This window comes from Rhodococcus erythropolis NBRC 15567 (assembly GCF_001552595.1).
GTDB lineage: Bacteria > Actinomycetota > Actinomycetes > Mycobacteriales > Mycobacteriaceae > Rhodococcus_F > Rhodococcus_F erythropolis.
In genome coordinates, this window is sequence record NZ_BCRM01000004.1 from 1 (window position 1) to 57136 (window position 57136).

Annotated in this window: 57 protein-coding genes and 1 tRNA gene (1 of these 58 cut by a window edge); 24 read left to right on the forward strand and 34 right to left on the reverse strand. The window is 62.6% G+C overall.

Going from position 1 to position 57136, the window contains the following annotated elements:
- The 4 genes from RE4_RS09070 to RE4_RS09085 all read left to right on the forward strand — a co-directional run.
- Positions 1-3302: non-ribosomal peptide synthetase (locus tag RE4_RS09070; RefSeq protein WP_155716978.1), on the forward strand; the 3302-nt coding region annotated here is incomplete at its 5' end.
- Between the two features lie 40 nt (positions 3303-3342).
- Entirely contained in the window at positions 3343-4356 is a 1014-nt protein-coding gene (locus tag RE4_RS09075; RefSeq protein WP_029538034.1) for a Fe2+-enterobactin ABC transporter substrate-binding protein, read from the forward strand.
- A complete protein-coding gene (gene entS / locus RE4_RS09080) occupies positions 4353-5654 on the forward strand; it encodes an enterobactin transporter EntS (protein ID WP_007735127.1) in 1302 nt (433 codons plus the stop codon). The genes RE4_RS09075 and entS overlap by 4 nt, the downstream gene beginning before the upstream one ends.
- Entirely contained in the window at positions 5651-6496 is an 846-nt protein-coding gene (locus tag RE4_RS09085) for a siderophore-interacting protein (RefSeq protein ID WP_060938466.1), read from the forward strand. Before entS ends, RE4_RS09085 begins: the two co-directional genes overlap by 4 nt.
- Here RE4_RS09085 and RE4_RS09090 read toward each other — a convergent pair.
- From RE4_RS09090 to RE4_RS09210, 25 genes are all read right to left on the reverse strand, one after another.
- Positions 6445-7893 carry an MFS transporter gene (locus tag RE4_RS09090; protein ID WP_060938467.1) on the reverse strand — a complete coding sequence of 483 codons (1449 nt, stop codon included), beginning with the start codon at positions 7891-7893 and terminating at the stop codon, positions 6445-6447. The two genes, RE4_RS09085 and RE4_RS09090, sit on opposite strands and share 52 nt — an antisense overlap.
- Positions 7894-8921: 1028 nt before the next feature.
- Positions 8922-10544, reverse strand: a complete 1623-nt coding sequence (locus RE4_RS09095) for a hypothetical protein (RefSeq protein WP_060938486.1) — start codon at positions 10542-10544, stop codon at positions 8922-8924.
- A complete protein-coding gene (locus tag RE4_RS09100; protein ID WP_019748159.1) occupies positions 10541-11332 on the reverse strand; it encodes an ABC transporter ATP-binding protein in 792 nt (263 codons plus the stop codon). The genes RE4_RS09095 and RE4_RS09100 overlap by 4 nt, the downstream gene beginning before the upstream one ends.
- 121 nt (positions 11333-11453) lie before the next feature.
- A tRNA-Cys gene (locus tag RE4_RS09105) sits at positions 11454-11524 on the reverse strand.
- A gap of 103 nt (positions 11525-11627) precedes the next feature.
- A complete protein-coding gene (locus tag RE4_RS09110; RefSeq protein WP_019748160.1) occupies positions 11628-12254 on the reverse strand; it encodes a class I SAM-dependent methyltransferase in 627 nt (208 codons plus the stop codon).
- 20 nt (positions 12255-12274) lie between these two features.
- Positions 12275-12997: a hypothetical protein gene (locus tag RE4_RS09115; RefSeq protein ID WP_060938468.1), complete on the reverse strand. Its 723-nt coding sequence runs from the start codon at positions 12995-12997 to the stop codon at positions 12275-12277.
- Positions 12994-13578, reverse strand: a complete 585-nt coding sequence (locus tag RE4_RS09120) for an RNA polymerase sigma factor (RefSeq protein WP_046378461.1) — start codon at positions 13576-13578, stop codon at positions 12994-12996. The genes RE4_RS09115 and RE4_RS09120 overlap by 4 nt, the downstream gene beginning before the upstream one ends.
- 30 nt (positions 13579-13608) lie before the next feature.
- Positions 13609-14292 carry a lysoplasmalogenase family protein gene (locus tag RE4_RS09125; protein WP_060938469.1) on the reverse strand — a complete coding sequence of 228 codons (684 nt, stop codon included), beginning with the start codon at positions 14290-14292 and terminating at the stop codon, positions 13609-13611.
- 4 nt (positions 14293-14296) lie between these two features.
- Positions 14297-15892 (reverse strand): NADH-quinone oxidoreductase subunit NuoN, encoded by a 1596-nt coding sequence (nuoN, locus tag RE4_RS09130; protein WP_060938470.1) that lies wholly within the window; start codon positions 15890-15892, stop codon positions 14297-14299.
- Positions 15889-17493: an NADH-quinone oxidoreductase subunit M gene (locus tag RE4_RS09135; RefSeq protein ID WP_060938471.1), complete on the reverse strand. Its 1605-nt coding sequence runs from the start codon at positions 17491-17493 to the stop codon at positions 15889-15891. Before RE4_RS09135 ends, nuoN begins: the two co-directional genes overlap by 4 nt.
- Positions 17487-19379, reverse strand: a complete 1893-nt coding sequence (gene nuoL / locus RE4_RS09140) for an NADH-quinone oxidoreductase subunit L (protein WP_060938472.1) — start codon at positions 19377-19379, stop codon at positions 17487-17489. Before nuoL ends, RE4_RS09135 begins: the two co-directional genes overlap by 7 nt.
- Position 19380: 1 nt before the next feature.
- Entirely contained in the window at positions 19381-19680 is a 300-nt protein-coding gene (nuoK, locus tag RE4_RS09145) for an NADH-quinone oxidoreductase subunit NuoK (protein ID WP_003942238.1), read from the reverse strand.
- Positions 19677-20474, reverse strand: a complete 798-nt coding sequence (locus RE4_RS09150; RefSeq protein ID WP_060938473.1) for an NADH-quinone oxidoreductase subunit J — start codon at positions 20472-20474, stop codon at positions 19677-19679. Before RE4_RS09150 ends, nuoK begins: the two co-directional genes overlap by 4 nt.
- Positions 20471-21058 carry an NADH-quinone oxidoreductase subunit NuoI gene (gene nuoI, locus RE4_RS09155; protein ID WP_020907505.1) on the reverse strand — a complete coding sequence of 196 codons (588 nt, stop codon included), beginning with the start codon at positions 21056-21058 and terminating at the stop codon, positions 20471-20473. The genes RE4_RS09150 and nuoI overlap by 4 nt, the downstream gene beginning before the upstream one ends.
- Positions 21051-22406: an NADH-quinone oxidoreductase subunit NuoH gene (gene nuoH, locus RE4_RS09160; RefSeq protein ID WP_060938474.1), complete on the reverse strand. Its 1356-nt coding sequence runs from the start codon at positions 22404-22406 to the stop codon at positions 21051-21053. The genes nuoI and nuoH overlap by 8 nt, the downstream gene beginning before the upstream one ends.
- On the reverse strand, positions 22403-24820 hold the full coding sequence (locus RE4_RS09165; protein ID WP_060938475.1) for an NADH-quinone oxidoreductase subunit G: 2418 nt from the start codon (positions 24818-24820) through the stop codon (positions 22403-22405). The genes nuoH and RE4_RS09165 overlap by 4 nt, the downstream gene beginning before the upstream one ends.
- Positions 24817-26136, reverse strand: coding sequence for an NADH-quinone oxidoreductase subunit NuoF (gene nuoF / locus RE4_RS09170; protein ID WP_019748171.1), 1320 nt, complete (start codon positions 26134-26136; stop codon positions 24817-24819). Before nuoF ends, RE4_RS09165 begins: the two co-directional genes overlap by 4 nt.
- A 1-nt stretch (position 26137) precedes the next feature.
- Positions 26138-26962 (reverse strand): NADH-quinone oxidoreductase subunit NuoE, encoded by an 825-nt coding sequence (nuoE, locus tag RE4_RS09175; protein WP_060938476.1) that lies wholly within the window; start codon positions 26960-26962, stop codon positions 26138-26140.
- Entirely contained in the window at positions 26959-28290 is a 1332-nt protein-coding gene (nuoD, locus tag RE4_RS09180; RefSeq protein WP_019748173.1) for an NADH dehydrogenase (quinone) subunit D, read from the reverse strand. Before nuoD ends, nuoE begins: the two co-directional genes overlap by 4 nt.
- Positions 28290-28952: an NADH-quinone oxidoreductase subunit C gene (locus RE4_RS09185; protein ID WP_019748174.1), complete on the reverse strand. Its 663-nt coding sequence runs from the start codon at positions 28950-28952 to the stop codon at positions 28290-28292. Before RE4_RS09185 ends, nuoD begins: the two co-directional genes overlap by 1 nt.
- On the reverse strand, positions 28949-29503 hold the full coding sequence (locus tag RE4_RS09190) for a NuoB/complex I 20 kDa subunit family protein (protein WP_003942234.1): 555 nt from the start codon (positions 29501-29503) through the stop codon (positions 28949-28951). Before RE4_RS09190 ends, RE4_RS09185 begins: the two co-directional genes overlap by 4 nt.
- An 80-nt stretch (positions 29504-29583) precedes the next feature.
- The gene (locus RE4_RS09195) at positions 29584-29943 is read right to left on the reverse strand and encodes an NADH-quinone oxidoreductase subunit A (RefSeq protein ID WP_003942165.1); all 360 of its coding nucleotides are present in this window, start codon (positions 29941-29943) and stop codon (positions 29584-29586) included.
- 245 nt (positions 29944-30188) lie between these two features.
- Positions 30189-30581: an Rv3143 family two-component system response regulator gene (locus RE4_RS09200; protein WP_044480360.1), complete on the reverse strand. Its 393-nt coding sequence runs from the start codon at positions 30579-30581 to the stop codon at positions 30189-30191.
- A 180-nt stretch (positions 30582-30761) separates the two neighbouring features.
- Entirely contained in the window at positions 30762-31196 is a 435-nt protein-coding gene (locus RE4_RS09205; RefSeq protein ID WP_060938477.1) for an SRPBCC family protein, read from the reverse strand.
- Positions 31197-31282: 86 nt separating this feature from the next.
- Complete coding sequence (locus RE4_RS09210; RefSeq protein WP_019748177.1) at positions 31283-31762, reverse strand: toxin-antitoxin system HicB family antitoxin; 480 nt, start codon at positions 31760-31762, stop codon at positions 31283-31285.
- A 154-nt stretch (positions 31763-31916) separates the two neighbouring features.
- Here RE4_RS09210 and thyX point away from each other — a divergent pair, with 154 nt between their 5' ends.
- From thyX to RE4_RS09240, 6 genes are all read left to right on the forward strand, one after another.
- Positions 31917-32669, forward strand: a complete 753-nt coding sequence (thyX, locus tag RE4_RS09215; protein ID WP_029538044.1) for an FAD-dependent thymidylate synthase — start codon at positions 31917-31919, stop codon at positions 32667-32669.
- A gap of 43 nt (positions 32670-32712) precedes the next feature.
- Positions 32713-33618, forward strand: a complete 906-nt coding sequence (dapA, locus tag RE4_RS09220) for a 4-hydroxy-tetrahydrodipicolinate synthase (protein WP_003942142.1) — start codon at positions 32713-32715, stop codon at positions 33616-33618.
- The gene (locus RE4_RS09225; RefSeq protein ID WP_019748179.1) at positions 33619-35628 is read left to right on the forward strand and encodes a ribonuclease J; all 2010 of its coding nucleotides are present in this window, start codon (positions 33619-33621) and stop codon (positions 35626-35628) included.
- A gap of 59 nt (positions 35629-35687) precedes the next feature.
- Complete coding sequence (locus RE4_RS09230) at positions 35688-36311, forward strand: TIGR03085 family metal-binding protein (protein ID WP_003942175.1); 624 nt, start codon at positions 35688-35690, stop codon at positions 36309-36311.
- A gap of 124 nt (positions 36312-36435) precedes the next feature.
- A complete protein-coding gene (locus RE4_RS09235) occupies positions 36436-39207 on the forward strand; it encodes a DNA translocase FtsK (RefSeq protein WP_019748180.1) in 2772 nt (923 codons plus the stop codon).
- 45 nt (positions 39208-39252) lie between these two features.
- Positions 39253-40233, forward strand: coding sequence for a TerC family protein (locus tag RE4_RS09240; RefSeq protein WP_019748181.1), 981 nt, complete (start codon positions 39253-39255; stop codon positions 40231-40233).
- Between the two features lie 10 nt (positions 40234-40243).
- On the opposite strand, the gene RE4_RS09245 is transcribed toward RE4_RS09240, so the two are convergent.
- The gene (locus tag RE4_RS09245; RefSeq protein ID WP_019748182.1) at positions 40244-40528 is read right to left on the reverse strand and encodes a YciI family protein; all 285 of its coding nucleotides are present in this window, start codon (positions 40526-40528) and stop codon (positions 40244-40246) included.
- A 59-nt stretch (positions 40529-40587) separates the two neighbouring features.
- Positions 40588-41112, reverse strand: a complete 525-nt coding sequence (locus RE4_RS09250; protein ID WP_019748183.1) for an amino-acid N-acetyltransferase — start codon at positions 41110-41112, stop codon at positions 40588-40590.
- A gap of 120 nt (positions 41113-41232) precedes the next feature.
- Here RE4_RS09250 and pgsA point away from each other — a divergent pair, with 120 nt between their 5' ends.
- The 5 genes from pgsA (at position 41233) to pspM (ending at position 44685) form a co-directional block, all read left to right on the forward strand.
- On the forward strand, positions 41233-41874 hold the full coding sequence (gene pgsA / locus RE4_RS09255; protein WP_019748184.1) for a CDP-diacylglycerol--glycerol-3-phosphate 3-phosphatidyltransferase: 642 nt from the start codon (positions 41233-41235) through the stop codon (positions 41872-41874).
- Positions 41871-42368 (forward strand): CinA family protein, encoded by a 498-nt coding sequence (locus RE4_RS09260; protein WP_019748185.1) that lies wholly within the window; start codon positions 41871-41873, stop codon positions 42366-42368. The genes pgsA and RE4_RS09260 overlap by 4 nt, the downstream gene beginning before the upstream one ends.
- A 90-nt stretch (positions 42369-42458) precedes the next feature.
- Positions 42459-42839, forward strand: a complete 381-nt coding sequence (locus RE4_RS09265) for a helix-turn-helix domain-containing protein (RefSeq protein ID WP_003942191.1) — start codon at positions 42459-42461, stop codon at positions 42837-42839.
- Positions 42840-42995: 156 nt separating this feature from the next.
- A complete protein-coding gene (pspA, locus tag RE4_RS09270) occupies positions 42996-43808 on the forward strand; it encodes a phage shock protein PspA (protein WP_003942098.1) in 813 nt (270 codons plus the stop codon).
- A 31-nt stretch (positions 43809-43839) separates the two neighbouring features.
- Positions 43840-44685, forward strand: coding sequence for a phage shock envelope stress response protein PspM (gene pspM, locus RE4_RS09275; protein WP_020907518.1), 846 nt, complete (start codon positions 43840-43842; stop codon positions 44683-44685).
- 39 nt (positions 44686-44724) lie between these two features.
- On the opposite strand, the gene RE4_RS09280 is transcribed toward pspM, so the two are convergent.
- The 3 genes from RE4_RS09280 to RE4_RS09290 are packed head-to-tail and all read right to left on the reverse strand — an operon-like array spanning position 44725 to position 46610.
- The gene (locus RE4_RS09280; RefSeq protein ID WP_019748187.1) at positions 44725-45330 is read right to left on the reverse strand and encodes an energy-coupling factor transporter transmembrane component T family protein; all 606 of its coding nucleotides are present in this window, start codon (positions 45328-45330) and stop codon (positions 44725-44727) included.
- On the reverse strand, positions 45327-46007 hold the full coding sequence (locus RE4_RS09285; protein WP_021333596.1) for an energy-coupling factor ABC transporter ATP-binding protein: 681 nt from the start codon (positions 46005-46007) through the stop codon (positions 45327-45329). The genes RE4_RS09280 and RE4_RS09285 overlap by 4 nt, the downstream gene beginning before the upstream one ends.
- A gap of 6 nt (positions 46008-46013) precedes the next feature.
- On the reverse strand, positions 46014-46610 hold the full coding sequence (locus tag RE4_RS09290) for a biotin transporter BioY (protein ID WP_019748189.1): 597 nt from the start codon (positions 46608-46610) through the stop codon (positions 46014-46016).
- A gap of 225 nt (positions 46611-46835) precedes the next feature.
- On the opposite strand from RE4_RS09290, the gene RE4_RS31280 reads away from it, so the two are divergent.
- The 8 genes from RE4_RS31280 to recX all read left to right on the forward strand — a co-directional run bounded on the left by RE4_RS31280 (position 46836) and on the right by recX (position 53357).
- Positions 46836-47024 (forward strand): hypothetical protein, encoded by a 189-nt coding sequence (locus RE4_RS31280; RefSeq protein ID WP_020907519.1) that lies wholly within the window; start codon positions 46836-46838, stop codon positions 47022-47024.
- A 17-nt stretch (positions 47025-47041) separates the two neighbouring features.
- A complete protein-coding gene (locus RE4_RS09295; protein ID WP_019748191.1) occupies positions 47042-47755 on the forward strand; it encodes a PIG-L deacetylase family protein in 714 nt (237 codons plus the stop codon).
- A 73-nt stretch (positions 47756-47828) separates the two neighbouring features.
- Positions 47829-48467: a TetR/AcrR family transcriptional regulator gene (locus RE4_RS09300; RefSeq protein ID WP_019748192.1), complete on the forward strand. Its 639-nt coding sequence runs from the start codon at positions 47829-47831 to the stop codon at positions 48465-48467.
- Between the two features lie 2 nt (positions 48468-48469).
- On the forward strand, positions 48470-50020 hold the full coding sequence (locus RE4_RS09305; RefSeq protein WP_060938478.1) for a glycerol-3-phosphate dehydrogenase/oxidase: 1551 nt from the start codon (positions 48470-48472) through the stop codon (positions 50018-50020).
- Positions 50021-50032: 12 nt separating this feature from the next.
- On the forward strand, positions 50033-51196 hold the full coding sequence (locus tag RE4_RS09310; protein ID WP_060938479.1) for a glycosyltransferase: 1164 nt from the start codon (positions 50033-50035) through the stop codon (positions 51194-51196).
- A 52-nt stretch (positions 51197-51248) separates the two neighbouring features.
- A complete protein-coding gene (locus tag RE4_RS09315) occupies positions 51249-51443 on the forward strand; it encodes a DUF3046 domain-containing protein (protein ID WP_003942185.1) in 195 nt (64 codons plus the stop codon).
- Between the two features lie 289 nt (positions 51444-51732).
- Entirely contained in the window at positions 51733-52770 is a 1038-nt protein-coding gene (gene recA, locus RE4_RS09320) for a recombinase RecA (RefSeq protein WP_007735170.1), read from the forward strand.
- A gap of 8 nt (positions 52771-52778) precedes the next feature.
- Entirely contained in the window at positions 52779-53357 is a 579-nt protein-coding gene (recX, locus tag RE4_RS09325; protein ID WP_060938480.1) for a recombination regulator RecX, read from the forward strand.
- A 115-nt stretch (positions 53358-53472) separates the two neighbouring features.
- Here recX and RE4_RS09330 read toward each other — a convergent pair whose 3' ends face one another.
- The 4 genes from RE4_RS09330 to gluA all read right to left on the reverse strand — a co-directional run bounded on the left by RE4_RS09330 (position 53473) and on the right by gluA (position 56837).
- Positions 53473-54369: an amino acid ABC transporter permease gene (locus RE4_RS09330; RefSeq protein WP_007735172.1), complete on the reverse strand. Its 897-nt coding sequence runs from the start codon at positions 54367-54369 to the stop codon at positions 53473-53475.
- The gene (locus tag RE4_RS09335) at positions 54366-55046 is read right to left on the reverse strand and encodes an amino acid ABC transporter permease (RefSeq protein WP_019748198.1); all 681 of its coding nucleotides are present in this window, start codon (positions 55044-55046) and stop codon (positions 54366-54368) included. Before RE4_RS09335 ends, RE4_RS09330 begins: the two co-directional genes overlap by 4 nt.
- A gap of 99 nt (positions 55047-55145) precedes the next feature.
- On the reverse strand, positions 55146-55982 hold the full coding sequence (locus RE4_RS09340; RefSeq protein ID WP_020907523.1) for a glutamate ABC transporter substrate-binding protein: 837 nt from the start codon (positions 55980-55982) through the stop codon (positions 55146-55148).
- A 126-nt stretch (positions 55983-56108) separates the two neighbouring features.
- Entirely contained in the window at positions 56109-56837 is a 729-nt protein-coding gene (gene gluA / locus RE4_RS09345) for a glutamate ABC transporter ATP-binding protein GluA (protein ID WP_007735175.1), read from the reverse strand.
- A gap of 231 nt (positions 56838-57068) precedes the next feature.
- Between gluA and miaB the strand changes: the two genes are divergently transcribed.
- On the forward strand, positions 57069-57136 hold the beginning of the coding sequence (gene miaB, locus RE4_RS09350) for a tRNA (N6-isopentenyl adenosine(37)-C2)-methylthiotransferase MiaB (protein WP_020907524.1). The gene runs 1480 nt beyond the window's last position; the window shows 68 of its 1548 coding nt (coding positions 1-68); it begins with the start codon at positions 57069-57071; the stop codon falls past the right edge of the window.

Sequence of the window (57136 nt, forward strand, 5' to 3'; positions counted from 1 at the left end):
AGGACTACCTCGCGGATCTCGAGCAACCCACACTCGTGGGTGGTACGGGATCAGGCGGACGCGCTCCGTTGCCGGTGTTCACCCGGGTTCAGCTCGAACAGAGCATCACCGAGCACGTTCGCGAGCTGGCCAGACGTAGCGGAGTGACGCTGTCCACCGTCGTCTCTGCGGCGTGGGGCCTGGCATTGCGCGCCGTGACGGGGCGTGACGACGTGGTCTTCGGATCGACGGTTTCGGGACGTTCACCCGAGGTCGAGGGCGCCGACCGCATGGTGGGCTTGGCGCTCAACACCATTCCCGTGCGTGTCCGGGTCCGGCCAGGCGAGGAGATCTCGGCGTTGCTCGGACGCCTGTTCCGTGAACAGGGTTCGCTGCTGGGGCATCATCATCTCGGGCTCGGCGACGTGCAGCGAAGCGCTGGGTTCGCAACACTGTTCGACACGCTCTACGTCTTCCGCAACACGCCTCGTGACGAACAGGCACGTCGAGACACGTTCGGGCGCAGTGGAATCGTCGGGTTCGACGCAGTGGACGGCACCCACTATGCGCTCACGCTCGACGTGGATCCGGGTGTCGGGGATGCGCCGATGGCGCTCACTCTCGAAAATCGTCCCGACCTGATTCCCCACGACGCGGCAAGGGACGTTCTTTCACGCACCATCACGATCCTCGAAGTGATGGCGAATTCCGATACCGCCACGGTGGCGGACACGGCGGTTCCGCTTTCGCACACCCCCGCGGAATTCGCTTCGGAGCACATTGTGATGCCGCGGCCGGACCAGGCCGGCGGTAGCGTGGACGCCTTGCTCCGCGAAAGGGCAGCGGCAACTCCGGACGAGACGGCGCTGGTCTTCGGAGACGTCACACTGAGCGCATCCGAGATGAACACTCGAGTGGACAGGCTGGCACGGATACTCGCGTCGGCGCTGGGGCAGTCGGTGCCAGGCGCGGGATCGACCCGTGTTGTGGCGCTCGCACTTCCGCGTACCGCCGATCACGTCGTAGCGATCTTCGCGGTCATGAGAACCGGAGCGGCATACCTTCCCTTGGATCTGGCTCACCCGCCGGCACGCCTGCGCGAACTGATCCTCGACAGCGATGCGGCGCTGGTGATCACCACGACTCAGACGCGTGACCTTGTTGTTCCGGACGGACAGGTATGTCTGGTCCTCGACGACCCGGACGTAACCGGGGTACTCGACGGGCAGTCCCCGGCACCTGTAGTCGACGAGGCCGCGGTGTGCGGGCCGACCTCACCGGACCAGCCTGCCTACGTCATCTACACCTCGGGCAGTACCGGAAAACCCAAGGGCGTCGTGGTGGGTCACCGCGGGTTGACGACGATGTATCACAATCACAAGGCCGAGATCTTCACTCCGACCGAAAACAGTGTGGGTGGCCGACGTTTGCGCATCGCGCACACAGTCTCGTTCTCGTTCGACATGTCGTGGGAGGAACTGTTCTGGTTGCTCGCGGGGCATGAAGTTCACGTGATCGACGAGCAGGCGCGACTGGACCCCGCGTCTCTGGTGAAGCATTACCGCGAAGTCGGTATCGACGTCGTGAATGTAACCCCCTCGTATGCACGGGAACTGATGGCCGCCGGTCTCCTCGACGGGGAGCGGACGCCTGTGTTGGTGATGCTCGGAGGAGAAGCTGTACCTGCCGAACTGTGGTCGCGATTGCGCGATCAGGACGGTGTCGACGGGTACGACCTTTACGGGCCGACGGAGTTCACGATCAACGCGATGGGATCCCCGGTTCAGGGGAGCGAGACACCGTGCTTGGGTCGTCCGATTCTGAACGCGTCCGCGCGGGTACTCGATTCGGGGCTGCGGGAGGTTCCGATCGGAGCGGCGGGCGAGCTGTACATGTCCGGTGACGGAACGACGATGGGTTACCTTCACCGGACCGCGCTGACATCTTCCGTATTCGTCGCGGATCCCTACTCGGTCGGTCACCGCATGTACCGCACGGGTGACGTCGTTCTGCGTCGCCGCGACGGCGAACTCGAATATCTGGGTCGCGCAGACCATCAGGTCAAGATCCGAGGCATTCGGATCGAATTGGGTGAAGTGGAATCCGCGCTGGCGTCGTTGCCGGGAGTGTTGAGAGCGGCAGCGTCAGTCCGTAGCGAAGGCGGTGCGCCGCCGCGACTGGTCGGGTACGTCATCGAAGAACCTGGCGCTGATTCAACCGATCTGCGAGCTGCGTTGCGGGAACGCGTACCGGCACACCTGGTTCCGTCGGACATCGTCGTCGTGGATTCGATTCCGCTGACGCCCAACGGAAAACTGGACCGCGGTGCGTTGCCGGCACCCCCCGCCCGAGCAGCGGCCCGAGCACCGCGAACCGAGATGGAAAGGCAACTGTGCCAGGTCTTTGCGCGGGTACTCGGCGTCGAGGCAGTCGATCCCGAAGAGAGTTTCTTCGATCTCGGCGGCGACTCGCTTCGAGCCATGCGACTGGTGGGGGAGATGGAGCATGACCTGTCGGTGAGCGTCGGTGTGGGAACGCTGATGGCCCGTCCGACAGTTGCAGAACTTGCAGCACACCTTGGCGAGTCGGCGTCCGAAATCGATTTAAGTCGCGATCGCCTTCTGACACTCCGAGCCGAAGGCAGCGAAGAACCACTGTTCTGCGTGCATCCGGCCGGTGGATTCGCTTGGCCCTTTGCACCTTTGATCGGTGTCCTCGAGGCTGACCGTCCACTGTTCGGCCTGCAACTTCCCACAGTTGCCGGTGAGCCACTCGAACCGACGAACGTGGACCAACTGGCAGCGATGTACGTCGAGTCGATTCGGGACGTTCAGCCGAGTGGGCCGTACCACCTGCTCGGCTACTCGTTCGGTGGCAACGTCGTTGCCGCGATGGCGGCTCAGCTGGTCGATACCGGCGAGAGGGTGGAGTTCGCCGGTCTGATCGATACTCATCCACTGGGAGATCGTGACGATCGCGGTCGCGACGATTCCGACGACCGAGATCTGGCCGCGGCCCTGCCACCCGAGATCCTCACTCAGGCACCGGGACTGGTCGAGGCTGTTCGGGCGGGTTTTGATGCCACTCGTTTGCTCGTCGCCCGCTCGACTGACACAACCTACGACGGACCGGTTACTCTGATCACCGCCGACGCCGAGGCGTCCGGACAGCTGCTGGCCGATCGCTGGCGCAGAGTCCGCGGGGACCGGGACATGGCAGTACACCATCTGCCGTACGACCACGCCGGATTGGTGACCCCAGCCGGGTGGGCGGCCATTGCCCCGCTGCTCGACAGCCACTTGTCGAAACGCACGGCCACATAGTTTGAAAACCACACAGTTGAAACACAATGGGAGCTCAATGATGAAGTCCACACCGCCCCTCGCGATACGGAGTTGGCGACGATTCGTCGCCATCGCAGGGTTGCTGATCGTCGCACTGGTGGCGATGATCGGTTGCAGTAGCGATTCGAACGACGAACCGACCAAGGCTGCAGAGCCCACGACGCGCGTGATCGAAACCGAAAAGGGCTCGGTCACCGTGCCCGCGTCGGCGGAGCGCATCGTGGTTCTGAGTGGCGGTCTCGCCGGATACCTGTACGCCCTGGACGCACCGGTGGTTGCCACCGATACCCGCGTCCTCGGTGTCACGAACCTCGACGGTGGATTCCCGCCGGCATGGTCGGATGCCGCAAAGGCGCAGGGCACCAAGGAATTGCCGGCCGGCGAGCAGCTCAACATCGAAGCCGTCGCGGCGGCTGAACCCGACCTGATCATCGGCGGTGGACAGGGCATCACCTCGGTTCAGGCCGAGGAACTCTACGACCAGCTGACTGCTATCGCACCCACCGTGTTGGTCCCCAAGACGGTTGCCAACTGGGACAAGCAGCTCGAGATCGTCGCCGATGCCGCAGGTCGTTCGGACAAGGTTCCGGCACTGATCAGCGCGTACGACGACAAGGTCAAAGAGGTCAAGGGCAAGATCAAGGTTCCCGAGGGCAACGTCGTCTACATTCTCTCGCTCGCCAACAACAAGCCGTACCTCGTGCCGCCGACGGCAGCGCTCCCCGCAATGCTCGCCGAGCTCGGTTTCAAGGCCGACGACGTCATGGCCAAGGCCGGCAACCCGCAGCTCTTCGGCTCGGGTGACTCGTTCGAGGTCAGCCCGGAACTGCTCTCGCAGGTCGCCGATGCTCCTGTCGCCTTTGTGATTCCGGTGTCCGGTCGCCCGATGGCCGAACTTGCCACCGATCCGCTCTACTCGCAGCTGCCGTCCTTCAAGGCAGGCACGACGTTCGAGCTCCCCGCCACCAGCTACCGTCCTGACTACGACGGCGCAATGGCTACGCTCGACCTGATCGGCCAGACCTTCGCATGACTCGATTCGGTGGGCTGGTGATCGATGTTTCACCGTTGCGGACCAGCCGTCCATTCAGGTACGCGTTTTCCGCGCGATTGATCTCGCTGCTCGGGATCGGACTGCTTGTCGTAGCCGTTCCCGCGCAGACGTACCAGCTCACCGGGTCGACCTTGCAGGTTGCCGGAGTGTCCACGGCGATGGCCATCGCCATGTTCTTCGGCAGCCTGTTCGGCGGTGTGCTCGCTGATCGTTACGACCGGCGACGCACCATCCAGTTGGCCCGCAGTGCTGCGGGTCTCGGCTTTGTCATTCTCGGGTGCAATGCGCTCTTGCCACACCCGTCGATGTGGGTCATCTACGTCGCGGCAGCTGTCGACGGCTTGGCCGGCGGTGTCAGCAGCTCGGCCTTGATGGCTTTGATGCCGACGTTGTTGCCGCGCAACAAGATGGCTGCGGCCGGCGCTTTGGTAGCGCTGACCACCGACATCGGGACGATGATCTCGCCGGCAATCGCCGGCGTGATCATCGCCTCCGGCGGCATCCCCGCGACATACTTTGTTGCTGCGGTGGCCACCGCAGCAACTGTCACGTTGTTCCAAGCCATCGGCCCTTCCCCTGCACCGGGCACGAATCACGAAAGCCCGATGCGCGCGCTTGTGACCGGCGTGAAATTCGCCGGCACGCACACAGTCATTCGCGGCATCCTGATCAGCGGACTGTTGGTCATGTTCGTCAGCGGGCCGATGGTGTTGCTGCCTGCCTTCGTCGACCAGGTTCTCGGCGGCGGACCCACCATGCTCGGTCTGCTCTACGGCGCCCCCGCTGTCGGCGCTGTGGTCGGTTCCCTCACCAGCGGGTGGACGGGACGAGTCCACCGCAACGGCGCCGCGATGTTGATCTCTGTTGCGCTGATGCCTCTCGGCCTGGTGGTACTGGGTGCGTCGGGAGCAGCGATTGTCGCGTTCCTGGGCCTGGCCGGATTCGGCCTCGGCCGCGCACTCAACGACATTCTGAGATTTGCAGTCCTTCAACAGAACACGCCGGACGAATTGCGCGGACGCGTGTCCAGTCTGTGGATGGTGCAAGCCGTCACGGGTACGGCGATCGGTTCGATGGCAGCCGGGTTCCTCGGGCAGTGGCTCGAGCCTGGCGCCGCGCTACTGGTCTTGGGGCTCGCCGGTGTGACACTGGGCCTGGTGCTCCTGGCAGCATTGGGTTCGGTGCGCCGGGTAACTTCGGAGATCAACGAAGTCGATCTCTCCGAAAACACTGTGCCGGTGGGGAATGCTCCGCCGGAAAAGGAAGGTAGTTCATGAACCGAGGAGACCACCTCGCGACCATCGCCGAAGTTCTGGCGGGAACCACCGGCGCAAAAGTGCCGTACCCCATCGGCATTCGCGAACTCGAAGTTGTTCGCAGCGAAATGGTCGGGACCGGACTGTTGCGTCTGACCTTGGGTGGACCGGAGTTGGCGGGCTTCGAATCGCACGCTCCCGACGAGCATGTCCGCCTGGTGTACCCGGATGCAGACGGAACTTTGCGTCTACCCGAACGCGACGGATTCAGCCTGAAGTGGCCTCGTCCATTGCCGATCTCGCGTGAGTACACCGTCCGTCGATACGACGCCGAGGCGGGGGAGCTGGACCTCGACTTCGCGCTCCACGAAGGTGGGTACGCCTCTGATTGGGCTCAGGCGGCCACCGTCGGCACTCGGGTGCACGTGGCAGGTCCGCCCGGCGGCGTCGTAGTTCCATGGACGTACGATCGCTATCTGCTGGCCGGTGACATCACCGCCCTTCCTGCCATTGCTCGTTGGCTCGAGATGATGCCCGCTGCTGCCGCCGGGTGGGTGTTCGTCGAGATCACCGACCCTTCACAGGAAATCGAACTCACTGTTCCGGAAGGAGTCGAGGTGCGATGGTTGCACCGTGGTGACGTCCCAGCCGGTCACTCGGATCTGCTCGAGCAGGCAGTCCGGACGGTCACCGTGCCCGAAGGTGAGCGCCTCTACGCCTGGATCTCCGGTGAGGCCACCAGTCTCAAGCCGATTCGCAGATTCGTACGCGACGAACTCGGCCTGAGTTCGGGCGACCACCTGATCACGGGCTACTGGAAGCGCGGAGTCGCAGACTTCGACGAGGACGACGACGACCACTGAACATCGGTTGACGCCGGTTTCGGCATCGTCACCGCGACAACGAGTCCGACAATCGCAACGATTGCCGCTACTCCGAAAGCCGTGGCGAATGCCGAGTGCTGGGGAAGGCCGCCGGATGAAGTCGCGCTCGCGATGATCCCGGCGGCAATTTGGGTTCCCACAGCAGAACCCAGCGATCTGGCGATCGTGACTATTGCCGTCGTGACACCTACGCGGTCTGCCGGTGCGCTGTCGGCGGAGATGACGAACACTGCCGTCGACGCGGCGGCAACGCCGGTACCCGCAAGGATCAGCACCACAACGATCTGCCACATCGTGGTTGCAAAGACCCCGACGGCGCCGCTGAGGCCGAGAAAGGCAACTCCCGCTACCGCAATGGCTTTCGTGCCGACCCGTTGTGCGAGCTTTCCGGAGATCACCGACGCGATCACCGCTGCGCCGTAGCCGACGCACAGCAGGAAGCCGATGGCGCTGGTCGACGCACCGCGGCCGAATCCGCTCTCTGCCGGCACGGCGAGTTGCTGCGGAAGTAGATAGACAACAGCGCCGTAGGTGAACCCGAAAACCACGCCGACGACCACGGCGCTCCACATCGAACGATGCCGCATCATCGTCAGGTCGACCATCGGCTCGGTTGTCCGGCTCTGATACCTGGCCCAGATCGTGAACACGGCAGCGGAAGCGAGAAGTAGCAGCATCGACGTCGGTGCGCCCCACCCGTTGCTCGATGCGCTCGCCAGCCACGCCGTCAGCGTCAACAACCCCAGCGCCAATCCGCCCGCTCCCGGCCAATCGAGGCGGCCGCCGACGTTCGACATGTGATCTCGTGGTGCGCTCACGGCAAAAGCAATTGCCCCGAGCAAAACGAACGCGGTCGGAACTGCATACATCGCGCTGCGTGAGACGTTTTCCGCGACGGGCCCGGCCAATACGACTCCCAGAGCGCCGCCGGCCACGACGACAGCCCCGAGCAAACCCGTGGCCGTCTTGAGTCGGTCCGAGGACAAAGTGCGTCGTAGGACCACGAAGCTCACGGGAAGCAACCCGAGCCCGAATCCCTGGAGAAACTGGCCGAGGACGAACAGCGGGAAGATCGTTGCAAGAGCGGACACGCTGCCGCCCAGGACGACGATTGTCGTGATCGCGAGCAAGGTGGGGCGGGCGCCGTACACGTCGGCTATTCGCCCGGCCATCGGTGTGACGAGAACAGTGCTCAACGTCAGAGCGACGGATGCGAGCGCTCCGACGTCGGCCGTCACTCCGAAGTCTCTCTGTATCAGGGGGAGTGCGGGGACGATGATGCTTTCGAGCGCGGCGACGGCAGCGATCAGCACGGTCAGGCTTGCGATAGTTGCTACCGGTCGCGGCTGATTTCCGGAGATGCTCTCTGTGGTCATCGTGCTCTCTTTCGATCGGGGAGTGAGGAGCTTCTGGACACGACGAAGCGCCGCCCCAGGAAGAGTCCGGAAGGGTTGTGGCACTGGGTATATAGGTCAGTGCAGTAGAGCGTCTTGTTATTTCGTTACGCGTACCGTTATTGTGGAGAAATGTAATCGGATTCAGCGCACAAAGCAAGAGTCGGATGGGGCGGAATTGACGCGAAGTATCGCGAGACCGCAACCGGCAGACTTTCGCTGTTGCCGTCGGTCAGGGTCAGGTGATGTGACGATAGGGCTTTTTTCTCGTCCAACATGACGCTGGTCACCAAAAGGGCTCTGCCAGCAGGGAGTTCATCTGCCGGACACATCCAAGGTCCCCGTTTGAATGCCGGGTTTGCTAGCTTTCTGCCTGTGACGCGACGTCACGGAAAGTTCACGAATCACGGAGGATCATCATGGGTTCTATTTCAACGATCATCGGCATCTTCGAGCTCTACAAGCTGCTCGAGCCGCTCCTGAGTTCGCTGAGCTGATTCAGGTGTGATTTCGCTGTCGAGCCGGGGCGCCGAGGGACTCGGCTCGGCAGCGGATCTCGAGGATCTGGCGCGATCAGGACCCGTGGAACGGATGTCGGCACCGGCAGAATTCCATCGCTCCGGTGTAGTGGTCCATCACCAGGATTTCTGCGCACCGAGCGGGTTGGGGCGCGAACCTGAGGCAGCGCTCGATCCAGCCGCGCTCGAGCGAAGGGGCCGGGTGCGCGCAGTTCCCGCATCGGCCGGGACGTTCGGCGACACGTACGGAACCGTGGTGCTCCGGGGGCATGCCAAACATCTTGGTGGTGCGATGTTTCCAGGGCAATGGTTCGGCTCGAGCGGAAGCTATGTCACGAAAGCCCGGCGGCGATATACGAGGACCGAACCCGTTGAGGCTGGCTACCTGGCTACCTGGCTCCCTGATAATCCGATTGCCCAGACTGAGTTTTTTGGTGCAAGCTGCGGCTACTGCGCTGACGCCCAGAAATTCTCGGACTATCTGGGCAACGATCATGTGGTGGTAACCGCGAACAGAATCCGATCCGGCTCGCGTTGCATACGGGTGATCGCGACGCGGCCCCCGATCCAAGCACCAAGTGCACCAATCGCAACAGCGACAGGGATGGCGAAATAGTTCACCGGGTTCGGTAGCAGCGCCCCGAGTAGAACGCCGGGCGCCGTTGTCGCGGCGAAGATGACGATGGCGAGGATGATCAGTCCGAAGGACGAGCCGTTGAAGGACCCGCGGGTGTTCAAGGAGAACGTCTTCTTCATCTCCGGAACCGGGTAGGGCGCTTTGGCGGATATCGCCACTACCAATCCTGCACCGACTCCCATCATCGAAATGCCGACGGCGATCGGCACGGCCAGTCGGTCGGTCCCGAGGTCCCCGAAGATCCGTGCAGCAGCTGTTGCGACGACCACGAAGGGTGTCATCACGATTGCCCACGCGATTTGTCGGCCCCGGACGTCAGCGGCAGCGGCTTCGGGGATCATCACCAGATGCCAGATCGATGCGCCGTCGAATCCGTACAGATTCGATCCGGCTGCCATTGCCAGGTAGATCAGGAACCAGGCACCCCATGCGGCGGAGAAGGGGATCGATGACGAGATCAGCGGTCCGAAGCCGGAGACCAAGGTCATGATGGCAACGGAGAGCAGTTGTGTTCGTCGGCGCATGTCGCCGTGCCAGAGCGAAAGCTCGCGAGAGATGACGGTGCCCAGTCGGGATGCGCGCCAACCGGTTCGAATGTCGCGGCCCTGGTTCTTCAATTGCACGGAAGTGGCGCCCGCTGATTCTGCGACCTTCCCGTTGAAGTAGCGAACGACCAGGCGTTGCCATGACCACAGCAGTGCGAGATCGACCAGCACCAGGGCGAGGACTGCTCCGGCGGCGAGGAGCCAGGCGCCTCCTGCTGCTGCGTCGACACTGGTGATTCCCCACGCGAACGGGATCGAATGCGCGACCGTGAGCGGCCACGTGACGTCGCCGTCCACGACCGTGCCGAGGCGACTCTGCAGCGGAAATTGCAGCAGATACAGCCCGCCGAAGAACGTGCCGAATGCCAACAGTCCCAGTTCGCGGCTGCGACGACTCCGCAGGAGCTGCGACATCGCCAGCATCGCGACCCGTGAGGTGCCGACCATCAGCAGGACCGTTGTGGGCCACGCAACGATCGCCAGAGGCAACGCGGCAGCATGGTGGGTTGCTGCATAGATCGGTATCGCTGCGGCAGCCAACGCGGTGATCGGGACGGTCATACCGACCAGCGACGTCGAGAACAGTGCTCTGGCGAGTCGGACGGGTTCCAGGGGGAGTAGTTGGAAATGTCTGGGGTGAAGATTGTCATCTGACAGACCAGACATGATCGGCATCAAGATCCACATCACGCCGATAGCCGACAGTGCGAGACTGGTTGTGCCGCTGACGAGTTCGGAAGAGCTCGCGCTCGTCCCCGAGGCTTGCAGGCACAGCAGAGCTGCCCCCAGAACGCCGAAGAGTGCTGCCACGACTTTGATGACGGCTCTGCCGCCGGTGAATTGACGTTTGTAGAGGGTCACGCGCATGCGGAGAACAGTGCGCCACAGTGAGGTTGGGGCGCTGCGCGTCGTCGGCAAGCTCGTAATGCTCATGCGCGCATCCATGACAGTCCGTCGGGATTGGGACTGCGGCTGCCGACAAGGCGAACGAATGCCTCGTCGAGTGTGTTCCCTGCGCGCACCTCGTCGACCGTTCCTGAAGCCACGACGCGACCGTCTGCGATGACTCCGATGTGAGTACACAGTTGTTCGACAAGGGCCATCACGTGACTGGAAAGAATGACCGAGCCACCTGAGTGGACGAACGAGAGCAGAATGCTCCGAATTCCGGCCGAAGAAATGGGGTCGACAGCTTCGAACGGCTCATCCAGTACCAGTAAGCGAGGGCCGTGCAACAAGGCCGAGGCCAACCCGATTTTCTTCGTCATGCCCGCTGAATAATCGGCGATGACCGTTCCACCTGCATCGGCGAGATCGAGCGCGGCCAACAGTTCGTCGCGTCGTGACGCGATGACGTCCTCTGGCATGCCGCGCAGGCGTCCGAAATAGGTGAGTAGTTCATGGCCGGTGAACTGGGCGGGTAGCGCCAGACCGTCGGGTAGAACGCCGAGCAGACTCTTCGCTGCGACAGGGTCGTTCCACACGTCGTAGCCGTACACCAGGCTGCGACCGTAGTGCGGGCGAAGCAATCCGACAGCCATCGACAGTGTGGTCGTTTTTCCCGCACCGTTAGGGCCCACCAGGCCGAACAACGAACCTGAGGGCACCGCGAGGGAAAGGTCGTTCACAGCAACTTTCGCGCCGAACGCCATGCAGAGGTGTTCCACCTGTAAGGCCATCGGTCCGGGAGGCAACTGGCCTGTCTCGGGGAGAGGGTGCATCGATCGAGGGTAACTGTCCGGAGCCCTGTGCGCGGAGACAGAGCGGAGCGATGCAGGCTGCGTGCACCGAATGTCATCGGTAGGTGGTTGGTCGCGGCATGAGTCGCTGGTTCGCAAGCTGAGCGGATGGCAGGAGTCGAACCTGCGTGGACGGTTTTGCAGACCGCTGCCTTGCCGCTCGGCCACACCCGCATTGATCCAATTATGTTCGTAGTGAACAACAGTCGCCAGGATTGTGATCAGGGTGAATTGATCGCTATGTGACGGATTGTAGGGAAGGCGGTGAACTGGCGGGCTAGGCGCGGGAGAACACCGCGACCAGGAATTCGGAATTGTCCTTGAACGGGCGCAGGTCCCACGTGGACAGCAGCAGATCAGCCTCGAGGCCACTCGCGGCCGCGTCGGCGAGAAACTCGGGGAACTCGTAGCCGCGGCCGGCACCGAATCCGATGACCACTCGGCCGCTCGGAGCGAGATGACGAGCAAATCCTGACAATACTGCTTGCCTGGTTGACGGAGCGAGAAACGCCATCACGTTGCCTGCCGACACGATGACGTCGAAATTCGCCTCGACACCGCGGGCCGGTAGATCGAGCTCGGAGAGATCGCCGACAAGCCACGTAGGGCCGGGGTGGTCCTCCTCCGCGGCAGCGATGAGAACCGGGTCAACGTCGACTCCGACAACCACATGCCCGACGTCGTGCAGATAACCGCCGAGTCGGCCCGGCCCGCACCCTGCATCGAGAACCCGGCCACCGCGTCCGAGCATCGCGTCGATCAAACGTGCCTCCCCGACAATGTCCTTGCCGTCCGCTCTCATGGAACGGAAACGCTCGACATATCGTGTGGAATGCGTCGAGTCGGCTGCAGTGATCTCTTCCCACTGGCTGGGGATGCGCTCGTTCGGGGCCTGTGCAGTCATCTTTCGAGGGTACCGACAGCTCACCGGGTGCCGACGACCGTCCCGTCTGCGGCATATCCGACGAGGGTTGGACGAGGGGAGATGAGCGAGAGGGGAATCCATCCGTAGAAGCGGTCTTCGGCAAGAACTGTTGGATAGATTTGGCCGTCTGCGGTGTGCAGTTCGGCCCGAACGGCGCCTCCTGCCCCTGCGTCGTAGGTCGCCTCGTGCGGACCAGCAACCATGATCCCGGCTCCGCCTCCGAATGAATCTGCGCCGTACAAGTCATCGTTCGATCTGCAGCCGTGTCCGAGGTTGATGAATTTCGACGGACCAACCTTGTCGGTCTCGGATGACGTCTCGAAAACCGGGGCGACGCACCTCCAGCCATCAGCGCCGTGGGCAACGAAGACGCTGAACACGGTTCCGTCAGGTCCGGGGACGGACCCGACCCGCTCGGCGGTGGACGGATCTATTCCGCCGTTGGTTCCCGGCATGGTCTGCCAACCCGAGTACATATCCGTAAACGGTTTTGGCATCATCGCCGTGGCAGCGGCGCAGCCCACCATTCCCGCTGCACAGAGCATCGCGACGAGAGCTACGGCGCCTACTCGGCGGCGTGGAACTCTGGGTGTTCCAATGTTGTTTTCGTCAGCGATGATTCGGATGCGAGTGGCAACCTGGACGTTCTCGGGCCAGAGCTCGGCGGAAAGAGAATCGGTCGGCCGCAGCTTCTCGAGGGTGGTCAGCAGATCTTTGCTCATGGAGTACTCCCGTGTTCGGCGGCAGCGCAAGGTCGGGCGGTGTTCATCGGGATCGCGGTGTCAGGTTCTGAAGCCAACCCGGTGCTCAATCGACGCCGAGCGCGAAAGAGTCGAACATGCATGGCTGGAACCGAACATCCGGCGACCCGCGCTGCTTCGGTGGCGGTCAATCCGTCCCAGGCAGTCAGGAGTAGGGCTTCACGCTCGGTGACGGTGAGTGTTGTCAGTGCTTCGAGCAGTTCTGTGCGGTCGGTGACAGTGACGTCGGCGCCCGGCGTCGATGCCGCAATCTGTTCGATGCGTCGCATCTTCTCGGTCAACGCATCATGGCGCCGAACGCTCCGACGGTTGTTGTTCACGGTGTTTCGAGCCACCACCAACAGCCATGGAAGTGCCTGTTCGGGCACTTCGTCCAAGCGTCGCCAGGCAACGAGGAACGTCTCGGAGACAACTTCCTGTGCGCTGTGATGATCAACGTGGCGGCAGGTATAGGCGAACACCCGACCGGCGTAGGCGTCCCACAGGACGGTGAAACGCTCTTCGTCGCTCGGTGGTGGCCCGTCCTCGGATTTCGGCGTCATAAGAAGAGATGTCCGGCTGGTTGCTGATCCTTACAGCGTGGGCGCCAATGGACGGAATGCCGTGTTACTCCGGCCGAGGATTCCGACGGTCAGGAGCAACAACGCAAGGATGTACAGCGTCATGATCCAGATGCCGGCAGCGGCAGGCTGCCACTTGTTCGCCTGACCGAGCAGGATCAGGGCGTCAGAGGTGAGGAACAGTGCGCCGCCGATACCGGTGATCGTGTTGTAGGCCAGTGCGGTGGACGCGGTTCCCACCAGGATTGCGGCGTACACAGGGACGGCAATCCGAAGTGCCGGTTCGAGACCGGTCCAGGCGTACGACACAAGGGCAATTCCGGCAACGGCGTACGCGCACAAAAACCATGGCCGCCTTCGTATCTCCCGAAGAGCGCCGTGCGAGAGAAAGAATCGGATGAAACAGACGTGACCGATCGCGAAGGCGGCCATCCCGATGACAAACGTGGAGTCCCAGATCAGGAACAGGTCTCCGAAAGCGCAGGCAATCAGCGCAGCAGCAACAATCCTCGGTCCGCCTTGGTCGACAACCCAGGCAGCCAGAATCGGCGCGAGCATGACCTTGGTGATCCCGTCCCAGGGCACAGCATCAGCGGCATTCAGGATCAGATGAAGAATCGCCACCGCGGAAAACCCGACAAACCATGGCGACCGGAAGGTACTCGGCAGTCCGGCGTCGCGAACAGATTCACGCATCGGCTCAGTGCACGAAGTCCGCTGCACGCTCGGCGAGATCGAGCGCCGGCTGGGGGAGTATGCCGAGGATGAGCGTTACACCGGCGCCGAGGCCGATCACACTGCTGGTCAGTGCACTCGGCACCACGACGGTCGGTGCGTCTTCCGCCGATTCGGTGAAGAACATCAACACGATCACTCGCACGTAGAAGTAGGCGGCGATCGCGCTGCACAGGACGCCGACGATCACGAGAGGCGCGGCCCCACCCTCGGCGGCCGCGCTGAACACCGCGAACTTTCCGATGAACCCACTGGTCAACGGAATCCCGGCGAAAGCCAACAGGAACAGTGCAAACACAACGCCGACCAATGGTGAGCGTCTGCCCAATCCGGCCCAGCGCGACAGCGCAGCGACCTCACCGTCAGCGTCCCGGACCACACTGACGACGGCGAACGCACCCACGGTGCTGAATCCGTAAGCCAGAAGATAGAACATCGCCGAGGCGAGGCCGGCATCCGAGTCCGCCACCACGGCGGTCAGAATGAATCCGGTGTGCGCGATAGCCGAATAGGCCAGCATTCGCTTCATATCGGTCTGCGTCACTGCAACGATCGATCCGACAACCATCGTGAGAATCGCGACCGCCCACATCAGCGGGCGCCAGTTCACGTATTCATTGGGCAGGGCCACGTAGAAGACGCGAAGGATGGCGCCGAACGCGGCAATCTTGGTCGCAGTCGCCATGAAACTGGTGATCGGCGTCGGCGCCCCTTGATAGACGTCGGGAATCCACGAATGAAACGGCACTGCACCGACTTTGAACAGCAACCCCACTGCCACCAGGGCCGTTCCGAGCCAGAGGAAGGCGTCGGTGCCCGACCCGATGCGTGCTGCGTCGGCGATACCGGAGAGCGTGACCGTCCCGGCATAGCCGTACAGCAACGCAATTCCGAAAACGAAGAACGCCGACGAAAATGCCCCGAGCAGAAAGTACTTGAGCGCAGCTTCCTGGGAGAGCAGGCGACGTCTACGTGCCAGACCGCACAGGAGATACAGAGGCAGTGAGAACACTTCGAGCGCAACGAACATCGTCAGTAGATCGTTCGAAGCCGGAAACAACAACATACCGCCGACCGCAAAGAGCGTGAGCGGAAAGACTTCGGTCTGGGCGATACCGACCTTCACTGCTTCTTGCTCCGCAACACTTCCCGGGACGCTCGACGCTTGAGGGGTGAAACTGCCGAGCGCGTCATGTTGCGCAATCACTTGGGCGGTGTTGCCCGAGCCTCGCTCGGCAATCAGCAGTACCGCGGGGATCGACACAAGAAGGATCGTGGCCTGCAAGAACAGCGTCGGTCCGTCGACCGCAACAGAACCCATCATCGCCGTCGACCGCGTGCCGGCGAGCAGAAGCACTGCCACGAACGCAGCCGCCAAACCTCCGACACCGAGAACGAGTTGCACTGGGTACCGAATACGCCGGGGTGCAAAGGCTTCGATGAGTACCCCGACCACCGCAACACCGAACACGATCAACATCGGCGCGAGCAGGCTGTATTCGATAGTGGGTGATGCCGCGTCGGCCGAGCCGAGGATGGTCACGTCGTTGAAGGAACTCATTTGTGGGCACCTCCTTCGTGGTCGGCGACGAGCGGCGTCGGTGCCTCGTAGACGACCGTGTGGCTCACTGCAGGAGTGATGACGTCCAAGGCAGGCTTGGGGTAGATGCCGAGAAGCAGGAGGAGTGCGATCAGTGGGGCGACCACCACGAGTTCGCGTCGCGCGAGGTCGCGGATCGTTCCCTGCCCTTCCTTCACCGGTCCGCCCATCATGCGCTGATAGAGCCAGAGTATGTAGATCGCGGACAGTACAAGCGCGACAGTCGCCGCGATAGCGGCCACGTGGTAGCGCGAGTACGTTCCGATCAGCACCAGGAACTCACTGACGAACGGCGCGAGACCCGGCAGCGACAGTGTTGCCAACCCCGCAACGAGGAATGTGCCGGCCAGGACGGGTGCGACTTTCTGGACGCCGCCGTACGCTGCGATCGATCGTGTACCTCGCTGCGAGACCAGGAAGCCCGCAATCAAGAACAGCGCGGCGGTGGAGATTCCGTGATTGACCATGTACAGCGCGGAACCTGCCTGGCTCTGGCTGGTCATCGCGAAGATTCCGAGAATGATGAAGCCGAAGTGTGAAATCGACGTGTAGGCGATCAGTCGCATGACGTCTGTCTGCGCGATCGCCAGTATTGCGCCGTAGACGATTCCGATCACGGCGAGCGTGATGATCCACGGTGCAAAAGTCGACGACGACTCCGGGAACAGTTGCAGGCAGTAGCGAATCATCGCGAAGGTGCCTACCTTGTCCACGACCGCCATCATCAACACTGCTGTCGACGGAGTCGATTCCACCGCGGAGTCCGGCAACCAACTGTGCAGCGGCCAGAGCGGTGCCTTGACCGCGAACGCGAACATGAATCCGAGGAACAAGGCGTTGAGCACGCCGGGTCCGACGCCGAGTTCACCGCTGCTCGCCGCGGACGCGATCGCTCGGAAGTCGAAAGTGCCGCTGGTGAAGGGACTCTCGTCGCGCGTGGTGACCACGTACAGGCCGATGACCGCAGCGAGCATAACCAGGCCGCCGAGGAGGTTGTAGAGCAGAAACTTCACGGCTGCGCGAGATCTGCCAACTCCACCGAACCCGCCGATGAGGAAATACATCGGTATCAGCATTGCCTCGAAGAAAATGTAGAACAGGAGAATATCCAAGGCGCTGAACGAAATCATCACCATGGACTCGACAACAAGGATCAGCGCGAAATAGGTGTGCGGCATCCGCTTGGGTGATGCCGGGTCCGCGGGGACGTCGTTCCAGCCCGCGATCAGTAGTAATGGCACCAGCACTGCGGTGAGAAGAACCAGAACGAGTGCGATGCCGTCAAGTCCGAGTGTGTAGCTGGTACCGAAAGCCGGTATCCAGCTATGGCTTTCGACGAACTGAAACTGCCCGCCGCCGCGGTCGAACGCAACTCCGAGACCGGCGGCGATCACCAGGACTGCCACGGACACTGCCAGCGCGAGAGATTTGGCAAATTGGTACGACCGTGCAGGCAGAGCGAGGACAACACCCGCTCCGATGAGCGGAAGCAGCCAGAGCGCCGTCAGCGCAGGGAAGCCGGCATTGTTCACAGAGTCGCTCACCGCCGCTTCGATCACCACAGTGTCACCGCCATCATTGTCGCGACCACGAGTGTTGCTCCGACAAACATCACCAGCGCGTACGAACGAACGAACCCGGTCTGCAGCTTCCGCGTGAGCGTGGACAACCCGGTGACGACCACCGCAAAGCTACCCACGACGCCGCCTATTCCCTTGGTGTCGACCACTTCCAGCGACTTGGTGAGTTGTTGTCCCGGCTTCATGAACACCGTCTCGTTGAAGGCGTCACCGTACAGATCGCGGCGAGCCGCAACGGTCAACGGTGAAACCGGAGTCGGTGCCACCACGGGAATCTCCCGGGTGGCGTACTCGCGATACGCAATCGCGACGCCGGCGGCGACTGCGAGCAGAGCCAGCGCGGTGATCGACCATGCGGGTATCGGCGGTTCGACGTGATGGGAGCCGACTACCGGTTCCAGCCAGTTCTGCAAGCTGGACCCGATGGTCAGGAGCATGCCGGCCCCGACGGATCCCACCGCCAGAATGATCATCGGAGACGTCATCACCGCCGGAGATTCGTGAGGTTTCTGGTTCTCCCAGCGGGCCTTCCCGAAGAAGGTCATCAGCATCACGCGGCTCATGTAGAAGGCAGTGAGCGCCGCACCCAAGAGCGTGACGATGCCAAGCACAACACCCTTGACGCCGCCCTCGCCGATTGCAACCTCGATGATCTTGTCCTTGGAGAAGAACCCGGCAAACGGCGGAACACCGATGATGGCAAGATATCCGAGCCCGAACGTGACAAAAGTCAGTGGCATGAACGCTCGGAGTCCTCCGTAGCGCCGCATGTCGGTTTCGTCGTTCATCGCGTGCATCACGGAGCCGGCGCCGAGGAACAGGCCCGCCTTGAAGAATCCGTGGGTGATCAGATGAAGGATTGCGAAGGCGTATCCGGCTGGTCCGAGACCCGCGGCCAGGACCATGTATCCGATCTGACTCATGGTCGATGCGGCGAGCGCTTTCTTGATGTCGTCCTTCGCACAGCCGATGATCGCACCGAACAGGAGCGTCACGGCACCGACGATGACAACCACGAGTTGAGCGTCGGGCGCGAGATCGAAGATCGGATTGGAGCGCACGATCAAGTAGACGCCGGCGGTGACCATCGTGGCCGCGTGAATCAGAGCCGAAACGGGGGTGGGGCCCTCCATCGCGTCGCCGAGCCACGACTGCAGCGGCACTTGCGCCGACTTCGCGCACGCAGCGAGGAGGAGCATCAGACCGATCGCCGTCAGGACACCTTCGCTTGCGCCGGACGCGTCGCCGAAGACATTGCTGAACGAGAGCGAGCCGAATGTGCTGAACATCAACATCATTGCGATCATCAATCCGATGTCGCCCACCCGATTGACGACAAAAGCCTTCTTGGCGGCAGTCGCCGCCGACGGCTTGTGCTGCCAGAAGCCGATCAGCAGGTATGACGCCAAACCGACGCCTTCCCAGCCGACGTAGAGTCCTAGGAAGTTGTCGGCGAGCACCAGAAGCAGCATTGCAGCGAGGAAAAGATTGAGGTACGCGAAGAACTTACGACGCTCGGGGTCGTGCGCCATGTATCCGACCGAGTAGATGTGGATCAGCGAACCTACACCGGTGATGAGCAGAACGAAACACATCGACAGTTGGTCCAGTTGCAGTCCGAACTCGACCTGAAGACTGTCGACCGGGACCCAACTGAACAGGTGCTCGGTGACGGTGCGGTCGGCGGTGTCACGGCCGAGCATGGCGATGAAAAACACCACTGCGACGACAAACGACGCGATAGCCATGACGCAGGCAAGCAGGTGACCCCACGCGTTCGTGCGACGACCGGCCAGCAAAAGGACAGCGGCGCCGCACAGCGGCAGGGCGGGGAGCAACCAGATGGCGGACGTGATTCCTCCTGACATATCAGTACTTCAGCAGGTCTGCGTCGTCGACGGATACAGAACGCCGAGATCGGAAGATGATCATGATGATTGCCAGGCCGACGACTACTTCGGCCGCAGCGACCACCATCGTGAAGAAGGCGAAGATCTGGCCGTCCAGATTGCCGTGCATGCGCGCGAAGGTCACGAACGCCAAGTTGGCGGCGTTGAGCATCAATTCGATACACATGAACACCACGATGGCGTTGCGGCGCAGGAGGACTCCTGCAGCTCCGATCGTGAACAACAGGACGGACAGATACAGATAGTTCTCGGGATTCATCGCTGAGTCTCCTCACCGGTGCTCGGATCCGGGGAACGTGGAGTGAGCGCGCTGCTGACCGAGAGCGTCGAGAACGTTCCGTCCGGCAACAAGGCCGGCATGTCCACTGCGTTGTGACGTGCGTACACGCCGGGACTGGGGAGTGGAGTGGCCGAGTCCTTTTCGGGATTGTCTTCATCGCTGCCCAGGTACGCGAATCGTTGCTTGGAGAGTTCGCGTTGGCTGAGTGTGGCTCCGATCTTCTCCCGGTGTGCGAGCATCATTGCGCCGAGTGTCGCCGTGATCAGCAGTGCGCCGGTCAGTTCGAAGGCCCAGACGTAGCGGATGAAGATGAGATCGGCGAGTGCGTCGATGTTGCCCTGGTCGAGTCCGGTGAATCCGGTGAAGCCCGAGATCGACGCATTTCCGAGGCCGCCGATAAGGAGTAGCCCGAATCCGACGCCGATCACGATCGCGCTGACTCGTTGTCCGCGTAGCGTTTCGACCAGGGAGTCCGAAGAATCCACGCCCACCAGCATCAGGACGAACAAGAACAACATCATCACCGCGCCGGTATAGACGACGATCTGGACGACACCCAGGAACAGTGCGCCCTGCACGATGTAGAACACGGCCAGGATGATCATCGTCATCGCAAGGAAGAGTGCAGAGTAGACGGCCTTGGGAGCGGCGACGACACCCAAAGCGCTGATCACCGCAAGGGTTCCGAGGATCCAGAACTGCACCGCCTCGCCGGTGGAGGTCGATGTCATCGTTCCCTCCGCCAGGATCGTGGTGGTGACCGCCGCGATCATTTCTCGGTCTCCGGGTTCGGCTCTCGCTCGGGTGCTGGCTGTTCGGGTGCTGCTTGTTCGGGTGCTGCTTGTTCGGGTACTGCTGTGATGTCGCCGCGGTAGTAGTCGTCCTGAGTTGTGCCGGGACGCAGCGCGTGTGGTGGCGCTGTCATGTCGGTTTTCAGGGGCGCGAGCAGTCGGTCCTTCTCGTAGATCAATCCAGCTCGATTGTCGTCGACCATCTCGTACTCGTTGGTCATCGTGAGGGCCCGAGTGGGGCAGGCCTCGACGCAGAGGCCGCAGCCGATGCACCGCAGGTAGTTGATCTGATACACCTGCCCGTAGCGCTCTCCGGGGGAGAACCGTTCTTCTTCGGTGTTGTCAGCACCCTCGACATAGATCGCGTCGGCGGGGCAGGCCCAGGCACACAGTTCGCAACCGATGCACTTCTCGAGTCCGTCCGCATACCGGTTGAGTTGATGGCGACCGTGGTATCCGGGCGCGGTGGGGCGCTTCTCCTCCGGATAGAACTCGGTCTCGGGTTTCTTGAACATGGTCGAGAGCGTCACTCCGAAACCCGCGATAGGTCCGAGGAATTCAGGCATGGGAGTCCTCCGATGTGTCGGAAACATCTGTGCGTCGCGGCGGTGGCACGTTCTGACCAGGCAGTGTTTGACCAGGCAGTTTTTGACCAGGCAGTTTTTGACCAGGCAGCGGTGGAACCGGGAAGCCGCCCGACATTGCATCGAAAGGCAAGGTCCCCGAAGCGGTGACCAACGCGGCAGTTCGGCGTCGGCCGCGGTAAGTCCCGGCCAACACGATCAGGAGCGCAGCTCCGAGAACCAGTGCGACGCAGAGAAGTACGACCCAGGTGTTGTAGCCCTCGTTGCGGAACGCACGAACGGTCGCGATCACCATCACCCATACCAAAGCTGCTGGGATCAAAACCTTCCAGCCGAGATTCATGAACTGGTCGTAGCGCAATCGAGGAAGCGTGCTGCGCAACCAGATGAAGACGAAGAGGAAGCCCCACACTTTCGCGACAAACCACAGCACCGGCCACCAACCGGAATTGGCGCCGTCCCAAAGATTGAACGGGAACGGTGCGTGCCACCCGCCCAGAAACAGCGTGGTGGCCAGAGCGGACACCGTCACCATGTTCACGTACTCGGCCAGCATGAACATCGCGAACTTGAGGGAGGAGTACTCGGTGTGGAACCCACCTACCAGCTCACCCTCGGCCTCGGGAAGGTCGAAGGGAGCCCTGTTGGTTTCGCCGACCATGGCTGTCACGTAGATCAGGAAGGACGGCAGGAGGAGAAAGACGTACCAGGCTCCCTGTTGGGCGTCGACGATGCCGGACGTGGACATCGTGCCGGCGTAGAGGAAAACGGCAGCGAAAGACAGGCCCATCGCTACCTCGTACGAGATGACCTGAGCGGTCGATCGAAGTGCGCCCAGTAGGGGATACGTCGATCCCGAAGACCAGCCGGCAAGGACGATCCCGTACACACCGATAGAAGTGACGGCCAGGATGTACAGAACGCCGACCGGTAGATCGGTCAGTTGCAGGGGTGACCGGGTTCCGAAAATCGACACCTGTGGACCGAACGGGATGACAGCAAACGCCATGAAGGCGGGCACGACCGCGATGACGGGCGCGAGGAGGTAAATCGGTTTGTCGGCGCCGGTCGGTGTGATGCCCTCCTTGAGGGCGAGCTTGATTCCGTCAGCGAGGCTCTGGAGCATTCCACGGGGGCCGACGCGGTTCGGTCCGACACGCATCTGCATGCGTGCCATGACCTTTCGTTCCGCGTAGATCGCCACCAGCGGGGTGAGTACGAGGAACACGAAGATTGCGAGAGCCTTGCCGATCACCAACCACCACGGGTCGTGCCCGAACGCCGACAGGTCGACCGGAGCTGCGACCGTCCCGTACTCGTGGGTGTTCATTGCGCTCCCGCCTTCGCAATCTTCACCACGGACCCCGCGGTGACGCAGAGCGTTTCGTAGATCGTGCTACCCGGTGAATTGAGCGGGAGCCAGACTGTTCGAGGCGGGAGGTCGGTGATCTCCAACGGTAATGTGATGGAACCGGATTCAGTCGACACCGCAACGTGATCGCCGTTGTCGGCGCCGATCTCGGCAGCGGTCTCGGCCGACAAACGCACGAGCGACGGCCGTGCCGTACCCGCCAGGTTGGGCTCGCCGTCTTGCAATCGGCCGTTGTCGAGCAACATTCGCCAACTCGACAACACTGCCTCGCCCAGTGCCGGTGTGGGCATGGTGCCTGACGGGACCTGAGGCGAGGTGGGGCGCGATCCGGACCAAGCGCCGAGGCGGTGTATCTCCGAGCGTGCGGAATCTGCGTCGGGTAGGCCCAGATCGATGCCCATCTCGGCTGCGATCGCGTGGAGAACGCGCTGATCCGGCATTACTCCTGTCGTTCTCAACGCGGTGTCGAACACGCGCTCGCGGCCTTCCCAGTCGAGGAAGGTTCCGGGCTTCTCGGCGACCGGTGCCACCGGGAAGACGACGTCGGCGAGTTCGGTGACTCCGCTGTGACGGATCTCCAAACTCACAACGAACCCTGCGGCTTCGATCGCGGCCCTTGCCCTCGCCGGGTTCGGGAGATCACTCAACTCGACGCCGCCGACAAGAAGCGCAGCAGTCGTCTGCCCCGGATCCAGCAGACTCGCGGCGTCGCGACCGTCGGATGCCGGGATGGAGGCCCCCCACACTGATTCCACCTCCTGACGTGCTGCCGGGTCCGCAACGGGGCGTCCGCCGGGAAGCAATCCCGGTAGCGCGCCGGCCTCGACGGCGCCGCGATCACCAGCGCGGCGTGGTACCCAGGCCAAAGAAGCTCCCGTCGATTCGGCGAGTCGCAGCGCCGCGGCGAAGCCGCCTGCTACCGCACTCAGTCGCTCACCCAGCAGGATCACAGCACCGGGCTGCCGGAGGAGCTGACCCTCCTCACTGCCGGGGTGGGACAACGAATCCATCAGAGCTGCTTCACTTCCGGGAACGGTCCGAAGTAGACCACCGCCCATCTTCTGCAGGCCGCGCGTAGCGAATGGCGCGCTGGAGAGCACCGTCGTCTTTCCGAAACGTGCGGCCTTGCGCAGTCGCAGGAAGATGATCGGTGACTCCTCCTCGGGCTCGAGAGCTACCAGCAACGCGGTCGGGGCAGATTCGAGGTCCTGGTAAGTCACCGACCCTTCAAGTGTGCGGCCCGCGACGTGAGCTGAGAGGAAATCTTCCTCTTCGGCTGAGTGAGCGCGGATTCGGAAATCGATGTTGTTGGTAGCGAGAGCAACTCGCGCGAACTTACCGTAGGCGTAGGCGTCCTCCAAGGTAGAGCGTCCGCCGACGAGTACGGCTGCGTCACCGCGGGCGTGCGCGAAGGATCGCGCAACGAGGTCGAGTGCCATGGGCCACGACGCCGGAATCAATTCGCCGTCAGCGTTGCGGATCAGGGGAGTGGTGATCCGATCACCTTGGGTCGTGTACGTGAAAGCGAAGCGCCCCTTGTCGCAGTTCCATTCCTCGTTGACGTCGGGGTCGTCCCCGGCGAGACGACGGAGAACCTTTCCGCGACGGTGGTCGGTGCGCTGAGCACATCCGTCGGCGCAGTGTTCACACACGCTGGGGCTGGACACCAGATCGAACGGTCGCGCCCGGAATCGGTATGCCGTACTGGTGAGCGCGCCGACCGGGCAAACCTGGATCGTGTTGCCCGAGAAGTAGGACTCGAAGGGCTCGTTGGCGTAGATCCCGACCTGTTGAAGCGCGCCGCGCTCGAGGAGATCGATGAACGGGTCGCCGGCGATCTGACTCGAGAATCGCGTGCACCTGGCGCAGAGGACACAACGCTCGCGGTCGAGGAGGATCTCGGACGAGAGGGGGATGGGCTTGGGGTAGGTCCTTTTCTCCTCACCGAACCGGGATTCGGTGCGACCGGTCGACATCGCCTGGTTCTGGAGCGGGCACTCGCCGCCCTTGTCGCACACGGGGCAGTCCAGAGGGTGGTTGATGAGCAGGAGTTCCATCACCCCGCGTTGCGCCTTCTCGGCCACAGGCGACGTGAGCTGTGTGGTGACGACCATTCCGTCCGCAACCGGTGTCGTGCAGGACGCCACCGGCTTGCGTTGACCTTCGACTTCCACGATGCACTGGCGGCAAGCACCGACCGGGTCCAGTAGAGGATGATCGCAGAACCGCGGAATCTGGGTGCCGATCATCTCCGCAGCGCGAATGATCAACGTGCCCTTGGGGACCTGGAGTTCCCGGCCGTCGATGGTGAGGGTGACGAGATCAATCGGCGGTGCCGCATCGGTTCCAGTGGTGGCGTCGGCTGCAGTCATGAGACGAACGCTCCTGTCGCGAGAACGGACCGGTGAGGATCGAACGGGCATCCGTTCCCGTCGAAATGCGCTACGTATTCCTCGCGGAAGTACTTCAAGGAAGACATGATCGGGCTGGTCGCTCCATCACCCAACGCGCAGAAGGACTTTCCGAGGATCGTGTCCGAGATATCGAGAAGTTTGGTGAGATCGGCCTCGGTTCCTGTTCCCCCTTCGAGCCGACGCAGGATCTGCACCAGCCAGTACGTGCCCTCGCGGCACGGCGTGCATTTACCGCAGGATTCGTGAGCGTAGAACTCGGTCCATCGCAACACCGCACGCACGATGCAGGTTGTCTCGTCGAATATCTGCAAGGCCTTGGTACCGAGCATGGATCCCGCGGCGCCGACGCCTTCGTAGTCGAGTGGGACATCGAGATGTTCGTCGGTGAAGATCGGTGTCGAGGATCCGCCGGGAGTCCAGAATTTGAGGGTGTGTCCAGCGCGGACCCCGCCTGCGTATTCGAGCAGCTCGCGCAAGGTGATCCCGAGTTCAGCCTCGTACTGGCCGGGGGTGGTGACATGACCCGAGAGCGAATACAGCGTGAATCCCGGTGACTTCTCACTTCCCATCGACCGGAACCACTCCGGGCCGCCCAGGACGATCGACGGAACACTCGCGATGGACTCGACGTTGTTGACGACGGTCGGGCAGGCATAGAGACCGGCGACAGCGGGGAACGGCGGCCGCAGTCGAGGCTGACCGCGTCGTCCCTCCAACGAATCGAGGAGGGCCGTCTCTTCCCCACAGATATAGGCGCCGGCTCCGGCATGGACGACGAGATCCAGATCGAAACCCGAACCGAGGACGTTGCGGCCCAGATATCCGGCCGCGTAAGCCTCGGCGACAGCGGTCTGCAGGCGTCGCAGAACCGGGACAACCTCACCTCTGACGTAGATGAACGCCTTCGCTGCTCGAATTGCGTACGCCGCGATGATCACTCCCTCCACCAACGTGTGTGGGGTCGCCATCATCAACGGCATGTCCTTGCATGTGCCCGGTTCGGACTCGTCGGCATTGACGACGAGGTAGTGAGGCTTGCCGTCTCCTGGCTTGTCTTCGGAGACCTGGGGGATGAAGCTCCACTTGAGGCCTGTCGGGAAGCCCGCGCCGCCACGTCCGCGCAGGCCCGCGTCCTTGACGGTTTCGATCACGGCGTCGGGGGGCGTGGCCAGCGCTTTGCGCAGCGCCTGGTAGCCGTCGCGGCGAAGGTAGCTGTCGAGGGTCCATGAATTCGGTTGATCCCAGTATCGACTCAGGACGGGGGCGAGTGTCATGTCACTTCCCTTCGCCGGGAGCGTCGGCCGCGGAAGCCGAGCCGGGTGGATTGTCGTCGAGAGATCGGCTGATACGTAGTCCGGCAAGAGTTGCATCGCCGACGGTCTGCGCTTCGGCTGCCTCGATTCGCGTATCCGGAAAACCAGCCAGAGTGCGCGCAGTCTGCCGGAACGAGCACAGCGTGGCACCGCGATCGGGTGTCACGCGCTCTCCGGCGCGGAGCGCATCGACGAGTGAGCGCGCCGATTCCGGGGTCTGATTGTCGAAGAACTCCCAGTTGATCATCATGACGGGGGCGTAGTCGCACGCCGCATTGCACTCGATGTGTTCGAGGGTGATCTTACCGTCGGACGTCGAGATGGAGTGTCCACCTTCATCTCTGGAGCCTGTCGAGCCCAGGTGCTCTTCGAGTGCCGCGAGGATGTCGTCGCCGCCCATGATCGCGCACAGCGTGTTGGTGCAGACTCCGACCAGATACTCACCCGTCGGCCCCCGGCGATACATGGAGTAGAAGGTGGAAACTGCGGCGACCTCGGCGCCCGTCAAACCCAGCTTGGCACTGCAGAAATCGATCCCGGCCGGGGTGATGTACCCGTCCTCGGATTGCACGAGATGAAGGAGCGGCAAGAGGGCGGATCGACTGGTGGTCGCGGCGGCGTCAGGCTCACGGTAGCGAGCGATGACGGTTTCGGCGTCGGCGTCGAGTCGGGCGAGTACGTCGGGTGGATAGCTCGATCGTGCGCCGGGGCGTACCAATTGCGTGGGCTCCTCCGGGCGCGGCCCGAGTTCGATGAACACGCGTGACGAGCTGTTCGGGCCGGTCATCGGTCCACTCCGCCCATGACGGGATCGATACTGGCAACCGAAGCGATCACGTCGGACACCATGCCTCCCTCACACATCGCGGCTACTGCCTGAAGGTTGGTGAACGACGGGTCCCGGAAATGGACGCGGTACGGCCGGGTTCCCCCGTCGCTGACCATGTGCACCCCCAGTTCGCCACGCGGAGACTCGACGGCGACGTACACCTGACCTGGCGGCACGCGGATACCCTCGGTGACCAGTTTGAAATGGTGAATCAGACCTTCCATGGAGGACTCCATGATCTTGGCGATGTGCTTCTGCGAGTTGCCGAGGCCATCCGGTCCCACAGCGAGATCGGCAGGCCAGGCGATCTTCTTGTCGTCCACCATGACCGGGCCCGGTTGTAGCTTGTCGAGGCACTGCTCCACGATCTTGAGGGACTCCTTCATCTCCTCGACGCGGATGACGTACCTTCCGTAGCAATCGGATCCGTCGTGTGTCACTACGTCGAACTCGTAGTTCTCGTAGCCGCAGTACGGCTGCGCTCGACGCTGATCGTGGGGGAGACCTGTGGCGCGAAGGACCGGCCCCGTCACCCCGAGCGCCATACAGCCGGTGAGATCGAGATATCCGATTCCCTGGGTACGTGCTTTCCAGATGGAGTTGTCGCTGAGCATCAGTTCGACGTCACGTAACCGTTTCGGTAGGACCTTCAGCAATTCCCGAACCTTCGCGACCGACCCGTCGGGTAGATCCTGAGCGAGACCACCAGGCCTGATGTAGGCGTGATTCATCCGCAGTCCGGTGATCGTCTCGAACACGTCCAGAATCAATTCGCGTTCGCGGAATCCGAACAGCATCGCCGTCACGGCGCCCAGTTCCATTCCGCCGGTCGCCAGGGCCACGAGATGTGAGGAGATCCGATTAAGTTCCATCATCATCACGCGAATGACGGTGGCTCGCTCGGGAATGTCGTCGGTGATGTCGAGAAGTTTCTCGACTCCGAGGCAGTACGCGGTTTCGTTGAAGAACGGTGACAGGTAGTCCATTCGAGTAACGAAAGTGACACCCTGCGTCCAGTTCCGGAATTCGAGATTCTTCTCGATTCCGGTGTGCAGGTAGCCGATTCCACATCGAGCTTCCACGACCGTCTCACCCTCGATCTCGAGAATGAGGCGCAAGACCCCGTGAGTGGACGGATGCTGTGGGCCCATGTTGACCACGATCCGTTCCGCCTCGCCGGTTCGCTGGCGGGCGGCCGCGGTGACGATGTCGTCCCAGTCCTGACCCGATGCCGTGACGACGGTTTCCGTCGTGGCACCGGAGTTGCTTCCTGTCGTCTCGTTCATCAGTTGTACGACCTACGCTCGTCGGGAGGCGGAGTCTGGGCGCCCTTGTACTCGACCGGGATACCGCCGAGCGGATAGTCCTTCCGCTGGGGGTGGCCTTTCCAGTCGTCGGGCATCTCGATGCGGGTCAGGGCCGGATGACCGTCGAAGACGATCCCGAAGAAGTCGTACGTCTCGCGTTCATGCCAGTCATTGGTCGGGTAGATCCCGACGATCGACGGAATATGCGGATCGGAATCCGGCACAGATACTTCCAGCCTGATTCGGCGGTTGTGCGTAATCGAGGCAAGTGGATACACGGCGTGCAGTTCACGACCGGTGTCCTGCGGGTAGTGCACTCCGTCGACACCCAGGCAGAGCTCGAAGCGAAGGTCCGGTTCGTCGCGCAGTCTTCGCGCAACCTGCGGCAAGTGGGAGCGTTCGACGTGCAGCGTCATCTCGTCTCGAAAGATCACCACACGCTCGACTGCAGCGGTGAAAGTGCCACCCGCGCTGCTCAATGCCGCGTCCAACGAATCCGCGACTGCATCGAAATAACCGCCGAAGGGTCGAGAAGCCTTGTCCTCTAGAGAGATCGGAGGGGCAAGCCTGCTGTAGCCCGAGGTGTCGCCAGTGCCGCGGACCCCGAACATCCCTCTCGCGCCGGTGTTACCCGAGGTCATCGCAGCAGCCCCTTCATGTCGATGGTGGGGGTGGATGCCAGTGCGGCGCGCTCGGCTGCCGCGCGTGCCTCTTCGCGGTTCACGCCGAGGGGCATTTCCTGGATCTTTCGGTGCAGTTCGATGATCGCGTTCAGGAGCATCTCCGGCCGCGGCGGACAGCCGGGCAAGTAGATGTCGACCGGCACGATGTGGTCGACGCCCTGAACCACTGCGTAGTTGTTGAACATTCCGCCGGACGACGCGCATACACCCATGGCCAGAACCCATTTCGGCTCGGCCATCTGGTCGTAGACCTGACGAAGTACCGGGCCCATCTTTTGACTGACCCGCCCGGCCACGATCAGAAGGTCTGCCTGTCGCGGCGACGCGCGGAATGCCTCCATACCGAACCGCGCCAGGTCGAAGCGACCCGACGTGGTTGCCATCATCTCGATGGCGCAACACGCGAGCCCGAAGGTGGCAGGCCACAGTGATCCTTTGCGGGCATAACCTGCCAGGCCCTCGACCGTGGTCAGTAGAAATCCGCTGGGGAGCTTTTCTTCGAGACCCATATCCGACTCTTTTCAGTCGTAACAGCTGCGGTGTGACCGGTTTTGTCTGACTCGTGTGTGCTGTTCCTGTGTTCGCTGAGCTAGTCCCAACCGAGACCGCCTCGTCGCCATTCGTATGCGTATGCCACCGAGACGTTGACTATGAAAAGGCCCATCGCCGCGAGGCCGAACAAACCGAGCGAATCGAAATGCACCGCCCACGGATAGAGGAAAACGATCTCGATGTCGAAGATGATGAACAGCATTGCCGTCAGATAGAACTTGACGGGAAACCGTCCGCCACCAGCGGTACGGGGTGCCGGTTCGATTCCGCATTCGTAGGCTTCGAGTTTCGCCCTGTTGTACCGCTTCGGGCCGACCACGGACGCGAGAACAACCGACACCACAGCGAAGGCCATCGCGATGACCCCGAGAACGAGAATGGGGATGTAAGCGTTCATCTCACCCGAACTCCTCTCCGCTGTGCGGATGTCCGCCTAGCCCGAAGGTGCCGTTAACCCGAAGGTGCCGTTAACCCGAAGGTGCCGTTCAATTTCGATACTGCCAGCAATTCGACACTTATGTGACCTGCGACACCCACACTAGGGGAGGCCTCCGACATTGGGTTGATTTTCGAGGTGCCGAGTTTCGCTCTCGAAAGTCCGAAGTAGTCGGCGCCGCAACGAATCACCGCTGCAACGGGTGCTCACCGGCTCAGTTGCCGACGCAGAAGCGCGATGACGGTGGAAGAGAGTTCCATCGGATCTATCGGCTGCGGCACTGAGGCTTCCGCTCGCGACCACGACGCCAGCCACGCATCGTCGGGTCGACCGGTCAGTACGAGGATCGGTGGACAGTCGACGATCTCGTCCTTGAGTTGTTTCGCGACGCCCATGCCGCCCGCCGGACTCGCCTCGCCGTCGAGGATGGCGAGATCGATTCCGCCGGCATCGAGCTTGTCGACGACGATCGGCGCGGTCGCGACCTCGACGTAGTCGATGGTGGGCATCGAAGGATGTGGGCGCTCTCCGAGAGCGAGCCGAACTTGCTCGCGGGTGTGTGCGTCGTCGCTGTAGACGAGGATGCGCACGGGTGCCATGGAGTTGGGCTCTGCGGTCTCGGCGGACACGCGGCCGACGTTACTCCGGGCGGTCCACGGCTACCGGCGAATGTTCAACATCGGCAAGAACTTCCGAGAAATCGCAGCTGGGCTTCACGGCAAACGGTCCCTACCCGGCGATGAACGCCGAAGTAAGGGCCGCCTGAATTGCGTGTGCGCTCAGAAGTTTTCGACGAACTTCGTCAGGCCCTTGCTCGCTGTTTCCAGGGCCGTCTTCTGCGCCTTCTTCACCAGGAAGCCCGGCAGCGGGATCTTGGGATCGATGGTCAGTTCGAAGGTGACTTTGGTTCCACCGTCGGTGGGAGTCAAGACGTACGAGCCGTCCTGCTGGTTCTGCTGGCCGCTCGCGACGAGGGTCCAGGTCACCCTCTCGTCGCCCTCGAAGGTGTAGTCGACTACCTGCTCGTCGTTGATTCCCAGAATGGACACGGCCATGCGAACGCGATGGGGGCGACCGTCGTCGTGGGTGCTCTCGATGGTGATCTTCTTGTGCGCAGACGACCACTCCGGCAGCCGATCGACTGCAGCTACGGCCTTCATCACCGTCGCCGGATCAGCCTTGATCTCGAATTCCTTGACGCCCGAAACGGCCATGAACGTGCTCCTTCTCGCCTTGCGGCAACGGTTCGTGATTACTGCAGTTGCGCAATTAGATCATCGGCGATCAGGGTGGCGTCGAACTAGTCCATGCCGTTCTTGCGCATCTGGTCCCGCAATGCGCCCTGAACGGCTTGTGAAACCCACGAGTTGAGGGAGACTCCGTTCTGATTGGCTGCCTCCTCGGCGCGGGCTTTGATCTGCTCCATCATCCTCAACGTCACTCGGCTGATATCGCCGCTGACGTCGTCGAACGAGTAAGTGGAGTCCTTCTTCTCGTCGTCTGCCTTCTCGTTTCCGCCCTCGCCGCCGGTCGAATTCGTCGGGCGGACGACGTCGGTCACGATCTCGTTGCCGTCGAGATTGACCCTGACCTCGCGGCCGTCGAGTTTGGTCCCGATCTCCTTGGCCAACTCCGTCGCCGCGGCCAACAAGACCAGGCGGACCGAGGGTTCGATGGCGGCGGACAACGACGCCGCAATCCGGCGCGTGTGATCGTCGCCGAGTTCGGCTGCGGTGACGAGGTCATTCTGCAGCTTCGCGGTGTACTCCGAAATGTCCATGACACCAGAGTGGCGTCAAAAGTGACGTCAGTCAAGGGTGTGGTGACGTCACTCGATCTCGGGGGAGCGCAACCGCTATAGAGTTGCCCAGCACCTGAGGCGAACGGCGCCCGGGTTTCGTGCTGGTCGTTTCGTGCTTGTCGAGGAGTGGGTTGTGCCGAACACGGTGTCGCTGAAAGTGCAGTTGGTGGCGAAGTCCGAGTTCTTCCCGCCCGAGGACATTCCGTGGGAGACGGACGCGGACGGCGGCGAAGCGCTCGTCGAGTTCTCCGGCCGAGCCTGCTACCAGAGTTGGTCCAAGCCGAATCCGCGAACCGCAACCAACGCCGGCTACCTCAGACATCTGCTCGAGGTCGGACACGTTTCGGTGCTAGAGCACGCGACGGTGAGCTTCTACATCACTGGTATCTCGCGCTCGTGCACTCACGAATTGATTCGTCACCGGCACTTCTCGTACTCGCAACTCTCGCAGCGATTCGTTCGCGAGAATGATGCGAACGTTGTCGTGCCTCCCGCGGTCGAAGGTGATCCCGAGCTCGAATCACTGTTTCTGTCTGCCACCGACGAGAGCCGTCGCGCTTACGGCGAACTGCTGACCGCCCTCGAGGGGAAATTGCAATCAGTGCCCGGTGCCCCGATGCGTGGGAAGCAAGCCAGGCAAGCTGCGCGCTCGGTGCTGCCCAACGCAACCGAGACGCGCTTGGTCGTGACCGGGAACTATCGGGCCTGGCGGCACTTCGTCGAGATGCGCGCCACCGAACATGCCGACGTCGAGATCCGGCGAGTCGCGATCGAGTGCCTACGTCAGCTTCGTGACGTCGCCCCAAATGTGTTCGGGGACTACGAGATTCTCCGCGGAAGCGACGGATCGGAAATCGCCGTCAGTGCATTTGCGGCCGAGTCGTGACTCGTGTGCAGAAGTAAGAGCTGAACCGGGTAACCTTCTGACCATGACCTACGGTGATTCCGCTTCTCTTGTCGAGCGTCCGTTCGGCACCATTTCCGTTGCGATGGTGACCCCGTTCACTGCCGACGGGAAGTTGGACGTCGACGCGGGAGTGCGCCTCGCAGCCCATCTCGTCGACAACGGCTGCGACGGCCTCGTTCTTGCCGGCACGACCGGTGAGTCTCCCACCACCACCGAGTCCGAGAAGCTCGACCTGCTCCGCGCAGTGATCGACGCCGTCGGCAACCGCGCGAAGATCGTTGCAGGCGCCGGGAGCAACGACACCGCCCACAGTGTCGAACTCGCCCGTGACGCGGCTCGCGCCGGTGCGCACGGTCTGCTCGTCGTCACCCCGTACTACTCGCGTCCGCCCCAGGCCGGACTCTTTGCACACTTCACCGCCGTCGCCAACGCGACCGACCTGCCCGTCATGTTGTACGACATTCCGCCCCGCTCCGTCGTCCCCATCGAGACCGAAACGATCCGCCGACTCGCCGAGCACCCGCGGATCAAGGCCGTCAAGGATGCCAAGGGCGACCTCAACGCCGGCGCAGAGTTGATCGGCACCACCGAGCTTCAGTTCTTCTCCGGTGACGACCCGCTGAACCTGCCGTGGCTCGCTGTCGGTGCTACCGGCTTCGTCAGCGTCATCGGCCATCTCGTTCCGGGTCGCCTCCGCGACCTCCACACCGCGTTCGTGTCCGGCGACATCGCCCGCGCACGCGAGATAAACCTCAGTTTGATCCCTGTGATTCGTTCCGTTGCCCGCCTCGGCGGTGTCAGCGCTTCGAAGGCGGGTCTGCGACTCATCGGAATCGATGTCGGAGAACCACGCCTTCCGCAGGTTGCACCCACTAAAGAGCAGATCGACGGTCTTGCCGCCGATCTGCATGCGGCAGGAGTTTTGTAAATGACCCGTCCCCCCCGACGTCGTAGTGCCAGTCGTCAAGCCGGTCCGCCTTCGCCTCCGGCTCCCGAGACGGCCGCGAAGGCCGCACCGGTAGAGGCACCAGCTGCGCCGGCGGCAGAAGCGGCCCCCGCCGCAGCCGCCCCGCCCAAGAAGGCCGCAGCAGCCAAATCTGCAGCGACCAAGTCCGCCGCCACCAAATCTGCTGCACCCAAGAAATCGACCGAAGACAGGTCGCCACGCAAATCTGCCGGCGGCAACCGTCCGGCAGCGTCGAAGGCGGGCAACGGGCGCGGAAACAAGCGCCCCGAGAACCGTCCGGCCGTCGATCCCACCGGTCGCCTCGGAACACCCCCGAAGGCGCCGGCATCAGGTCTGCGCATCGTCGCTCTCGGTGGCATCGGCGAAATCGGTCGCAACATGACGGTGTTCGAGCACCGCGGCAAGTTGCTGATCGTCGACTGCGGTGTGCTGTTCCCCGAGGACCAGCAGCCCGGCGTCGACCTGATCCTCCCGGACTTCCGCTACATCGAAGACCGTATGGACGACGTCGAAGCCGTCATCTTGACTCACGGCCACGAGGATCACATCGGTGCTCTGCCGTTCTTGCTGCGCCTGCGCGCGGACATTCCGGTCATCGGCGCGAAGTTCACTCTCGCCCTCGTTGCCGCCAAGTGCCGCGAGCATCGCCTGCGACCGAACCTCGTCGAGGTCGTCGAAGGAAACACCACCACTCACGGCCCGTTCGACTGCGAGTACTTCGCCGTCAACCACTCGATTCCCGACGCGCTCGCGATCGCGATTCGCACCGACGCCGGAGTTGTACTGCACACCGGTGACATCAAGCTCGATCAGCTGCCTCTCGACGGCCGCTTGACCGACCTCGCCGGTTTCTCCCGCCTGGGCGACGAGGGTGTCGACCTGTTCCTCGTGGACTCGACCAACGCCGAGGTCCCGGGATTCGTCACGCCCGAGCGTGAAATCGGGGGAGTGCTCGACAACGTCATCGGCAAGGCGAAGCAGCGCGTCATCGTGGCATCGTTCGCCAGCCACGTGCACCGCATCCAGCAGGTCGTCGACGTTGCCGCTCGGTACAACCGTCGCATCGTCTTCGTCGGCCGCTCGATGGTCCGCAACATGCAGATCGCCCAGGATCTCGGCTACCTCACGGTGCCAGACGGACTGGTCGTCGACATCGACACCGCCGCCACCCTTCCCGACGATCGCCTGGTGCTCATTTCGACGGGTTCGCAGGGTGAGCCGTTGGCAGCGCTCTCGCGGATGGCACGCGGCGAACACCGCCAGATCAACATCCGTGCCAACGACCTGGTCGTTCTCGCATCCTCGCTGATTCCGGGTAACGAGAACTCCGTTTTTGCCGTGGTCAACGGCTTGGCCAAGCGCGGTGCCACCGTCGTGACGCAGCAGAGCGCCAAGGTTCACGTCTCGGGCCACGCGTCCGCCGGTGAGTTGCTCTACCTGTACAACGCGGTTCGGCCCACCAACGCCATGCCCGTCCACGGTGAATGGCGGCACCTGCGTGCCAACGCCGCCCTTGCCAAGGCCACCGGCGTTCCGGAAGAGCGCATCGTGCTGGCCGAGGACGGCGTCGTGGTCGACATGGTCGACGGCCTCGCCGAGATCGTCGGACGCGTACCGGTCGGACACGTCTACGTCGACGGTCTTTCAGTCGGTGACGTCGGCGAGCCGACGCTCTCCGATCGACTCGTACTCGGTGAAGGCGGCTTCATCGCCATCACCATCGTCATCAACGAGTCGACAGGACGCGCAGTCAGCACTCCCGAGGTGTCCGGCCGCGGTTTCTCCGACGATCCGACGGCACTCAAGGCCGCCGCGGATCTCGTGGAATCGGACCTGGCCCGATTGGCGAGCGAAGGCGTCATCGACGCTCATCGCATCGCGCAGTCCGTGCGCCGCGTCGTCGGACGCTGGGTCGCGGACAAGTACCGCCGCCGTCCGATGATCATTCCGACGGTCATCGCGGTTCCGTAGATTCGGCACAGCAGGTCGCTTCCGCTCGAACCCGGTCCGGTTCGAGTACTTTGGCGAAGGTGACCTTCGCTCATGACGAACGACTCGCCCTGGTGGACAGCATGGTCGAGTTCGGCCCCGATGCTCCGACACTGTGTGGGGAGTGGACCAATCGTGACCTGGCAGCACATCTGATTGTCCGGGAGCGGCGTCTCGACGCCGCTCCCGGAATCATGTTGAGCCCTCTTGCCGGTCACACCGAGAGCGTTCGAAAGGCCGCAGCGGCGCGTCCGTGGGAGGAGATCCTCGACGACGTTCGGAGCGGGCCGCCGCGATGGTCGCCGATGTACTGGCTCGACGCGCAGGTCAACACCACCGAGATGTTCGTTCACCACGAAGATGTACGCCGCGCACATCTGAACTGGGCGCCGCGTCCGTTGTCGGAGGGTCGGCAGGCTCAGCTGTGGAAGTACGCACGCCAGATCGGCAAGATGGGCTACCGCAAGGCTGCTGTCGAGGTAATTTTCGAACTTCCCTCCGGCGAGAGTGCGGTCGTCCATAAATCCGGCTCTCGCAGTGTTGTCTTGCAGGGCGAACCCGCCGAGTTGCTGCTGCACGCATTCGGTCGCAACGAAGTGAAGATCGAAGCCAAAGGTGAACTGGCCGACGTCCAATCCGTGATGGCGCTCGATCGCAGTTTCTGATTGCCTTTTTCTACCTGAGTGGCGCTCGAACGACGGGTTGCGAAGATCACGTTTCGCACTCGCGACCAGTGTTGCTGGTGTTGCGGATGGTCCAGATGGGGTCGCACAGACTAGCCTGAACTCCATGGCAGGTAAGTCGAGCGCCCGGGGATCCAGTACAAGCACGTCCACGTCCAGGGCATCGACCAGGTCGTCAGCCTCCACTCCGAGTGCGCGCACGACCGCAAAACCTCGCACCTCGCGCACCACACGGACCGTGTCGACTCCTCGGAACGTCACGACTTCGGCCAGGGCTGGTGGGCGCCCGGCCTCGGGCAAAGGCTCCAAGCCAGCGCCCAAGAAGGCCTCCGGTACGTCGTCGGCCGCGCGCCGCCCGGTATCGAAAACGTCTCAGCGGGCCAGCCCGTTGGCGGCTGTCGGCAAGGGAATCGGAGCCGGGTGGTCCCTGGCTGCCCGCGGCGTCGGCGCCACCACACGCACCGTCAGTAAGGTCGGCGAGATCGAAGCCGGCCACCGCCGCGACGGAATAGCGCTCGGCCTGATCGCATTCAGCGTCGTCATCGCCGGCGGCGTCTGGTTCAAGGCCGGTGGTCCGATCGGCGGCGGCATCGACACCCTTGTGCGCGCTATCTTCGGCGCGGCCTCGGCCGTGCTCCCCATCGTCGGCGTCGGCCTCGCGATCCTGTTGATGCGCACAGAACCGAAACCTGAGATCCGCCCCCGACTGATCATGGGATCGTTGCTGGTCGGTCTGCCGGCGCTCGGCCTCTGGCACATCATCTCGGGTTCACCGACAGACTCCACCGGTCGCTCCAACGGAGCAGGGTTCGTCGGGTACGTCGTGGGGGGCCCGCTCACCAACGGGCTCACCGTCTGGCTGTCTGCGCCGCTGCTGGTCATCGCCGCCGGATTCGGAATCCTCCTTCTGACCGGAACCACGCTGCGTGAGGTGCCGAGCAAGTTCCAGTCCTTCTTCGGTGCCTCGTATCGCTCGGACGAATACGGCGACTACGGATCCGAATTCGACGAGGATGGCGAGCACCACTACGGCGAATCTGCTTACGATCCTTCACTGTTCGACGCCGACGGCTACCCGGTCGACACCTACGCCGAGCCACCGCTCAAGCCCGCCAAGCGGACCAGCCGACGCGCACCGATCGACAACTACCCGACGGACGAGTTCGAATCCGGCGACAAGAAGACCGAAGTACTCGGTCTGTGGAACGCCGACGACACCGCAGTACCCGACGAGCCCGTCGTGGCTGCTGCCGCGCCCGTCGTGGAGACTCCGGCGCCGCGCCCCAAGGTGCCGGCCCGTTCCGTCCCTATCGCCAAGCCTGTGCCGAAACCCGAACCGGAGCCGGAGGAGAAGGAACACTTCGTCACCGATCGGGTCACCGACGGCGACTACAACCTCCCTCCGACGACGTTGCTGATCGAAGGGGACCCGCCCAAGCTCCGCAGTTCTGCGAACGACGCGATGATCGAAGCGATCAGCGAGGTCCTCGAACAGTTCAAGATCGACGCCGCCGTTACCGGATTCACCCGAGGCCCGACAGTGACGCGGTACGAGGTCGAACTCGGCCCAGGCGTGAAGGTCGAGAAGATCACCGCGCTCGCCCGCAACATCGCCTATGCAGTGGCTACCGACAACGTCCGTCTCCTGGCCCCCATTCCGGGTAAGTCCGCGGTGGGCATCGAGGTACCGAACTCCGACCGCGAAATGGTTCGCCTCGCCGACGTGCTGAACGCGCCGAGCACCCGACGCGATCACCATCCACTGGTGATCGGTCTGGGCAAGGACATCGAAGGTGACTTCGTCAGTGCCAACCTCGCGAAGATGCCCCACCTTCTGGTGGCAGGTTCGACCGGCTCGGGTAAGTCGAGCTTCGTGAACTCGATGCTCGTCTCGTTGCTCACCCGAGCAACGCCGGAAGAAGTACGGATGATCCTCATCGACCCGAAGATGGTCGAGCTCACGCCGTACGAAGGTATCCCGCACCTGATCACGCCGATCATCACTCAGCCGAAGAAGGCCGCGGCAGCGCTGGCCTGGTTGGTCGAGGAGATGGAACAGCGTTACCAGGACATGCAGGCCAACCGGGTGCGTCATATCGACGACTTCAACTCCAAGGTCAAGTCCGGCGAAATCACCGCCCCGCTGGGCAGCGAGCGCGTCTACCGTCCGTACCCGTACATCCTGGCAATTGTGGACGAGCTGGCCGACCTCATGATGACCGCTCCCCGCGACGTCGAAGAAGCGATCGTCCGCATCACGCAGAAAGCCCGTGCTGCCGGTATCCACCTGGTGCTGGCAACGCAGCGCCCCTCCGTCGACGTCGTCACCGGCCTGATCAAGACCAACGTGCCGTCTCGTCTGGCGTTCGCGACGTCTTCACTGACGGACTCGCGAGTCATCCTCGATCAGCCAGGCGCCGAGAAGCTCATCGGTATGGGTGACGGCCTCTTCCTGCCCATGGGTGCGGGTAAGCCGACCCGTATGCAGGGCGCGTTCATCACCGACGAAGAAATCTCGGCGGTCGTCGACTTCGCGAAGAACCAGGCGGAGCCCGAGTACACCGAAGGTGTCACCGCGCAGAAGGCCGGGGAGAAGAAAGACGTCGACCCCGACATCGGCGACGACATGGATGTCCTCTTGCAGGCCGTGGAATTGGTGATCACCAGCCAGTTCGGTTCGACGTCGATGCTTCAGCGCAAGCTGCGAGTCGGGTTCGCCAAGGCCGGCCGACTGATGGACCTCATGGAAAATCGTGGCGTCGTCGGACCCAGCGAGGGCTCGAAGGCCCGCGAGGTACTCATGAAGCCTGAGGAACTCGACGGTCTGCTGTGGTCGATTCGCGGCGGCGACCCGGATGAGGCACCCGCAGACGAGTAGGGACACCTCGGCGGACAAGCCGTCGACAGACGACCGGAGGAACCCGTGCATGTGACGCCGTTGGCTTGGGGAATCACGATCGTGGTGATCCTCGGCCTGTTCGTCTTCGACTTCTTCGCCCACGTCCGCACGCCGCATGCGCCGACCTTCCGGGAGTCCGCGTTCTGGTCGACGGTCTACATCTCGATCGCCATCGTCTTCGGCCTCGTCGTGATGTGGATCTGGGGCACCACGTACGGCGGTGAGTACTTCGCCGGCTATGTCACGGAAAAGGCGCTCTCGGTCGACAATCTGTTCGTCTTCGTGATCATCATGTCGACCTTCGCGGTACCACGAGAGTTCCAGCAGAAGGTATTGCTGATCGGCATCGTCCTCGCGTTGGTGATGCGCGGAATCTTCATCGGTGTCGGTGCCGCCGCCATCAACGCATACAGCTGGGTGTTCTACCTCTTCGGTGCGTTCCTGATCTACACCGCGTACACCCTGATCCGCGATCACGGGCATGAGAAGGAAGCCGAGGAGAAGCGCGACAGTCGCATCATCTCGCTCGTGAAACGGGTGCTGCCGACTACCGAGGAATACGACGGCGACAAACTGATCACCCGGATCGACGGCAAGCGCGTCGTGACTCCGTTGTTGTTGGCGCTCATCGCAATCGGCTTTGCCGACGTGCTCTTCGCGCTCGATTCGATTCCGGCGATCTACGGTCTGACTCAGGAACCGTATCTGGTGTTCACCGCCAACGCCTTCGCACTGATGGGCCTACGGCAGCTGTACTTCCTGATCGGCGGGTTGCTCGAACGGCTGGTCTATCTCTCGTACGGGCTCTCGATAATCTTGGCGTTCATCGGTGTGAAACTGGTACTTCACGCGTTGCACGAGAACACCCTCTCGTTCGTCAACGGAGGTGAACACGTCTCCGTGCCGGAAATCTCCACGGCACTCTCACTCGGAGTGATCATCGGAGTATTGGCGGTGACGACGGTCGCGAGCCTGTTGAAGACTCGCGACCGGGCCGGGGAGTAGGCCGACGCTCTCAGGCGCTGAACTGACCCAACACCGGAACCCACTCGGTGATCCGGACCTTCTCGATCAAATCGGCGATCGCGAACGGGTCGTGGGTGAAGAGGAGTGAAACGGTGTCGGCGTCAGCGGCGTCGACGATGATCAGCGCGCCGTTTCCATCTGCAAACGGGCCAGATGACAGAACGATCGAGCGGGAAACCAGATCCGCGAGCCAGGCGCGGTGATCGCTGCGGACTTCGTCGCGCTGAGGGGTCTTCTCGGGTGCGTAGGTGTATTCGACGAGGAACAACGACATCGTGAACCGCTTTCGGAGGCTGGTGATCGAGACAGGTGTGTTTGAAGAGTCTGAACGGTTCAGAGAGTCAGGAGCATGCGAGTATTGCCGAGTGTGTTGGGTTTCACATAGCTCAGATCGAGGAACTCGGCGACGCCGGCGTCGTAGGACCGACACATTTCCGCATAGACCTCGGCGGTGACGGGAGTGCCGTCGATCTCCGCGAATCCGTGACGGTGGAAGAACTCGGTCTCGAACGTCAAAACGAACAACCGTTCCAACTCCAATTCCTTGGCGACCTCGATGAGTTTGTCGACGACGTGGAAACCTGCGCCCTGCCCTTTCGCAGTCGGATCGACTGCTACGGTGCGGATCTCACCCAGGTCCGCCCACAGCACATGCAGTGCGCCGCAGGCGATTACCTGGTCACCCCGCTCGGCGACCCAGAACTCCTGGACTGCCTCGTACAGCGTCACGAGATTCTTCTCGAGGAGGATCTTGCCGGCGTAGATGTCGATCAGACGCTTGATTTCGGGGATGTCCGACGTTCGCGCGCGACGCACGATCAACTGGCTCTCGGTATAGGTCGGCGCGGTCGAAGTCATGTGGTGCACATTAGTCAATGGCCCTACCGATATTCTAAGTCGCGTGCCTGTCCGCCCCACGCAATTCCCGCGCCGCTCGGCTGTATCCCGGGTTCGGCTCACCGCCTGTGCGGTGATCCGATGAGTACCCCGCGCGATCAGACCGACGCCCATCGCGCCGCCGTCGGCCCGTCCGACGGCACACCTGTCGCGGACAACCCGGTTCCGTTGCTGAACATCGCGAACATTCTCACGATGATCCGAATGGTTCTTGTTCCGGTGTTTCTCGTTGTTCTGTTCGTCGACGGCGGACACTCGACGTGGTGGCGTCTCGGGGCGATGGGCGTGTTCATCGTCGCCGCGATCACGGATCGGATCGACGGCCAATTGGCTCGGAAGTACGGTCTGGTCACCGATTTCGGGAAACTCATGGACCCGATCGCGGACAAGGCGCTGATCGGAGCCGCGCTGATCGGGCTCTCGGTTCTCGGTGATCTGTCGTGGTGGGTGACCGGAGTGATCATCGCCAGGGAACTCGGAATCACGCTGCTGCGGTTCGCGGTTCTGCGGCACGCGGTCATCCCGGCGGGCAAGGGCGGCAAGCTCAAGACCCTCGTGCAGGCCGTTGCGATCGGGTTCTACCTCTGCCCGCTGCCGAGCAGTTGGGACATCGTCAGCGGGCTGCTGATGGCCGCTGCCGTCGTGCTGACGGTGGCGACGGGAATCGAATACATCGTGCAGGCGATCAGGCTTCGCGCCGGAGTTCGCGCAGTCGAGTCATGACCGACCCGCTGCTCGGACTCGGAGTGGTCGAACTTGTCGAGGCCCTCGGCGCCGCGAAGCAGACTGTCGCCGCCGCCGAATCTCTGACAGCAGGGCTGTTCACGGCTGCAGTCGCGTCGGTGCCGGGGTCGAGCGCGGTGCTGCGTGGGGGTCTGGTCGTGTACGCGACCGACCTGAAAGCAACACTGGCTGGTGTGGATCCAGGCCGCCTGGCAACGGACGGCCCCGTGTCCGAGAGCACGGCGGTGGCATTGGCGCTCGGCGCCCGGACGAAGTGCGGTGCGGACTGGGGTATCGGTCTGACCGGAGTCGCCGGTCCGAGTGAGCAGGACGGACACCCGGTCGGAACAGTGTTTCTCGGTATCGCCGGCCCTGACGGAACCGAATGCGAACCGCTCGCGCTCGGCGGCGAACGGTGGGAGATTCGGACAACCGCGGTCGCGACTGCCGTGTCGCGGTTGCGTGATCGTGTCGTAGAGCGTGCGGCACGATAGGCTCGGGAACCAATCGGATGTGTTCGGACGTTGACGATTGTGAAGACGTACGACCATGCACGATGAGGTCACGGATGAAGGAGGAGCGAGATGGCGCTGCTATTGCGTGAGGCAATCGGTGACAGTCTCCGGCGTACGCGCGTTTCGCAGAGCCGCACGCTACGTGAGGTCTCGAACAGCGCGCGTGTGAGCTTGGGCTATCTGTCCGAAGTGGAACGTGGACGTAAGGAAGCATCGAGCGAATTGTTGGCGGCGATCTGTGATGCGCTCGCAGTCCCACTGTCCGACGTGCTGGTCGACGTGAGCGAGACCCTGGCCACGAAGAAGAGCGCTCCGGTAGCTGGTCGGCAGGTTGCCGAACCTGCCGTGTCGGCTTCCGGCTCTGTCTCGGCTTCCGGTTCGCCGACTATCGCACGCGATACCCGCGTCGTGATTCCGGCACCGAACGCTCGAAGGTTGGCGGCGGCGTAGCCACTACCGGCCGTAACCGATAGATTTTGTACGTAACCGCCGGTTTCCAGCAGGTGGGGTCAGAGCAGATAGGGCGCAGCCCTTGTTTCGGTGCGCGACGGTCGCGCTCCGGGTCGCGTTCGGCGCGGCGCATCAGATGGAGGCAGGATCAAACCAATGGCTAATCCTTTCGTCAAGGGCTGGAAGTACCTGATGGCGCTCTTCAATTCGAAGATCGATGAGAAGGCAGATCCAAAGGTTCAGATTCAGCAGGCGATCGAGGACGCACAGCGCCAGCATCAGGCGTTGTCCCAGCAGGCTGCGTCGGTGATCGGTAATCAGCGTCAACTCGAGATGAAGCTCAGCCGTCAACTCGACGAGGTCGAAAAGCTCAACGCCAACGCGCGCCAGGCAGTCAACCTCGCCGATCAGGCCGCTGCTGCCGGCGACAACGACAAGGCGATTCAGTACACCAACGCTGCAGAAGCTTTTGCGGCCCAGTTGGTGACGGCCGAGCAGGGCGTCGAGGATCTGAAAGCACTGCACGACCAGTCCTTGCAGGCAGCCGCTCAGGCCAAGAAGGCCGTCGAGCAGAACGCGATGACACTGCAGGCAAAGGTTGCCGAGCGCACCAAGCTGCTCAGCCAGCTCGAGCAGGCCAAGATGCAGGAGCGCGTGAGCGAGTCCCTTCGTTCCATGGACAGCACGCTGTCGGCTCCGGGCAACACACCCAGCCTCGATGCTGTGCGCGACAAGATCGAACGTCGCTACGCTGACGCACTCGGCTCTGCCGAGCTCGCCCAGAACTCCGTTCAGGGCCGCATGATGGAGGTCCAGCAGGCCTCGGTCCAGATGGCAGGGCACAGTCGTCTCGAGCAGATTCGTGCATCCATGAAGGGCGAGGCGCTGCCGTCCGGCGGCGCAGCAGCCACTCCCGCGACTCCGTCCGTCGAAAAGCAGCCCCCGGCTGCCGGTCAGACCGGGCAGTAGCCGAATCCTCGATGTCGGCAGTGATGCTCTGATGTTTTCTTCACGAGACGGTCGATCTGGGCGTGAGCCCCGGTCGGCCGTTCCCGTTTCCGTATCCGGCGCTTTCGGAGCCTTGGGACGCACCGCGGATACATTGCGCGAGGTCGGGCTTTCGGCGGCGGATGCCGCTCGGCGGTGGCAGGACCCGCGGGCCAAGTTCGAGCGCAAGCGTGCCCGTGCGCGCCGACGCGCTCAGCGTTGGGGTTTCATGTCCGGCGGATCCGTGGTCGGCACGGCCGGCCTCGCTGTCGCGTCGGCTCCAGAGTGGTCGGTGGTCGTGGCAGGCGGGGGAGCGGCACTGTTCGCGGTTCCCGCCGTGATCGCGGTCGGCCGCTACCGTTCGATGAGTTCCGGCCCGCCGCCGTCAGCGCCGATTCGCCGGCGGCTGCCACCGTCGTCGTCTCGCGCGTTCATCCCGATGTCGCGCCTCATCGGCGCCGAGACTTCGCTGTTCGAGATCTTGAGTGTGCTCAGACGCGCCGACACCATCGACCCCGGTGAGTTGGACGAAATCACTGTTACCGCCGATTCGGCACTGAGAGCGATGTTCGCGGTGTCTTCGGATGTCGTCGCGATGGAACGCGCTGTGGCCGCGACGCCGAAGGTAACCGAACCTCTTGATCCCACCATCGACGGCGCAGTCCGTGAGTTGCAGTCGGGGTTGGATCAGTACGAGGATCTGGTGACTTCGGCAGCTGCTCTGACAGCGCCTCACAGCCCGTCGGCGCTCGTGGGATTCAACCGAGAGCTTTCGGCGCTGCACGCGGCCGCCGAGCGGCTCTCGGCGCTTGCCGACGCCATCGGCGAGGTGGACGACATCACCCGCAAGTACAACTGATCGGCTCTCGCGCCTGATCAATGCTCCCTGTTCGACATCTCAGTCGTCGGCGCCGCGGGCCGCCAATGCTTCGCCCATTGCGTCCGCGGTCATCAGGGTGCCGACGATGACCGGCACTGCGAAGGATCGCAGCGAGAATCCGAGCCCTCGCGCCTTGCGTGCCTCGGACACCTGTGTGATGACCTCGAACATCAGCGGGATACACCGGATCGTCATTGCGAGGAGCAAGGCGATCCGTTCGGGATTGACGCCGAAGCGTCGCAAGGGTGTCAGAAATCTGGTGATCGCGTCGAGCATCTCGGAGATCCGTGTGGTCAGACCCATGATCGCCGCGAAGGCGATCGAAATGATCAGAACCCCGCAAACGACGGCCGCTCGCTGCCATCCCGCGACTACCAGCTGGAACGCCCCGATGAAGAGCAACATCCACAGCGCCGGACGCAGCTGCCGGATTGCAGTCATCGGAGGAATGCGCGCAATCGCGTACAGGGCCACAACTACGATCGTGGGAGCTGCCAGTTGCCACGGCTCACGCACGAAGATCGAGACGGCGAGAATGGCCACGACCAAGGCGAAGAGCTTGATTCCCGTCGGCATCCGGTGCAGGAGTGAGCAGCCCGGTCGGTAGACGCCGAGAGTGGTCACGAGACCAACGACCGGTAGTGATCGATGGAGTCGGCGGGGGAGCCGTCAGCGACGACGCGGCCTTGGTCGACGACCAACACCCGTTCGAAGGATTCGAGGAGATCGAGTTGGTGGGTCACGACGATCAGTTGCTGATCGAGTGACGCGAATACCGAGCTGATCAGCCGAGAGTTGCGAAGGTCGAGGAGCGTGGTGGGTTCGTCGGCGACGAGTACGTTCGGTTCCGTCACCATGATGGCCGCGAGCGCGAGGAGCTGTTTCTGCCCGCCCGAAAGCTGGTGGGTGGGATGGTCGGCGTGCCCGGCGAGGCCGTAGCGTTCGAGCACCGAGGCCACCTTTGCGGCGCGCTCGGCTTTGCCCAATCCGCTACGGCGGAGCGAGAATTCGATGTCCTCGGCAACCGTCGGCATCACGATCTGGTGGTTGGGATCGGTGAAGACGAATCCGACCTGCTTGCGTACGTCGCGGCCCTTCTTCGCCGTGTCCAAGCCGTTGACGTGGACGTGTCCTTCCGTTGGAACGACCAGTCCGTTGATCATGCGAGCGAGGGTCGACTTGCCGCTTCCGTTCGCACCCACGATTCCGATTCGCTGCTCGCTCAGTCGCAGATTTATCTGCTGCAGGACCGTTCGTTCACCGAAGCTGTGTCCGACGTTCTCGAAGACGATCTCACTCATCGGAGATTAATTCGCCACCACGGTCTTGTTCGACGAGATCACCGAGTCGCGCAGCAGTGCTGGGTATGCCCGATGAACCTGGGACGCGACCAACGCGGTGACGACCGCTTTTGCGGCGTCGAGAGGAATGAAGGCGGCGTTGGCCGACCATGCGGCAACGAAGCTCATGTGTCCGCGGACCATCATTCCGACGATGCCGAACGCGTAGAGAATGACCACGCCGCCGAGAAGGTTGATGCCGATGCCCGCGATGATCCGGTACTTGGGCAGCATCTTGGCAGTCAGCCATCCGATGACAAACGCCGTCGGGATCCAACCGATGAGGAATCCGGCTGTCGGGCTGGAGAGAGACACGAGTGCGGTGCGACCGCCGGCAAGGACCGGTAGACCGACTAATCCCAGGGCAATGACCGTCAGGACGGCGAGAACACCCTTGCGCGGTCCGAGTAGAGCGCCGGCCATCATGACGCCCATGGACTGAAGTGTGATCGGCACGCCGGAAATGCCGATGTTGATCGACCCGGGGAGGCCCAGCGCGATGATGAGTGCGGCGAAGACGGCTACATGCGCGAGATCGCGAGCGGGGAAACGGGTCGTAGACACTGCGGACGTGCTCCTTCGGCATACGGGATCGAACTTCGCGAGTTTACGCCAGGAGCAAGCTCCGATGGGTTGGACACCTGACCTGCGTGAGGGCCGGTCTCGGGGTGAACCCTGATCTTTACCTGAACTTGCCGCTGAGCTGCTGCTTTGTCACGCCAGACCTGTCAGGCTGGTTCTACGGATGAAGCAGCACCTGTCCGATTCGACTGATTATTCAACGGCACGTTGGAGGTAAGCATGTTTTGGAAGATCGTTTTGGCCGTCGTCCTGGTGTGGGTCGCACTCGCGGTGGTCGGTGCCCTGATCAAGGGGCTTTTCTGGGTTTTGGTTGTCGGCGCCGTCGGCTTCGGAATCTATTTCCTGGTGAAGGCGATGTCGGGAAGTGACGACAATTCGCCCGCTTCGCGGTTCTGACGGGCAAGATCTGCCCTATGGAAAACTTCCCCGAGGACTGGCAGCGCGCGATTGTCATCGTGGCGCATCCCGATGACATCGAATACGGCGCAGCCGCAGCAGTGGCGCAGTGGACCGATCGCGGCAAAGACGTGCGATATGTCCTGGCCACGCGCGGCGAGGCCGGAATCGCCGGTCTGTCGCCCGAGGAGTCCGGCCCGGTCCGCGAGGAAGAAGAGCGTCGCTCGGCCGCGATCGTCGGTGTCAGTGAGGTGGAGTTCCTCGGCCTGCCCGACGGTCGTCTCGTGGAAGGCTTGGAGTTGCGCTCGACTCTCGCCGCAGCAATTCGTCGTCACCGCCCGGAATTAGTGGTGACGATGAACTTCTCCCATACCTGGGGACCTGGCTACCTCAACAGCGCGGATCACCGAGCGCTCGGGATCAGCGTCCTGGACGCGACCGCTGATGCGGCGAACGAATGGATCTTTCCGTCATTGACGGCGCAGGGACTGGCGCCGTGGTCCGGCGTTCGGTGGGTTGCGGTCAACACGATGACTCCTACACACTGCGTCGACGTGACGTCGACGGTCGATCGCGCCGTGGATTCGCTCGCGGAACATGCGCGATATCTGGCGGCGTTGAGTTCCACGCCGATCCGGGAACAGGCGCGCGCACAGATCGACATGGTCAGCGGACCGAAGCCTGGATTCGACGCCGAGCGCGCAGTTGGTTTCGAGTTGTACTATTTCTGATGATCTCTGAGCGAGAGAACTCGCAAGTCCCGACGGGATTACCGGTGACTTGTCCGGTATTGTGTTACATACGATGGTAATCCGTAACGCAGATGGCCCAATTGTCCCTCGCAAGGCAGACGGTCAGCGCATCCCCAGCCGCGAGATCGACGACGTGATTCTCGACGCAGCAAGGTCGTGTGTCCTCGATTTCGGAATGCAGCGAACCACACTGGCGGAGATCTCGCGTCGCGCCGGCGTGAGCCGGCCGACCGTCTACCGGCGATGGCCGGACACGCGAGCCGTCGTCGCGGATCTGCTCACCCGGGAGATTCGATCGGTGCTGCCCGAGGTGACCTTCACCGGGTCTGCGGCCACATTGCTCGTGGAAGCGATCGGGGACGTCGTCGGCCAGATTCGCGACCATCCGCTCTTCGTGAAGATTCGGCACGCTGATCAAGAGTTGCTCACCACCTACATCGTGGACCGACTCGGCGCGAGCCAGAAGTCGATTCTCGAACTGATCACTTCCGTCGTCGCTGCCGGTCAACAAGACGGTTCGATTCGCGAGGGAAGCGTCAACGAGATTGCGGCGATGGTTCTACTGATGGCTCAGTCCGTCGTCATCTCCGCACCGACTCTCGAGCCGGAACTTTCCGCCGACGCGTCGGTCGAGCAACTCAGACATGCGGTCGCTGCGTATCTGGCACCTGCAAAGAATTCGGGAGAATAGCTGTGGACCCTCGAGATTCAGCAGGCAGTGATTCAGCAGGCGGCGATTCAGCTCTCAATGCACACCGGCGTACTCGTGAGCTCGAGCAGTTGGCGAACGGCGATTCGGTTGACGTCCTGGTCATCGGCGGCGGAATCACCGGTGTCGGTGTCGCTCTCGACGCCGTGACTCGTGGGCTCAGTGTTGCGCTGGTCGAAAAGCACGACCTCGCGTTCGGCACCAGCCGCTGGAGTTCGAAACTGGCACACGGCGGCCTTCGGTACCTGGCTTCCGGCAATGTCGGTATAGCGCGTGAAAGTGCGGTCGAGCGCGGCATTCTCATGACGCGCACCGCGCCGCACCTCGTTCGCGCCATGCCTCAACTCGTACCGCTGTTGCCCGAAACGTCGTTCTTCGGGAAGGCCCTGGTGCGTACCGGTTTCCTGGCCGGTGACGCTCTGCGCATGTCGGCGCGAACCCCGGCTTCGGTTTTACCCAGATCACGGACGGTCAGCGCTGCGCGGGCGCGCGAATTGGCTCCCGCGGTCAAGCAGGAGAACCTACGAGGCGCCTTGACCGCGTTCGACGGGCAGCTCATCGACGACGCCCGGCTCGTCGTCGGCATCGCCCGAACCGCAGCGTCCTACGGCGCGCGAATCCTGACCCGCGTCGGTGCATACGACGTATCCGGAACGTCGGCCACCTTGCGCGACGAGTTGACCGGGTCCGAGTTCTTGATGCGTGCCCGCGTCGTGGTCAATGCGACCGGTGTCTGGGCTGATCAGGTCGACTCCAGCATCACCCTGCGCCCCAGCCGCGGGACGCACCTGGTGCTCGATGCAGCGCGATTGGGGAACCCCACGGCAGCACTGACCGTGCCGATTCCCGGCGAGACCAACCGTTTCGTCTTCGCGCTGCCCGCGCAGCTCGGCCGGATCTACCTCGGGTTGACCGACGAAGCAGCGCCGGGACCGGTGCCCGACGTACCGACGGCGTCCGAGGACGAGATCGACTTCCTGCTCGACACCGTGAACACGGCGTTGGAAGTTCCGCTGACCCGTGAGGACGTCTTGGGGACCTTCGCGGGTCTGCGTCCGCTGCTGGACACCGGTGAAGGCTCGACGGCCGACCTCTCGCGCAATCACGCTGTAGTCCGTTCGGACTCGGGCTTGGTCACGGTGGTGGGCGGAAAACTCACGACGTACCGCAAGATGGCCGAAGACGCCGTCGACGCCGCGGTCGAGGTCGGATCGCTGAGCGCCGGGGCGTGTCGGACACGCGCGTTGCCGCTGGTAGGCGCTGCATCACCGGTGGAATTGAAAAAGATCAAGGCACCGGCGTCGTTGGTGGCGCGATACGGCGCAGAGGCCGAGGTCGTGGCCGCGGCGAGCAGCGATCGACTCCGATCGGTTGCGGACTTGGAGATCTGCGGCGCCGAGTTCGATTTCGCGGTATCGCATGAAGGCGCACTCGACGTCGACGACGTCCTTGATCGCAGGACGAGAATCGGATTGGTGGCTTCGGATCGCGAACGCGCACTGGGTGCGGCGGAACAGGCCTTTCACTCGGTGTGACACTCTGATCCGGTGCGTGTAGCCGTTGTTGCCGGGCCGGACCCGGGTCATGCTTTTCCCGCAATAGCGTTGTCGCTGGCGTTGATCCAGGCCGGCGACGACCCGATTCTGTACACGGGGACCCGGTGGGTCGAGGCAGCGCGAGCGGCCGGCGTGGAATCCGAGCCTCTCAAGGGCTTGGCCCCGCGGCCGGGAGACGACGATCTTGATGCAGGCGCTCGGATTCATTCGCGCGCCGCCTATATTTCCACCGAACTGCTTCCCGACCTGAAATCCGTCTCCCCGGATCTCGTCGTCTCCGACATCCTCACTGCCGGAGGCGGATTGGCCGCCGAACGACTCGGCATCCCCTGGGTGGAACTTTCGCCTCACCCGCTGTACTCACCGTCGCGGGGGTTACCGCCGATCGGCAGTGGGCTCGCGCCCGGCATCGGAATTCGTGGTCGACTTCGCGACACCCTGATGCGCGCCGCAACAGGACGTTCGATCAAGCAAGGGTTGGCGCAGCGCTCGCAGGCCCGTGTCGGCATCGGGCTACCCGCCCTGGATCCAGGCCCGCATGCTCGCCTGATCGCAACACTTCCGGCACTGGAAGTGCCGCGTCCCGACTGGCCGGAGCACGCTCACGTCGTCGGCCCGCTTCTCTGGGAGCCGACCGAGGTGATTCTGGATCCACCGCCAGGTGACGAACCGCTGGTTATGGTGGCGCCCTCCACGGCGCACACCGGCGCAGTGGGAATGTTCGAGGGCACGGTCGAAGGACTCGGCGGCGCCGGTGTGCGGCTGATCGCGTCGATGCTCGACGGAGCCGAAGGCGAGCATCCCGATTGGGTTCGTGCAGGTCTCGGACGCCAGGACGCGATGCTGCGTGACGCGTCGGTGTTGGTGTGCGGCGGCGGGCACGGCATGTTGGCGAAGGCCTTGCTGGCCGGCGTGCCGACGGTCGTCGTTCCCGGGGGTGGGGACCAGTGGGAGTTGGCCAATCGCGCTACGCGGGCAGGGACGTCGGTGATCGTGCGGCCCGCAGATGCCCGCTCGATTCGCGATGCCGTACTGCAGGTGCTCTCCGACAAACGATTCGCGGAAGCTGCGATGTCCGCTGCCGCGACTGCGTCGCAGGTCACCGATCCGGTGGCGGTGTGCCGACAGGTGGTCAACGGCGGTGTGACGGCGTGAGCATGTTGCGCCTGAATGCAGGTGCACCGCTCTGTGGACTACGGTGGCGGCTGTGCGGTTGACCGAATTTCATGAAATGGTGCGCGAAGAGTTCGGGCAGGTACGAGGCGACTCGATGCTGATCGACCATGTACTCCAGAGTCTCGACGGAATGACTGCTGCGGAGGCCGTCGAAGCAGGTTGGGAGCCTCGCGAAGTGTGGCGTGCGCTCTGTGTGGAGTTCGACGTACCGCCCGCCCGCCGCTGATTTTTTCGGCGTGTCGAACGCCTCCCATCTTCTGTTCGAACACGTGTTCGTCTATGCTGAAGCTGTTCGGTGGTGACGCTCCTTTCGTAACTGCGAACTTTCGGTTATCGACAAGCACGGTTATCGACAAGCACAGTGATCGACAAGCGCGAAAGCAAGATCGAAAAGTCTGTCGGTGGCCGGATCTACTCTGATCGCAACACACCAACAGGGTCGGCTCAGGCAGGCGCTGAAGAGACGGAGTCTGCTCAGGCAGGCACTGAAGACTGAAACAAGGATGGGGATCACGATGGCACCACAGGCACCTGATCGGGACAAGGCACTCGACCTCGCGTTGGCGCAGATCGACAAGAACTTCGGCAAGGGTTCGGTGATGCGCCTGGGCGAGGGTGTTCGTCAGCCCATCGCCGTCATTCCCACCGGTTCCATCGCGCTCGACGTCGCGCTGGGTATCGGCGGACTGCCGCGTGGCCGCGTCATCGAGATCTACGGCCCGGAATCTTCGGGTAAGACCACCGTGGCACTGCACGCAGTTGCCAATGCTCAGGCCAACGGCGGCATCGCGGCGTTCATCGACGCGGAGCACGCACTTGATCCCGACTATGCAGCCAAGCTGGGCGTCGACACCGATGCACTCCTGGTCTCGCAGCCCGATACGGGTGAGCAGGCCCTCGAAATCACCGACATGCTGATCCGTTCGGGCGCCCTCGACATCGTCGTGATCGACTCCGTGGCCGCTCTTGTTCCTCGCGCCGAGATCGAAGGCGAGATGGGTGACAGCCACGTCGGTTTGCAGGCTCGACTGATGAGCCAGGCACTGCGCAAGATCACCGGTGCCATGAACAACTCGGGCACCACCGTCATCTTCATCAACCAGCTTCGCGAGAAGATCGGCGTGATGTTCGGTTCTCCCGAAACTACCACCGGTGGTAAGGCACTGAAGTTCTACGCTTCGGTCCGCCTCGACATCCGTCGTATCGAAACTCTCAAGGACGGTACCGACGCAGTCGGTAACCGCACCCGAGTCAAGGTCGTCAAGAACAAGGTCGCGCCGCCGTTCAAGCAGGCCGAGTTCGATATTCTCTACGGCCAGGGCATCAGCAAGGAAGGCTCGCTCATCGATATGGGTGTCGAGCACGGGTTCATCCGCAAGTCCGGCTCCTGGTACACCTACGAAGGTGACCAGTTGGGTCAGGGCAAGGAAAATGCTCGTAAGTTCTTGCTGGAGAACACCGATATCCGTGACGAGATCGAGAAGAAGATCAAGGAAAAGCTCGGTATCGGTGCTGACGTCACTGCAACCGACGAAGCTCCCGCCGACTTCTGAGTTCAGTCATGAGCTTCGACGACGGTGACAACGGCGAGAATGCTCGTGAAGAGTACGGCGCTCCTCGGCGTCGATCCCGTCAACGATCCGAGAAGCCGTCGCAACGCGCAGAAGGCGGGACAGAGGCGCAGGCCAAAGATGCTTGCCTGCGCCTCCTGACCGACCGGGCGCGCAGCCGCTCCGAACTGGAAACCAAGCTGAGCGGACGCGGCTTCGAACCCGAGATCATTACCAAGGTCCTCGATCGACTCCAGGAAATCGGGTTGATCGACGACGCGGACTTCGCGAACCAATGGGTTCATTCGCGGCATACGTACTCGGGCAAGGGAAAGCGTGCACTTGCAGTCGAGTTGCGGCTCAAAGGAATCGACCAGGACGTCGCTTCCGAAGCGTTGTCGCAGATCGATCCGGAAGATGAGCGCGAGCGAGCAGCGGAGCTGGTTCGGCGGAAGCTGAAGAACAAGCCCGTCGATGATCGTGACAAGGTCACGCGTCGACTGGTCTCGATGCTGGCACGCAAGGGATATTCAGCTGGGATGTCGTACGAGGTGGTCAAAGCCGAGATGGCGGCGATCACCGACTCGTAGCGAAGTGCAGCATTCAGAACAACAGGGCGGGGGTACCACCGAAATTCGGTGGTACCCCCGCCCTGTTGTGTATTCGCGCTAACGCGGCCGGATTCGACTCACGGCTCCATCTGATTCACGGCTTGGTCAGGTCCATACCCGGAACCGAAACGGCTGGGTCGGCGGACGGAGCCGCGATGGGGCCCTTGCCCTTTCGCTTTCCGGAACGCAGGCGCTTCTCCACCTTGGTTGCCAGGAAGGTCAGAGCCGAGTTGAGAGCGATCATAATCGCGGCGACCACGATGAGCGCCGGCAGGAAGTTTCCGTAGAAGGTGCCGAGCTGTTGGGCCTGACGCACCAGCTCGACATACCCGATCAGGTAACCGAGGGCGGAGTCCTTCAACGCCACGACCATCTGTGAAATCAGTGCCGGGAGCATGGCGGTAACCGCCTGGGGGAGCAGGATCGTCACCATGATCTGCGTCTTGCGCATGCCTAGTGCCTTGGCGGCCTCACTTTGCCCTCGTGGGAGTGAGTTGATTCCGGCACGGACGATCTCGGCGATCACTGACCCGTTGTACAGAGTCAGACCCACGACGACTGCCGCGAGTGCGAGGTACTTGGACTTGAAGACCTCGTATTCGGCGAACACCTGATACGAGAAGATCATCAGAATCAGAACCGGTACTGCTCGGAACAATTCGACGATGACGCCGCAAATCTTCCGAATGATGTTGTGCTCGGAGAGTCGGCCGATACCCAGGGCAGAACCGAGGATGAGCGCGAAGACGATGGACATCGCAGCCGCGATCAGCGTTCCCCGGATGCCGGGTATCAGATACGTTGTCCACGACGTGGATTCGAGGAACGGATCCCACTTCGCTGCTGTCAGCTGGCCCTTTTCGTCGAGTGCGCGGTAGATGACGTAACCGATTGCGACCATGAGTGCAGCGACGACAAGGGATGCGAATCGGTAGAGATTTCGCGCTCTGGGGCCTGGCGCGTCGTAGAGGACTGTTGCGCGGTTGCTCATCGTGAAACCTCGAATCGCTTGCTCAGCTTGCCGAAGATCAAGCCCATGGGAAGTGTCAGGATCACGAAACCGACAGCAAAGATTCCACCGACGACGAAGATCGCCGCTTCGTTTTCGATCATCTTCTTCATCAGCGCTGACGCTTCGGATACGCCGATCACCGCGGCGATGGTCGAGTTCTTGGTCAGTGCGATCAGCACGCTACCCAGCGGTGCTGTGACCGCGCGAAATGCCTGAGGCAGGACGATCAGCCGAAGATTTTGTGCAAACGACAGACCGAGTGATCGGCCCGCTTCGGCCTGGCCGACCGGAACGGTATTGATTCCCGATCGAAGTGACTCACACACGAACGCGGCGGTATAGACACTGAGGCCGAGTACTGCGAGTCGGAAGTTGTTGTCTGTCAAGAACGTCGGTGAGTCCGACTTGGCGAGATTGACTCCGAGCGTCTGCGACAGACCGAACAGACAGAACAGCAGAATCAGTGTCAGGGGGGTGTTGCGGAACACGGTCACGTACGCGGTACCCAGGAATCGGGCGACCGGAACCGGTGACACGCGCATGGCCGCGATCAGGACACCGATGATGACGGCGCCGATCGCGGAGAAGAACGTCAGCTGGATCGTGGTCCAGAAGGCTTCCAGAATCTGGTCGCCGTACTTGCTCAGAAGGTTCACTTGCCGTCTCCCCAGATCACGGGATCTCCGTTGGTGGCGTCACGCGCTGCGGCTCCCGAAATGGGGAGCCGCAGCGAGATTGACGGTGAAAAAAGCAGGTCAGTAACGATCAACGGTGGGCGGGGCCGGGATGGGGTAGCCCGAAGCACCAACGGTGTTGTTGAAGGCTTCTTCCCACGCGCCGGTGGAGATCATCTTCTCGATGGCATCGTTGATCTTGCCGCGACCCTCGGAATCGTCCTTGGCCAGGCCGACACCGTACTTTTCGGTCGTGAACGGTTCTCCGACGACCTTCAGCTCGCCCGGGTACTGGGCAGCGTAGCCGGCGAGGATGATGTCGTCGGTGGTGACAGCGTCGACAGCGCCGTTGCGCAGAGCCTCGACACAAGCGGAGTAGGTGTCGAGCGGCTGGAGCTGGACGTCCTTGGCGTAGTTGTCCTGGATGTTCTGCGCCGGAGTCGAACCCGACACCGAGCAGAGCTTCTTGCCGCCGGTCAGGGAATCGGGGCCGGTGATGTCGGTGTTGTCGGAGCGAACGAGCAGCGACTGGCCTGCGATGAAGTACGGGCCGCCGAAGCTGACCTTTTCCTTGCGCGTGTCGGTGATCGAGTATGTCGCGACGATGTAGTCGACCTCGCCGTTCTGGATCAGGGTCTCGCGCTGGGCTGACGGAGATTCCTTGAAGGTGATGCCTTCGGGCTTTACGCCCAGTTCGTTTGCGATGTAACGGGCTACCTCGACGTCGAAGCCGGAGAAGGTGCCGTCAGGGTTGCGCTGACCGAGGCCGGGCTGATCGAACTTGATGCCGACGGTGAGAGTGCCGTCGGAAGCGCTCTCGGTGATCGACTTGTTCTCCTCGCCGCCGCCACAGGCCGTGGCAGCGAACGCGATGGCCATGATTCCGATTCCGAAACGGACGGAACGATTGATCTTCATGAAGATCCTCTCAGTTGTCGACACACGAACAGTGCAGTCGAGATGAACGGTGCAGCCGAGGTGAACGGTGCAGTCGAGCAAGTTGTCTTGTGGACGAGGACAGGACTGTCGGAGGGGAGACTGTAATCAGTGCGTGAGGATCTTGCCGAGGAAGTCCTTGGCCCGATCCGACTTGGGATGGGTGAAGAACTCTTCGGGCGTGGTGTCTTCGACGACCTGGCCGTCAGCCATGAACAGCACACGATCGCCGGCTTTGCGCGCGAAGCCCATCTCGTGCGTGACCACGAGCATGGTCATGCCTTCCTTCGCGAGGGAGGTCATGACGTCGAGGACTTCGTTGACCATCTCGGGGTCGAGAGCGGAGGTGGGCTCGTCGAACAACATCACCTTCGGCTGCATCGCAAGAGCGCGAGCAATGGCGACACGCTGTTGCTGACCGCCGGAAAGCTGCGCCGGGTACTTGTCGGCCTGATTGGCGATACCGACACGTTCGAGCAACGCCTGCGCGGTCTTCTTGGCTTCGTCCTTTTTTGCCTTGCGGACCTTCATCGGTGCGAGCATGACGTTCTCGAGGATCGTCTTGTGCGCGAACAGGTTGAAAGACTGAAAGACCATCCCGACGTCGGCACGAAGTGCGGCAAGTGCTTTGCCCTCTTCGGGGAGCGTCTTTCCGTCGACGGCGATGGTGCCGGAGTCGATGGGTTCGAGGCGATTGATGGTGCGGCACAGAGTCGATTTACCGGAGCCCGACGGACCGAGGACGATCACCACTTGGCCCTTGGGTACCTCGAGATTGACCTCTTGCAGGACGTGAAGTTCCCCGAAGTGTTTGTTCACCGAGGTCATCGAAATCATGGATGTGGAATCGCCGGAGGTGGTCGGCGTCGTCGCATCGTCGGCTTGGGTCATAAACGAGAACCTTAGGCGTAGTTTGCGTCGACGCCCGTGATTTCGCCATGGTTCTTGCCATATGTAATGGAAATTTTACTGTGACGACGTTTATGTCGCGTTTCGGTTGTTTATCAGGGCGTTATTACACGTCGTAGTGGACGTGAGCTAGGCTGAAGCGTGTCACTGATCGACGAAATGTCCCCTGCACTTCCGGAGCCGACTGCAGTTCCGGAGGCAACTGCTACGCCTGTTCGCACCTACGA

Excerpts from the sequence above, each read along its gene's own strand:
- RE4_RS09150 (WP_060938473.1), bottom strand. The coding sequence starts at position 20,474 with ATGATCGCGGCGGTCACCACCACGATCCTGGCGGAGGGAACGATGACA.
- RE4_RS09245 (WP_019748182.1), bottom strand. The coding sequence starts at position 40,528 with ATGTCGTTGTTCCTCGTCGAATACACCTACGCACCCGAGAAGACCCCT.
- nuoH (WP_060938474.1), bottom strand. The coding sequence starts at position 22,406 with ATGAACACCCACGAGTACGGGACGGTCGCAGCTCCGGTCGACCTGTCG.
- gluA (WP_007735175.1), bottom strand. The coding sequence starts at position 56,837 with ATGATTTCGATGACCTCGGTGAACAAACACTTCGGGGAACTTCACGTC.
- recX (WP_060938480.1), top strand. The coding sequence starts at position 52,779 with ATGAGCTTCGACGACGGTGACAACGGCGAGAATGCTCGTGAAGAGTAC.
- pspA (WP_003942098.1), top strand. The coding sequence starts at position 42,996 with ATGGCTAATCCTTTCGTCAAGGGCTGGAAGTACCTGATGGCGCTCTTC.
- RE4_RS09340 (WP_020907523.1), bottom strand. The coding sequence starts at position 55,982 with ATGAAGATCAATCGTTCCGTCCGTTTCGGAATCGGAATCATGGCCATC.
- RE4_RS09200 (WP_044480360.1), bottom strand. The coding sequence starts at position 30,581 with ATGGCACCCGTGCGCATCCTCGTCTACAGCGACGACGCACACACCCGC.
- nuoL (WP_060938472.1), bottom strand. The coding sequence starts at position 19,379 with ATGTCAGGAGGAATCACGTCCGCCATCTGGTTGCTCCCCGCCCTGCCG.
- RE4_RS09125 (WP_060938469.1), bottom strand. The coding sequence starts at position 14,292 with ATGCGTGAATCTGTTCGCGACGCCGGACTGCCGAGTACCTTCCGGTCG.
- RE4_RS09235 (WP_019748180.1), top strand. The coding sequence starts at position 36,436 with ATGGCAGGTAAGTCGAGCGCCCGGGGATCCAGTACAAGCACGTCCACG.
- nuoE (WP_060938476.1), bottom strand. The coding sequence starts at position 26,962 with ATGACCGGCCCGAACAGCTCGTCACGCGTGTTCATCGAACTCGGGCCG.
- RE4_RS09295 (WP_019748191.1), top strand. The coding sequence starts at position 47,042 with ATGGAAAACTTCCCCGAGGACTGGCAGCGCGCGATTGTCATCGTGGCG.
- pgsA (WP_019748184.1), top strand. The coding sequence starts at position 41,233 with ATGAGTACCCCGCGCGATCAGACCGACGCCCATCGCGCCGCCGTCGGC.
- nuoK (WP_003942238.1), bottom strand. The coding sequence starts at position 19,680 with ATGAATCCCGAGAACTATCTGTATCTGTCCGTCCTGTTGTTCACGATC.
- pspM (WP_020907518.1), top strand. The coding sequence starts at position 43,840 with ATGTTTTCTTCACGAGACGGTCGATCTGGGCGTGAGCCCCGGTCGGCC.
- nuoN (WP_060938470.1), bottom strand. The coding sequence starts at position 15,892 with ATGAGTTCCTTCAACGACGTGACCATCCTCGGCTCGGCCGACGCGGCA.
- entS (WP_007735127.1), top strand. The coding sequence starts at position 4,353 with ATGACTCGATTCGGTGGGCTGGTGATCGATGTTTCACCGTTGCGGACC.
- recA (WP_007735170.1), top strand. The coding sequence starts at position 51,733 with ATGGCACCACAGGCACCTGATCGGGACAAGGCACTCGACCTCGCGTTG.
- nuoD (WP_019748173.1), bottom strand. The coding sequence starts at position 28,290 with ATGAACGAGACGACAGGAAGCAACTCCGGTGCCACGACGGAAACCGTC.
- RE4_RS09330 (WP_007735172.1), bottom strand. The coding sequence starts at position 54,369 with ATGAGCAACCGCGCAACAGTCCTCTACGACGCGCCAGGCCCCAGAGCG.
- RE4_RS09185 (WP_019748174.1), bottom strand. The coding sequence starts at position 28,952 with ATGACCTCGGGTAACACCGGCGCGAGAGGGATGTTCGGGGTCCGCGGC.
- RE4_RS09115 (WP_060938468.1), bottom strand. The coding sequence starts at position 12,997 with ATGAGCAAAGATCTGCTGACCACCCTCGAGAAGCTGCGGCCGACCGAT.
- RE4_RS09210 (WP_019748177.1), bottom strand. The coding sequence starts at position 31,762 with ATGGACATTTCGGAGTACACCGCGAAGCTGCAGAATGACCTCGTCACC.
- RE4_RS09075 (WP_029538034.1), top strand. The coding sequence starts at position 3,343 with ATGAAGTCCACACCGCCCCTCGCGATACGGAGTTGGCGACGATTCGTC.
- RE4_RS09090 (WP_060938467.1), bottom strand. The coding sequence starts at position 7,893 with ATGACCACAGAGAGCATCTCCGGAAATCAGCCGCGACCGGTAGCAACT.
- RE4_RS09100 (WP_019748159.1), bottom strand. The coding sequence starts at position 11,332 with ATGCACCCTCTCCCCGAGACAGGCCAGTTGCCTCCCGGACCGATGGCC.
- RE4_RS09120 (WP_046378461.1), bottom strand. The coding sequence starts at position 13,578 with ATGACGCCGAAATCCGAGGACGGGCCACCACCGAGCGACGAAGAGCGT.
- RE4_RS09195 (WP_003942165.1), bottom strand. The coding sequence starts at position 29,943 with ATGAACGCTTACATCCCCATTCTCGTTCTCGGGGTCATCGCGATGGCC.
- RE4_RS09205 (WP_060938477.1), bottom strand. The coding sequence starts at position 31,196 with ATGGCCGTTTCGGGCGTCAAGGAATTCGAGATCAAGGCTGATCCGGCG.
- RE4_RS09285 (WP_021333596.1), bottom strand. The coding sequence starts at position 46,007 with ATGAGTGAGATCGTCTTCGAGAACGTCGGACACAGCTTCGGTGAACGA.
- RE4_RS09095 (WP_060938486.1), bottom strand. The coding sequence starts at position 10,544 with ATGAGCATTACGAGCTTGCCGACGACGCGCAGCGCCCCAACCTCACTG.
- RE4_RS09110 (WP_019748160.1), bottom strand. The coding sequence starts at position 12,254 with ATGACTGCACAGGCCCCGAACGAGCGCATCCCCAGCCAGTGGGAAGAG.
- RE4_RS09225 (WP_019748179.1), top strand. The coding sequence starts at position 33,619 with ATGACCCGTCCCCCCCGACGTCGTAGTGCCAGTCGTCAAGCCGGTCCG.
- RE4_RS09190 (WP_003942234.1), bottom strand. The coding sequence starts at position 29,503 with ATGGGTCTCGAAGAAAAGCTCCCCAGCGGATTTCTACTGACCACGGTC.
- RE4_RS09260 (WP_019748185.1), top strand. The coding sequence starts at position 41,871 with ATGACCGACCCGCTGCTCGGACTCGGAGTGGTCGAACTTGTCGAGGCC.
- nuoI (WP_020907505.1), bottom strand. The coding sequence starts at position 21,058 with ATGCCTGAATTCCTCGGACCTATCGCGGGTTTCGGAGTGACGCTCTCG.
- RE4_RS09085 (WP_060938466.1), top strand. The coding sequence starts at position 5,651 with ATGAACCGAGGAGACCACCTCGCGACCATCGCCGAAGTTCTGGCGGGA.
- nuoF (WP_019748171.1), bottom strand. The coding sequence starts at position 26,136 with ATGACACTCGCCCCCGTCCTGAGTCGATACTGGGATCAACCGAATTCA.
- RE4_RS09165 (WP_060938475.1), bottom strand. The coding sequence starts at position 24,820 with ATGACTGCAGCCGACGCCACCACTGGAACCGATGCGGCACCGCCGATT.
- RE4_RS09300 (WP_019748192.1), top strand. The coding sequence starts at position 47,829 with ATGGTAATCCGTAACGCAGATGGCCCAATTGTCCCTCGCAAGGCAGAC.
- dapA (WP_003942142.1), top strand. The coding sequence starts at position 32,713 with ATGACCTACGGTGATTCCGCTTCTCTTGTCGAGCGTCCGTTCGGCACC.
- RE4_RS09250 (WP_019748183.1), bottom strand. The coding sequence starts at position 41,112 with ATGACTTCGACCGCGCCGACCTATACCGAGAGCCAGTTGATCGTGCGT.
- RE4_RS09265 (WP_003942191.1), top strand. The coding sequence starts at position 42,459 with ATGGCGCTGCTATTGCGTGAGGCAATCGGTGACAGTCTCCGGCGTACG.